Genomic DNA, 52,655 nt, shown 5'->3' on the forward strand with positions numbered 1-52,655 from the left:
GCTCCACCAACAATCCTACAACCCCCACCTTTAATCTCCCCTCTCCGGGGCCGGGGTCCCGGCGCGGGGCCCGCCCCCCCCCCACGACCCATGCAACGAGGCACAGACGTGAGCACCAACAAGAGCTTCCCCCGGGCGATGATCCTTGCCGCAGCAGCCCTCGCCCTCGGCGGGGCGCTCATTCCGAGCACGGCGTTCGCCGATGAGGAAGAGACGAAGATCACCTGGGCCGTGTCGCCCGCCGGGGCCGACGGGCCGGATGGTCGAGCGTGGATGGAGCTCGAGCTGGACCCGGGGGCGACGGCGTCGGAGCACCTCGCGGTCCGCAATCTGAGCGACGTCGCGGCCGTGTTCGACCTCATCGCCGCCGACGGCTACTTCACGAAGACCGGACGGTTCAACATGCTGCCGTCGTCGGAGCCGTCCGTCGACGGCGGCACCTGGATCGCGGTGCAGGACGCCGTGGAGGTCGCGCCGGGCGCGACCGCCGTCGTCCCGTTCACGATCACCGTGCCCGACAACGCGACACCCGGCGACCACCCGGCGGGAATCGCCGCGTCGGTGAGCTCGGTGTCGACCGGCCCGGCGGGATCGAACGTCGGCGTCGAGAGCCGAGTCGGCTTCCGGGTCATCACCCGGGTCACCGGCGAGCTCGATCCATCCCTCGCCGTGCCGGCCTCGTCGGTCGAGTACGTCCCGTCGTGGAATCCGTTCTCGCCCGGCACCCTCCGGGTGGATTATGAGCTCGAGAACGACGGGAACGTGCAGATCGGAGCCCATCAGCGGGTCCGTTCATCCGGCGCGTTCGGCCGTCCCCCGATGCCGGCGGAGGAGCTCGGCGAGTTCTTCCCCGGCGACCGGCGCACCTTCACCGCCGAGGTCCGCGGCGTCTGGCCCATCGGTCTCGTCAACACGGAGATCCTCGTGCAACCCGAGAGGATCGATGACCAGTCCGGCTCGGATGCCGCGCTCGAGCCCGTGCGGGTGGATGTCTCGACCTGGGCGATCCCCGTGCCGCAGCTCGTCCTCGTCGTGGCGGCCGTCCTGCTCTTCCTCTGGTTCCGGCTCGAGCGCCGGCGTCACCGCCGGAAGCTCGACGCCATGCTCGCGGCCGCGCGCGCCGAAGGCGAGCGGGCGGCAGGCGGCACGCCGCCCACCACGACGGATCAGGGTTGACCGCGGCCGCCCTGCTCCGCGCGGTGGCCGAGCGCGAGGATCAGCCGACCACCGCCGTCGATGACATCACGATCACGGTTCACATCTCCGAACTCGTTCCCCCGAGCCGATGGGAGGGCCCGCTCGCCGACACCGGCGCCGGCGGGCTGCTCCCCCTCGTGCTCGCGTCCGTCTTCATCGCGACAGGAGTGCTCCTGGTGGTGCAAGGCCGGCCCCGCCGCGGCGCCGGCCGCTGACGCGGGCGGGTCGGGCTCAGGGCAGCTCGCGCCGCTCGGGCTCGACTTTACTTAGCATTGCTAATGAGCTAAGCTAAGGATCCATGGGCACGATCGCGGAACAGAGCACCGAACTGCGCATGGCGACGTTCCGGCTCACCCGGCGCATTCGCGCGCAGAAGGCCGACCAAGCCCTCTCAGACGCCCAGTTCGCCGTGCTCGCGGGCCTCCACCACCATGGCACGCAGACCCTCACCGAACTCGCCGAGCGCGAGCGGGTGTCGGCGCCGTCGATGAACCGCACCGTGAACTGCCTCGAGGAGTCGGGCTACCTCGCGCGCACGGCCGACGACGTCGACCGCCGCAAGACCAACATCAGCCTCACCGACGCCGGGCGCGATGTCGTGAAGGCCACCACCTCCAAGCGCGACGCCTGGCTGACCACCCGCCTTCGCGAGCTCTCCAAGGAGGACCGCGCCACCCTGGCCCGAGCCGCAGAACTGATGGGAGGTCTCGCGACCCAGTGAGTGCCATGTTCCGCTCCCTCGCCCACCGCAACTACCGCATCTGGTTCATCGGGGCCCTCGTCTCCAACGTCGGCGCCTGGATGCAGGCCACCGCCCAGAACTGGGTCGTGCTCACCGAGCTCACCGACAACGATGCCCTCGCGGTCGGCATCACGATGGCGCTGCAGTTCGCGCCGCAGCTGCTCCTCGTGCCGGTCACCGGCCTCATCGCCGACCGCTTCGACCGTCGCAAGATCCTCATGTTCACCCAGAGCGCGCTCATGGTGCTCGGTCTCGCGCTCGGGCTGCTGCTCCTGCTCGGACACGCCGAGCTGTGGCACCTCTACGGCTTCGCCCTCGCCCTCGGCCTCGTGAACGCCGTCGACGCCCCCGCGCGGCAGACGTTCGTCGCCGACCTCGTGTCGAGCTCGCACATGTCGAATGCCGTGGCGCTGAACTCCGCGTCGTTCAACGCCGCCCGACTGATCGGCCCCGCCGTCGCCGGGCTCCTCATCGTGCTCGTCGGCTCGGGCTGGGTCTTCGTCATCAACGCCGCGACGTTCCTGGCCGTGCTCGGCGCACTCGCGATGCTCCGCGGCAGGCAACTGCACCGGATGCCGCGAGCCCCACGCGCCCGCGGCCAGTTCGTCGCGGGCTTCCGCTATGTCGTCGGCCGTCCCGACCTCGTGGTCGTGTTCGTGATCGTCTTCCTCATCGGCGCGTTCGGCATGAACTTCCCGATCTTCTCCTCGACCATGGCCGTGGAGTTCGGACGCGGCGCCGGCGAGTACGGCCTGCTCAACTCGATCCTCGCGATCGGCTCGCTCACCGGGGCGCTGCTGGCGGCACGGCGGGAGCGTGCACGCCTGCGCGTGATCATCGCCGCCTCGGGGCTCTTCGGCGCCGCGGTGCTGACCGCCGCACTCATGCCCACGTTCTGGGCGTTCGCGGCGTCGACGATCCTCATCGGCTTCGGCGCCGTCTCGATCCTCACCACGGCCAACGGCTACGTGCAGACGACGACCGAGCCCGAATTGCGCGGCCGGGTGATGGCGCTGTACATGGCCATCCTCGTCGGCGGCACGTCGATCGGCGCGCCCATCGTGGGTGCCGTCGCCGACGGCTGGGGCCCGCGCTGGGCGCTCGGCGTGGCCGCGGTCGCCGCGGTCGTCGCCGCGCTCATCGGCCTGGGCTGGCTGATCGTGGCCCGCGGAATGCGCCTGGCGCGGCATCCGCGATCCGCATGGCGGCCGGCGCTTCGATTCGCGGATGCCCCGACCGCGGCGATCGCGGTCGTCGCCACGCGGCCCGTGCGCGCCGTGCGCGCGGGCGTCGTCGGGGCCGTGAACGACCGGCCCGTGCCGGAGGACTTCTCGCAGGAGGTCGCGCTCACCTCGCCGATCCCGCTGTCGCGGCGAGCATAGTCAAGGCCAGGACACGGACCCCGCGCACCCACGACGGGCACCGTTCGAGCCGCTCAGTCCCGGAAAGGATCGCGCAGCTCGACACCCGACACGCGCTGACCGTGGTTGAGATCCTCGGTCCAGAGCACCGCGCAGTTCATCTCCATCGCGCTGCGTACGATCATCGCGTCCCAGAATGAGAGTTGCGATTGCTCGGCGATCTCGCTCGCGGCGATGACGTCGGCGCCGGTCGGCGCATGGAGGCGCCACCTGGAGAGCGCACGCACGCGTTCGCGGGCGCGCTCGGGAGAGAGCGGTTCGGCGATCTTCCGGGTGGCGCTGACGTAGAACTCCTGGAGGACTTGGACGCTGAGTACCCCCGCCCGCTCCCGTCCGAGCCGGCCGACCAGTTCCCGGGCACGATGATGCCGCTCGCCGGCAGTGACGTCGTACGCGTAGAGCAGCACGTTGGTGTCGACGAACTCGTACCTCATCGCACGTGCGCATCGTCGCGACTCAGGGCGGCCTCACCGATGCGAAGTCCGACACCCTCGCGCATGAGCCGCTCCTCGGCTGCCCAGGCGCCGTCGTACTCGACGTCGACCCGGCTCATCAGCAGATCTGCGACCAGCGCCGAAACCGAGGTGTCGTGCTCGGCCGCGAAGACCTTGGCGCGCCGGAACACCTCTTCGGGCAGCGAGAGCGTGACATTGCGATTCGCCATGTGAACCAGTGTAGCACTGGGTCACCGATCCAGATCGGCCCTAGATCACCCCGAGCGCCAGCATCGCGTCGGCGACGCGGATGAAGCCCGCGATGTTCGCGCCGACGACGTAGTCGCCGGGCGCCCCGTACTCCTCGGCCGTCTGGGCCGTGCGCTCGTGGATCCCCGCCATCGTCTCGGCGAGCCGCTCCTCGGTGTGCTCGAACGTCCACGAGTCGCGCGACGCGTTCTGCTGCATCTCGAGCGCGCTCGTGGCGACGCCGCCGGCGTTCGCGGCCTTGCCCGGCCCGAAGAGCACGCCCGCCTCACGGAACACGCGGATCGCGCCCGGCGTCGTCGGCATGTTCGCGCCCTCGGCGATCGCGACCAGCCCGCCCGCGACGAGCTTCGCGGCCTGCGCCTCGCCGAGCTCGTTCTGCGTCGCGCAGGGCAGGGCGACGTGCACGGGCTCGTCGCCGTCGATGTCCCACACGGATGCCCCGGGCAGGAACCGCGCGCGCCGGCCGCGTTCGGTCGCGTACACGTCGATGCGCTCGCGGCGCCGCTCCTTCACGTCGCGAAGCAGGTCGAGGTCGATGCCGTCGGGGTCGTGGACGGCGCCCGAGGAGTCGGACGCGCCGACCACCACGCCGCCGAGCTCGTGCACCTTCTCGATGGCGTAGATCGCGACGTTGCCCGACCCCGAGACGAGCACGCGGGAGCCGTCGAACGAGCTGCCGCGCGTCGCGAGCATGTGCTCGGTGAAGAACACGGCGCCGTATCCGGTGGCCTCGGTGCGCACGAGCGAACCGCCCCAGGTCACGCCCTTGCCCGTCAGCACACCCGACTCGTAGCGGTTCGTGATGCGCTTGTACTGCCCGAACAGGTAGCCGATCTCACGTGCACCGACGCCGATGTCGCCCGCCGGGACATCCGTGTACTCGCCGACGTGCCGGAAGGCCTCGGTCATGAACGACTGGCAGAACCGCATGATCTCGCCGTCGGAGCGGCCCTTCGGGTCGAAGTCGCTGCCGCCCTTGCCCCCGCCGATCGGCATGCCGGTGAGGGCGTTCTTGAAGACCTGCTCGAAGCCGAGGAACTTCACCGTGCCGAGCAGCACGCTCGGGTGGAATCGCAGGCCGCCCTTGTACGGGCCGAGCGCCGAGTTGAACTGCACGCGGAACCCGCGGTTGATCTGCACGCGGCCCGCGTCGTCGACCCACGGCACCCGGAAGATGATCTGCCGCTCGGGCTCGCAGATGCGCTCGAGGATCGACGCCTGGACGTACCGCGGGTGCTTGTCGAGCACGCGGTCGAGCGAGTCGAACACCTCGCGCACGGCCTGGTGGAACTCGGGCTCGCCGGGGTTGCGGGCGAGGATCTGGGCGTAGATGTCATCAAGGGTGGAGCGGGGGCTCACGCGCGGTCCTTCAAGTCGAGCTGGGCAGGCGGATGCCACGGCGGTGGGGCGGATGCCGCGTGGAACGATCGCACGCGACGCCCTCCACCATACTCAGCGTCTCCTGAGCGTCGGCTCGTGCCCACCGTGCCACCGGCTCAGGTCAGGACAGCCCATCGTGCATGCCACTCACCGTCGAGCCAGCCCGCGGCGCGCACGGCCGCGAGCATGCCACGGATGTCCGCATAGTCGGCGTCGGTCATGGACACGAAGCGCTCGACCTGCGCCGCGTCGAGGACGTGCCGCGAAACCGGGTCGCCGGCCAGGTCGAGCAAGGCGTCGCGCACCAGTGCTCGTTCCTCGCCGGTCAGTCGGGTCGTGGAGACGACCACCGGCTGGATGGTCGACGGACCGATCGTCTCGATCACACGCAGCCGACCACGCAGAGCCGGATCGGCCCGGAGGGCGATGGCCAGCACCTGCGAATCGATGGCCGCGGCATCCGCTGCACCATCGACCACGAGGCGGATCGAGGTGTCGTGGAATCCGGACTCGATGAGTTCGCCGAAGAACCCGGGGTCGAGCCCGCTCGCCACGAGATGATGCCAGACGGTCATGAAGCCGGAGTGCGAGAACGGCTCGTTGAACGCCCAGCGCGCGCCCTGCAGGTCGGCGAACCGGCGGTAGCGGCTGCCGGCGCCCACGATGACGTCGGAGAAGTAGATCGGCCGGCCCCCGTACCGATCCCCGCGCAGCGCCGGCGCGGCCACGACGTCCATCTGGATTCGTCCGGCTTCGGCGAAGAGCAGATAGGGGATGCTGCACACGAAGCAGACATCGTCGATATCCGCCGCGCAGCGCTCGTAGGAGGTCGCGACGTGGAAGTCGACCGACCGCCCGAGGCGCTCGCCGATCCGCTCGGCGGCATGACGGTAGAGAGGCAGCACACCGGGTGCGAGGTGCGTCGCCACGGATACCGGTCGCCGGCCGACCACTTCCTGATCGTACTCCCGGGGCCGGCATCGACGTCTCGCGTGCGGGGAGGTCTCTGGGAGGATCGGAGCATGACCGAGCCCCGCCGCCTCTTCGTGACCGTGCCCGGCGAGACCCTGCGCCGCGCGATCGGCGCTCCGCCTCCGGGTGTCGACATCGAGCTCTGGGATCTTGCCCGCCCTGCTCCGGCCCGCCGCATCGACATCGTCGTGCCGCCCTACATGGGCGCCGCGGCCCGGCTCGGCGCCCTCGACGGCGTCGACGTCGGACTCGTGCAGTCGCAGTCCATCGGCTACGACGACATCGCCGCGGCACTGCCGCCCGGACACGTCTTCGCGAACGCGGCATCCGTACACGAGACCTCGACCGCCGAGCTCACGCTCGCGCTCGTGCTCGCCGCGCAGCGGGGCATCCCCGACTTCGTGCGCGCCGCCGCCGAAGGCCGCTGGGCGCCGGCCCGCCACGCGAGCCTCGCCGACCGGCGGGTGCTCCTGCTCGGCTACGGCGGCGTCGGCCGGGCGATCGAGGCGCGGCTCGCGCCGTTCGAGGTCGAGCTCGTGCGGGTCGCGTCGCGGGCGCGCGACGACGAGAGCGGGCGCATCCACGGCACCGACGAACTCCCCGACCTGCTCCCCACCGCCGACATCGTGATCGTGGGCGTTCCGCTCACCGACGCGACCACCGGTCTCGTCGACGACGCGTTCCTCGCCGCGCTGCCCGACGGCGCGCTCGTCGTGAACATCGCCCGTGGTGGGGTCGCCGACACCGACGCGATCCTCGCCGAGGCGACCTCGGGCCGGCTCCGGTTCGCGCTCGATGTGACCGAGCCCGAGCCGCTGCCCGCGGGGCATCCGCTTTTCGCATTGCCGAATGTGCTGATCTCACCGCACGTCGGCGGCGCGTCGACCGCGATGATGCCCCGCATGGCGCGCCTCGTGCGCACCCAGATCGAGCGGATGCTGCGCGGCGACGAGCCCCTCAACGTCGTGCTGCGCAGCTGACCGAGGCGCCGCCGCGTCCTTCGTCTGCACATGCCTGCACATCCATGCACAGGTCCGCTACCATGGGCCCATGGCGACACTGGAACGTCGTGTGCAGGTGCTCTTCGACGCCGAGCGCTATGCCGAGCTCGAGGCCGAGGCCGCCGCCTCACGCCAGAGCGTCGGCGCCCTCATCCGCGAGGCGGTCGACGACCGGCTTGCGCGACGTCGCCGCACCGCGAGGGAGGCCCTCGCCGAGCTCTGGGCGAGCGCCGATGCGCGACCCACTCGTGGCGCCATCGACTGGTCTGCGGAGAAGGGCGACTTCGAACGCGAGTCGCTGCGAAACCTCCCGTGACCGCCTCGGCGATAGAGCGTGCGGTGCTCGTCGACTCGGCGGTCGCGCTCTACGCGCTCGGCGATTCCGAACCGCAGCGCACCATCTGCCGAGCGCTGATCGAAGAGCTCGCGGTCGAACGCGGTCGCGCGTATGCGAGCGTCGAGATGGTGCAGGAGGTCGTCTTCCATCGCCTCCGTCGTACCGGCGAACGTGAACGTGCGGTTCGCGAGGGTCGGCTCATCGCGAGCGCGATGACCATCCTCGACTTCGATCGCGAGGTGCTCGACCTCTCGCTGGAGCTCATCGAGCGAGCGCCCTCGATCCGGGGTCGCGACGCCGTGCACGCGGCGACCGCGATCGCCTACGGAATCGAGACGATCGCCTCGACCGACCCGGCGTTCGACGGCATCCCCGGCGTCGTACGGTTCGATCCGTTCGCCTGAGATAGCCGATCGGCTACCCGGACACCCGCCTGAGCCGGCTATCGATAGATGTCGCGTCGGTTGCCGGCGTTGACGACAACCACGGTGAGGATGTCGTCTTCGATCCGGTACAGCACGCGGAAATCGCCCGTGCGCACGCGCCATTCCGGTCGAGCAGTCAGCTTCCTGGCAGCCGGAGGCCGCGGATCCTCGGCGAGAAGCTCGATGGCAGCCTGAACGCGACGCTTCCCCTCCGGTGGGAGTTTCCGGATCGCGCGCGCGGCGACGGGGAGAACCTGGATGCGGTAACTCACAGTCCGAGCTCGCGCTTGACGTCCTCCCAGGGGATCGGGGTCTCGTCGAGCTGCTCGGTCTCTGCCCACGCTGCGTCGACCGCGCGGATATCCGCCAGTTCCTCCGCATCCTCGAGAAGCTGCGCCAGCACGTCGGCGTCGACGACCGCCGCCACCGCCCGGTTGCGGCGTGTGAGATAGACGGGTTCGCGTCGCGCCTCGTCGACGACAGAGGCGAGGCGCTCACGTGCGTCGGTGATGGCAATCTGGCTCATACACGCAATCTTAGCCCTAAAACGTACGGTTTAGAGCGAAATGGTGAAAACCAGCGATGCCGCGCACCGGCCGCGCAGCAATGGCTTCGTGAGGAACTCGATGAAGGATCGCTGATGGCGTTCGAACGTGCTCACGATGGTCGCAACCGACTCGGAAGGGAAGCTGCCAGAAACGTCCGAACGTCACGGCCCTGGGCGCCGGCGCGCCGCTCAACGCCGTTGGGGGCGCCGCCCGAGACATCCGGGATCCCGGAATCGGGAGTACCCTGAGAGTTGACCGAACGTCTGCGAGCGCGTCCTCGCGATTCCGGATGTCTCTTGCAGCCGAAGTTCAGTGGTGCCACGGTCGACGTGCGAACGCCGATCAGCAAGGATCCGCGCATGGACACGGTGATGGAGTTGGAGATCGGGCCCGGCCCCGACCCTGGCTCCTACGTGGTGCACGTGCTGCGGTCGGTCGGCGGCGGCGAGCCGACCGAGACGTTCCATCTCGACCTGGACGAGCTGGTCGACCGACGGCCCGCCCTCGAGGCGAGCGTGCTGCTGTCGTCGGTTTCGGCCCGTCGCGTCATGTCGGACACCGAGGCAGCCATTCAGGCCGTCGGGCGCCGGCTCTTCGAGGCAGCCTTCACGGGTGAGGTCTATGCCGCGTACCGAACCAGTGTGGCGGTCGCCTCCGAGCGCGGCAGGGGCGTGCAGATCTCCCTGCGACTCACCGCGCCCGGTCTTGCGGCCCTTCCGTGGGAGGCGCTCTTCGACCCCGCGACCGAGACGTACCTCTGCCGCAAGGAGCCGCTCGTTCGCCAGGTGCCCGCACCTCACTCGCCGGCGGCGCTCGCAATCGACCTTCCGCTCCGCGTCCTCGCCATGGTCTCTTCGCCGCGGGGTCTGCCCGCGCTGGACGTGGAGCACGAGCGCGAACTGCTCGAGGAGGCGCTGCGCCCGCATCTCGACGCTGGGCGCGTGCAGATCGAATGGCTCGAGCCGGTGTCGTGGGCGCGCGTACACGACAAGCTCCTCGAACAGGAGTGGCACGTCCTGCACTTCATCGGCCACGGCACATACGACGTCGAGACCGACGAAGGGGTGCTCGCGTTCGTCGGGCGGGACGGCCGCGCGGAGTACGTGTCGGCCTCGAGCCTGGCCGACCTGCTGGACGAGGCCGAGCCCACGCCTCGCCTCATTCTGCTCAATTCGTGCCGATCGGGAGCCGGAGGCACGGATGACCTGTTCTCGGGAACGGCGGCGGCGCTCGCGCACAGCGGCATCCACGCGGTGGCCGCGATGCAGTTCTCCATCAGCGACACCGCCGCGATCGAGTTCGCCCGCGGGTTCTACTCCGCCCTCGCTCACGGCCGGGGCATCGACGAGGCGGTACGGAGCGGGCGCATCGGCATCCTCGGACTCGGGCGTGGGACGCTCGAGTGGGTGACGCCCGTCCTCTACCTGCGCGGGGAGGACACCCGCCTCTTCGACGTCGCGACCGCGGTCGATGCGCCCGAATCGGCACGTGCACCGGCATCGGTCGGGTCGCCGCGAACCCGTGCGCCACGCGGGCCTCGTGCCGACCGCGCCCCCCGAACGGCTTCGACCCGTTCCGACAGGTCGAGCCGTCCGCTGAAGCCATGGCTCATCGGCGGCGGCCTGGCCGTCGCGGCCGTCGCGGGCGCGCTCATCGCCCTCGCGTTCCTGCCACGCGGGACGGATGGCATCGCCGGCTCCGGCGACCCGGGGAGCGGCGGTGACTCGCCGACGTCGAACCAGGTGACCGTCCCGATGGGCACCGACTGGACGGCGACCGGCGTCTCGTGCGAGGCGGGCGACTCCATCCACATCTCCGCCCGCGGCGAGGCGACCTACGACGAGAGCGGGACGACCGTGGGCCCGGCCGGGATCGCCACCGACCAATTCGTCGAACAGCGGGTCTACACGGATATCTTCCCGTTCGCGCTGATGGGTCGGCTCGACAACCGGAGCGACGCGTTCCCCGTCTACAACGAGCAGACCTACGGGTGCCCGCAGCCGGGCGAACTGCTGCTCGGCCCGAACGACAACGTACTCGACGACAACGACGGCGGCTTCACCGCCACCGTCACGCTCATTCCTGCAGGGTGAGGAGTCGATCATGGACACGGTGATGGAGTTGGAGATCGGGCCCGGGCCCGAACCGGGCTCCTACGTCGTGCACGTGCTTCGGTCCGTCGGCGGCGGCGAGCCGCGGGAGACGATCAGCCTCGACCTCGACGACCTCATCGAGCGCCGACCACTGCTCGAGGCGAGCGTGCTCTCGTCGTCGGTGTCGGCGAGGCGCGTCATGTCGGACACTGAGACGGCGCTCCAGCAGGTGGGACTGCGCCTGTTCGAGTCGACGTTCAGGGGGGCGGTCGCCACGGCGTACCGCACGAGCATGGCGGTCGCGTCGGAGCGCGGCAAGGACGTGCAGATCTCCCTGCGGCTCACCGCGCCCGGGCTCGCCGCACTGCCCTGGGAGGCGCTGTTCGATGCCGAGGCCGGCGTGTACCTCTGCCGCAAGGAGACCCTCGTGCGGCATGTGCCGGCGCCCTACTCGCCCGCGGCGCTGGCGATCGAACCGCCGATGCGGGTGCTCGGCATGATCTCGTCGCCCCGTGGCCTGCCGATGCTCGATGTCAGCGCCGAGCAGGAGCGCCTCGAGGAGGCGCTGCGACCGCATCTCGACTCGGGTCGCGTGGAACTCCACTGGCTCGACGATGTCTCGTGGGACGGCGTGCACGGCAAGCTGCTCGAGGGGGCCTGGCACGTGCTGCACTTCGTCGGTCATGGCGTCTACGACACCGAGACCGACGAGGGCGTGCTCGCCTTCGTCGGGCACGATGGCCGGGCCGACTACGTGCCCGCGAGCGCCCTCGCCGACCTGCTCGACGAGGCCGATCCGACGCCTCGGCTCGTGGTGCTGAACTCGTGCGAGTCGGGCGCCGCGGGAACCTCCGATCTCTTCTCGGGCACCGCGGCCGCGCTCGCCCACAGCGGCATCCGCGCCGTCGCGGCGATGCAGTTCTCGATCAGCGACCTGGCGGCCATCGCGTTCGCGCGCGGGTTCTACACGGCGCTCGCAAACGGTCGAGGCATCGACGAGGCGGTGCGCAGCGGCCGGATCGGCATCCTCGGCATCGGGCGGGGCACGCTCGAGTGGGTGACCCCCGTGCTCTACCTCCGCGGCCATGACACGAAACTCTTCGACGTGGCGCCGATGCCGGCCGCCAAGCCCGCGACGACCGGTCCGATCGCCGGCGCGATTCCGATCATCCACACCGGCCCGATTCCGGATGCCGCGGCACGGCCGGTTCCGGATGCCCCGGCACCGCCGAGGATCGCCGCCACGGAGGAGGTGACGGATGCCGCGCCGAAGCCGCCGGCCCCGACTGCGCCGCCGGTGCATGCCGCCACACCGCCCGCGCCGCCGCACCGGCCGGCGCCCGCGGCATCCGTACCGCCGCCTCGTCCTCGGAAGTCGGGGGGAAAGCCCTGGCTCGTGGTGGGCATCATCGCGACGCTCGCGATCGGCGCCGGAGCAGCCGCAGTGCTCGTGCTGAACCCCGGCATCTTCGACCCCACGCGCGACGTCGCCGTCTCGAGCGACGTTCCGACCGAGGCGCCCGCATCGCCGCTCCCGAGTGTCGGCGAGACCACGCCGCCCGAGGTGGTCACGAGCGTGCCGACTGCGCAACTCCCGGTGCCGATGAACGTGGCCTGGACGCCGACCGGTGTGTGGTGCGAGGCCGGCGACACGTTCGACATCACGGTGACCGGCGAAGCGTGGCACGACATCGCCGAGGATTCGCTCGTCGGCCCCGACGGCCTCACCGGCGGCGAGGTACCGCAGGCGCGCGTCTTCGCCGAGGCGAACACCGCCTCGGTCATCGGCGGCTTCGACACCAACGGCAACATGTTCGCCGTCGGCAACGGTTCGACCTACACGTGCCAGCTGGCCGGCCAGCTCTTCCTCGGCATCAACGACACGTACCTCGTCGGAAACCACGGCGAGTTCTGGGCCGAGATCACGCACACTCCGGCAGGGTAGCGACGAGAACGGCGGTGTCATCATGCAGCGGGTCGCGATCTTCACGACGGCGGACGGCGACGAGGTCGCCATCCAGGTGGCGGACGACGGCGGGTTCCCGGACACGCTGTCACCGGGCCTCACGACACGCGGCATCCCTACCGGCCGGCTCTTGGAGCGCACCGAGCAGAGCCTCGACGAGGTGCTCGCGCATGTCAAGCCGGCGGTGACCTCGCTCCTCCGCCAGATTCGCGAGCAACCCGACTCGCCCGACGACCTCGAGGTGGAGTTCGGCATCCAGATCAGCCTCGGGGTGGGCGCCTACATCGCCGCGGCGAGCTCGGTCGCGAACTTCCGCGTGACGATGCGGTGGCACTCCCACCAAGACTGAGACCCCTCGTTCAGGGGACACCCGCACCCCCCACCAGTGCCGGCCCGGTTGGCAAGCGATACGCTGTGCGAAAGGGTACGCCCATGGACACCGTGATGGAGTTGGAGATCGGGCCTGGCCCCGAACCGGGCTCCTACGTCGTGCAGGTTCTGCGGTCGGTCGGCGGCGGCGAACCGACCGCCACCATCCGGCTGGAGCTCGACGAGCTCGTCGAGCGGCGGCCGCTGCTCGAGGCGAGCGTGCTCTCGTCGTCGGTGTCGGCGAGGCGCGTCATGTCCGACACGGAGGCGGCGATCCAGCAGGTGGGGGTGCGCCTGTTCGACGCGATGTTCGCCGGCGACATCGGCAACGCGTACCGCACCAGCATGGCCGTGGCATCCGAGCGGGGACGCGGGGTGCAGATCGCGCTGCGACTGACCGCGCCCGGACTCGCGGCACTTCCGTGGGAGGCGATGTTCGACTCGGAGACGCAGACGTACATCTGCCGCAAGGAACCGCTCGTGCGGCAGGTTCCGGCACCGCATTCGGCTCCGACGCTCACGGTGCGTCCGCCGCTCAGGATCCTCGCGATGGTCTCCTCGCCGCGTGGCCTCCCGATGCTCGACATCGATGCGGAACGCGAGCGCCTCGAGGGCGCGTTGCGACAGCACCTCGACGCCGGCCGGGTGGAGCTGCACTGGCTCGACGACGTCATGTGGGCGGGCGTGCACGGCAAGCTGCTCGAGGGCGCGTGGCACGTGCTGCACTTCATCGGGCACGGCGGGTACGACATCGAGACCGACGAGGGGGTGCTCGCCTTCTCGGGCCCCGACGGGCGAGCCGAGTACGTCACCGCGTCGAGCCTGGCCGACCTGCTCGACGAGGCCGAGCCGACGCCGCGCCTCGTCGTGCTGAACTCCTGCCAGTCCGGCGCGGCAGGCACCCAGGACCTCTTCTCGGGCACCGCGGCCGCACTCGCACACAGCGGCATCCGCGCCGTCGCGGCGATGCAGTTCTCGATCAGCGACCCCGCGGCGATCGCCTTCGCGCGCGGCTTCTACACCGCGCTCGCACACGGCCGCACCATCGATGAGGCGATGCGCAGCGGTCGCATCGGCATCCTCGGCAAGCGCGGCACCCTCGAGTGGGTCACGCCGGTGCTCTACCTGCGCGGCGACGACGCGCGTCTCTTCGACGTCGCCTCCGTACCCGCCACCGCCCCCGCCTCGCGGTCGGTCGCCGCCCCGGTCGCCGGCGCCATCCCGATCGTCACCGGTCAGCGGACGCCGGATGCCTCGCCGCACGCGCCCACCGCACGGGGCGCATCGGTTGCCGCCGTCGCCGCTCCGATCCTGTCGACGTCGCCCGCGACCGCGGTTCAGCACGCGACGCCGGTCTCGCCGGCCCCGGCCGCGCCGGCGGCCCCGCCAGCCGGCCCGGCCCGACCGGCGCACGCCGCCGCACCGCCGGCACCGCCCGCGCCGCCGCAGCAGGCGATGCCCGCGGCATCCGCCCCACCGCCGTCTCCCCCGCGGCGGTCGAGCTGGAAGCCCTGGCTCGTCGTGGGCATCGTCGCGCTCCTGGCCGTCGGCGGCGCCATCGCCGCGGTGATCGCCCTGAGCCCGACACCGTACGTGCCGCCCGATCCTCCTTCGCCCTCGCCCAACCAGCCGGTCGTCACCCCCACGACGTTCGGGATGGCGGTTCCGATGTACCAGCTCTGGACCCCGACCGGAATCTGGTGCGCCACCGGCGACACGCTCGACATCCAGGCCAGCGGCACGGCGTACCACAACGCGGACCCGAGCTCCCTCGTCGGTCCCGACGGCCTCTACGACCCGTATTACCACCAGTGGAACATCCCCGGCCTTCCCGACTCGAATACCGCATCGCTCATCGGCGTGCTCAACGTGACCACCGCCTGGCCGTTCTACGTGGGCTACGGCACGAGCTACACCTGCCCGGTCGACGGCTGGTTCTACCTCGGCATCAACGACGTCGACCTGAACGGCAACAGCGGCGAGTTCTGGGCCGTGATCACCCACACCCCATCCGGATAGAGGGCGCGACGGCCATGGACACGGTGATGGAGCTCGAGATCGGGCCCGGACCCGAACCGGGTGCCTATGTGGTGCACGTCCTGCGCTCGGTCGGCGGCGGAGAGCCGACCGCGACGTTCGCCCTGGATCTCGACGAACTCGTCGATCGTCGGCCGAAGCTCGAGGAGAGCATCCTCGCCTCGGCGGTGATGGCGCGGCGGGTCGTGCCCACGACGGAAGCGGCGATCCAGGACGTCGGCAGGCGACTGTTCGACGCCGTGTTCCAGGGCGACGTGCACACGGCCTACCGCACGAGCCTCGCGGTCGCCTCGGACCGCGGCACGGGCATCCAGCTCTTGCTCCGGCTGAGCGCGCCGGGCCTCGTGGCGCTCCCATGGGAGGCCCTGTTCGATCCCGAGACCGCGACCTACCTGTGCCGCAAGGAGCCGCTCGTGAGGCGTGTCCCAGCCCGGCACACACCTGCGGCGCTCGCGATCGACCCGCCGTTGCGCATCCTCGGGATGGTGTCCTCGCCGCGGGGGCTTCCGCCCCTCGACGTCGAGGCCGAGAAGGCGCTTCTCGAGGACGCGCTTCGCCCCCAGATCGACGCGGGTCGCGTGAAGATCAGCTGGGTCGAACCCGTGACATGGTCAGCCGTGCACGACCGGCTGCTCTCCCGCGAGTGGCACGTGCTCCACTTCATCGGCCACGGCACCTACGACCCCGTGTCCGACGAGGGCCTGCTTGCCTTCGTCGGACAGGACGGCCGCACCCACAACGTCCCCGCGTCGAGCCTCGCCGACCTGATCGACGAGGCGGATCCGTCGCCCCGCCTCGTCCTCCTCAACACGTGCAGCTCCGGCACCGGCGGCAGGGATGACCTGTTCTCCGGAACCGCCGGCGCGCTCGCCCACAGCGGCATCCACGCGGTCGCGGCCATGCAGTTCGAGATCAGCGACAGGGCCGCGATCGAGTTCTCCCGCGGCTTCTACACCGCACTCGCCCACGGACGCCGCATCGACGACGCCGTCCGCAGCGGCCGAATCGAGATCCTCGGGCTCGGCCAGGGCACCCTCGAGTGGGTGACCCCGGTGCTCTACCTCCGCGGCGACGACACCCGGCTCTTCGACGTCGCACCCATCCCGGAAACCGGGATGGTGATGAAGAGGGCGGATGTCTCGTCCCGGCCGGTGCCTGCGCCTGTGCCTGTGCTTGTGCCTGTGCGGACGGAACCTCAGCCGACGGCCGATCGGTCCCCATCGCAACCCATCTTCCATGCGGCGGATTCCGGTGACATTCCGAGCACCATGATCCCGAAGCAGCGAGCCGACGCAGCAGGGCCGCCTCGGCCACCGGACCAGTCTCCGCCGAACTCTTCCCCGGCCGCCGGAGGACGCCGGGCACGTGCGACACCGAGACTGAAGCCGTGGCTCGTTGCCGGTCTGATCACCGCGGTCGCGATCGCAGGCGCCCTCGCGACGATGCTCACTGTGAGGCCAGGCGGCGGACCGGCCGACGACCGCGCGGATGGGACCCCTGTTGCGACCCCGCCGACGCCCCCGGTGACGTCGACTCCGTCGACCCCGCCTATCGTGGTCACCATTCTCGGCACTGAACTGGAGAAGACGACAGGGATGCGCTGTGTCGCTGGTGACGCCTTCGAGCTGGAAGCCGCGGGCGCCGTGCTGCTGAACAGAGCCGATCCAGATTCGAGTGTCGGCCCCGAAGGGTGGCGAGGCGGCGACATCGGCTACGAGTCCTTCTACGGGTTCGAACCGGGCCAGCTGGCCGTCGGCCTCTACCACTTGGATGCGGGCACCTACTCCGCGTTCGATGAGACCGGAAGAGCGGCATTCGAATGCCCTGAGCCGGGCGAGCTCTGGCTCGTGATCGATGACCTGATCTCGTCAGACAACGACGGAAGCTTTACTGTCCAGATCTGGCAGAACCCTCCAGCCGGATGAGGGCGGTCCACGGACGCACCCGGCTACCATCGGGAACAACGCCCATCGACGGAAGGTCGACATGCCCGCCTCGGCAGAACCCCGCGTGGCCCTGTACTTCGACTTCGACAACATCGTCATCTCGCGCTACGACCAGCTGCACGGCGACGGCGCCTACCGCAAGGACACCGGCCGCAAGACGGTGGCGGCGAGCCCCTTGACAGGGCGCAAGCTCACCGCGGCGACGGTCGACGTCGACGCCGTGCTCGACTTCGCCGCGACGTTCGGCACGATCGCGATCGCCCGCGCCTACGCCGACTGGTCGACCCCAGTGAACGCGAGCTACCGCGGCCAGCTCATCGACCGGGCCGTCGACCTCGTGCAGCTCTTCCCTCTGTCGGCCACCAAGAACGGCGCCGACATCCGCCTCTCCGTCGACGCGATGGAGGACATGTTCCGCATCGAGGACCTCACGCACATCGTGATCGTCGCGGGCGACTCCGACTACGTCGCGCTCGCGCAGAAGACCAAGCGGCTCGGCCGGTATGTCGTCGGCATCGGCGTGGCCGGCGGCACCAGCCGGGCCCTCACCGCGGCCTGCGACGAGTTCGCCGACTACGACGCACTGCTCGCCACGGATGCCGCCGTCGCCGACGACGAGGCCGACGAGAGCGACGCCGGGGCCGCGCCGCGTGAGGCCGCGGCATCCGCCGGCACTCAGGCGCCGCGTGCGCGTCGCGCATCGAGGGCGGGGAGATCCGCGGATGCCGCGGCCGACGTCGCTCCCGCCGAACCGGCGGCTGCCGAACCCGCGCCTGCCCGACGTCCCCCGACGCTGGCCGTGTTCATGCCGCCCGGCACCCCCGGTGACGACACGGATGCCGCGAACGCGACCGGGACCCGGAATCCCGGACGCCTGCTCCTCAAGGCCATGGAGCTGCTGCGCGCGAAGAACGACGAGGAGTGGCAGCCGAGCGGTGCGGTGAAGAACCAGATGCTGCGCATGGACCCGAGCTTCCAGGAGCGCCGACTCGGCTTCGCCTCGTTCACCGACTTCGTGAAGTCGCGGGCCGGCGTGGTCGAGCTCGACGAGAGCGAGGGCAATCGCAGCCGCATCCGCATCCGTCCGAAGAAGGACTGAGCGGTCGCGGCCGTCGTGGTGCCGTCGGCCTGCGACCTCTTTCCGGCTGACGCCCCGTGCGCATCGACGTCGACCGGCAAAGGGTCGTGACTGAGCCACCATGTGGTCTGACCACACGTGCTACTGTGTGGTCAGACCACAACGAGGGAGAGGAGCGCACGGCATGGCGACTGCGACATCCGACACCCCCCGCGCCTGGCAGACCGTGCTCGAGCACGTCGAGGCGCAGCTCGTCGAGGGCACGCTCCGCCCCGGCGACCGCCTGCCCGGCGAGCGCACCCTCTCGGCCGAGCTCGGCGTCGGCCGCTCGAGCGTGCGCGAGGCGCTGCGCGTGCTCGAGGTGCTCGGACTCATCCGCACGCACGCCGGCTCGGGCCCGAACGCCGGCGCCATCATCATCGCGACGCCCGGCGGCGGCATGAGCGCGCTCATGCGGCTGCAGGTCGCCGCGCGCGGTTTTCCCGTGGCCGACATCGTGCGCACCCGCCTCATCCTCGAGTCCTCGGTCGCAGGCGACCTCGCCGACGCCGAGCGCGCCGAGCGGGCCGAGCGCGGCGAGCGCGGCGAGCGCATCGGTACCCCCGACCTCGCCGCAGCCGAGCGCCTCCTCGACGCCATGGACTCCCCCGCGCTCGCTCCCGCCGAGTTCCTCGCGCTCGACGCCGCCTTCCACCTGGCGCTGGCCGAGGCATCCGGCAATCAGGTCATCACCGCGACCATGGCCGGCCTCCGCAGCAGCATCGAGGGCTACGCGCTCGCCGGGCTCGCGACGATCGCCGACTGGGCCGCGACATCCGCTCGGCTCCGAAGCGAGCACCGCGGCATCGTCGGCGCGATCAGGGCAGCGGATGCCGCGACCGCCCGCACCCGCATCCACGACCACATCTCGGGGTACTACGCCGAGACGTTCATGCCGACGGAGTTCGCTGAGCCCGTCGAAGCGGAGGCCGCTCCCTTCGAAAGGCTCAGGGAGCCATGATCACCACGAGACGGAGCAACACCATGCTGAAGCGCCAGTTCCCGAATCCGCGCGAGCTCGCGCAGCTCATGCAGTTCAGGAAGCCCACCCTCGACCCCACCGACCGCCGGCTCGAGCGGGCGCTGACGATCGCCGACCTGCGGGCGATCGCGAAGCGCCGCACGCCGAAGGCGCCGTTCGACTACACCGAGGGCGCCGCCGAGGGGGAGCTCTCGCTCACGCGTGCCCGGCAGGCGTTCCAGGACGTCGAGTTCCACCCGTCGATCCTGCGGAACGTGCCGGTCGTCGACACGACCCGCGAGGTGCTCGGCGGCACGAGCGCGCTGCCCTTCGGCATCGCACCGACCGGCTTCACCCGGCTCATGCAGACCGAGGGCGAGATCGCGGGCGCGGCCGCGGCCGGCGCCGCCGGCATCCCGTTCACCCTGTCGACGCTCGGCACGACGTCGATCGAAGATGTGAAGGCCGCGAACCCGACCGGTCGCAACTGGTTCCAGCTCTATGTCATGCGCGAGCGCGAGATCTCGTACGAGCTCGCCCGGCGTGCGGCATCCGCCGGCTTCGACACCCTCTTCTTCACGGTCGACACGCCCGTCGCCGGCGCCCGCCTGCGAGACAAGCGCAACGGCTTCTCGATCCCGCCGCAGCTCACGCTCGGCACGGTGGTCGACGCGCTGCCCCGGCCGGCGTGGTGGATCAACTTCCTCACCACCCCACCGCTCGAGTTCGCCTCGCTCTCGTCGACGGGCGGCACCGTGGGCGAGCTGCTCGACTCGGCGATGGACCCGACGATCTCGTTCGAGGACCTCGACGTCATCCGCGGGATCTGGCCCGGCAGGATCGTGGTCAAGGGCGTGCAGACCGTCGAGGACGCGAGACTCCTCGCCGACCGCGGCGTCGACGGCGTCGTGCTCTCGAACCACGGCGGCCGCCAGCTCGACCGCGCGCCGATCCCGTTCCACCTGCTGCCGCACGTCGTGCGCGAGGTGGGCGCCGATATGGAGGTGCACCTCGACACCGGCATCATGAACGGCGCCGACATCGTGGCATCCGTCGCCCTCGGTGCGCGCTTCACGCTCATCGGCCGCGCCTACCTCTACGGGCTCATGGCGGGCGGGCGACGCGGCGTCGATCGCACGATCGAGATCCTGCGCGGCGAGATCGAGCGCACCATGAAGCTGCTCGAGGTCGCGAGCCTCGACGAGCTCGGACCCCAGCACGTGACGCAGCTCTCGCGGCTCGTGCCCATCGCGAAGCCGGTGACGGATGCCGCGGAGCGGGCGGTCGAGGCGAAGCCGACGACCGTGCGGGCGACGCGATCGACGCAGGCAGCGAAGCCCGCCGCGGCGAAGCCCGCGGCAGCGAAGCCCGCTGCGAGCAAGCCCGCGTCGCGGAACGCCGTGACGAAGTAGCCCTCAGGAAACTCTCGGGCGCCGGCTGCGGCGGCAACGTAGAGTCGTTCGGGTGTGCCCCGTTCGGGTGGCACCCGAGTCGTCGGCGCGATCGCGGACGACTCATCGATGCGAGGAGTGTGAACACATGGGACGGCACAGCTACCGGCGATCGTGGCTGCCCGCGCGCCGCTGGTTGATCGTCGCGGGCGCCGCGTTGGTCGTCGGCGGCGTCTCGGTCACGACCGTCGCGCTCAGCAGCCCCGATGTCGTCGCCGAGGTGGCATCCGACACGGTGACCGTCGGCCCCGAGGGCAGGCGCGAGTCCACGCGCCCGACCCCCACGGGCGCGGCGTCCGCGCGGGCGTCGGCCGAGGCATCCGCTCCGTCCCCCACCGGCGCGCCCGCGCCCTCGCCCTCGCCTTCACCCTCGCCCGCGCCTGATGCTCCGGCCCCCACCGAATCGTCACCCGCACCCGCGCCCGCTCCGGCACCCGCGCCCGCGCCCGCTCCGGCGCCTGCCCCGGCGCCGGCGCCCGCCCCAGCCCCCGCCCCCGGGGCCTCGTCCGCCGAGGCCGACGTGCTGGCGCTCGTCAACCAGGAGCGCGCCGCCGCCGGCTGCGCGCCCGTCGCCGACGACGCCGGGCTGCGCTCGGTCGCCCGCGCCCACTCCGCCGACATGGCCGCCCGCGGCTTCTTCGACCACACGAACCCAGACGGGCAGAGCCCGTGGGATCGTGCCGCCGCTGCCGGCATCTCGTACGCGGGCGGCGAGAACATCGCGCGCGGTCAAGCCGATGCGGCATCCGTCATGAAGGCCTGGATGAAGAGTCCCGGCCACCGCGCCAACATCCTGAACTGCGAGTTCACGACGCTCGGCGTCGGCGTGCACGAGGGCTCCGGCGGCCCGTGGTGGACGCAGCTGTTCGGGTACTGAGCGTGCGGGCATCGCCCTCCGGCGCCCCGAGCGCATCATGGCCCGGCACTCGTCCGACATACCGCGGGACGTGCTCGCGGTAACGCGCCCAGTCGTCGCCGAACTGACGCTCGAGCGTGCGCTCCTCGACGAGCACGCCGCCGAGATGCTCGACGAGCGCCGCGGCGGGCAGCGTCGCCGCGACCCATGCCGACCTGCGCAGCACGCCGACGCCGAGGTGGATGAGCCACCATCCGACGTACATGGGGTGCCGGCTGAACGCGTACGGCCCGGTCGTCACGAGCGACTGCGGATGCTCGAGCTGGAACTCGCCGACGGCGCGGCGCCTGCGCTCGACGAGCGCCCACACGTTGAGCGCGCACCCCGCGGCGAGCGCGACGGCACCCCCCGCCCGTAGCAGCAGCCGCGGGCCCCGAAGGTGCGCCGGCCGAATCCGCTCGAGCACCACGACCGCCGCGGCCCCCACGATCTGCCCCGCCGGGAGGGGCAGGTTCTCGAACAACCCGATCAGGCCGGTCATGAGCTCGCTCCTCCCAGCTCGAGGTCGGCACCGCTCGCGACCCGGCGCCCTGCCTCCGCCCGCGGCGAGGTGCGCGTCGCGCGGAACCGGACGAACCAGGCGAGCATCAGCGCCGAGGCGACGAGGTAGAACGTGTGCAGGAACCAGATCGGCCCGGGCGGCAGGCTGTACACGTAGACGGAGTGCACCGCGTTGCCCGCGTTCGTGATCGCCAGGTTCCCGAGGCTGTACGACGACAGGTCCCGCGTGCGCGCGGCCTTCACCAGCATGGGCAGATAGCTCATGGCGAAGAGGCCGGTCGACAGGACACCGGCGGTCACGGCGAGGTCCATGACACGAAGGCTACGGATGTCGCGAGCGCGCGGCATCCGGAGAATCACCCATTCCGGGGACGCCGAGGCCGGACGCTTCAGATCAGGGCGTGCTCGTAGGCGAATGCCGTCGCGGCCGCCCGCGACGACACGCCGAGCTTCGCGAAGATGTTGCTGAGGTGCCGGTCGACGGTCTTCTCGCTGAGGTACAGCTCGCCGGCGATGACCCGGTTCGTCTTGCCTGCCGCGACGAGTCGAACGACCTCGATCTCGCGGCGGGTCAACGGCGTGCGCGACCGCGCGGGCTCGTGGGCACTCCTCGCAAGCCCGTCGACCCGGAGCACGTCGGGCGTGGCGCCGAGCTCCACGAACACCGCTCGCGCCGCCGCCAGCTCCATCGACGCGGAGTCGTCGTCGCGGAGTGCGAGCGAGGCCCGGGCAGCGAGCACGCGGCACCGCGCGGCCTCGTACGGGGCGTCGAGCTCCTCCCAGAGCGCCCATGCCCGCCGCAGCTGCACCAGCGCGCCGGTTGCGCCGCCCTCCTCGAGCCGCACCGAGCCTTCCGCTCGCGCTGCGACGGCCTGCATCAGCGGCATCCCGTCGGCCGGCGTGGCGGCGATCAGTTCGTCCGCTGCCAGGCGTGCGGCGCCGACGTCGCCAGCGGCGAGCTCGATCTCGACGACCGCGGGAAGCAACTGCCGGCGGGTGGCCGGGTCGACGTCGCCGGCGGCCTCGCGGATGAGCGATCGGGCGTCCCGCACCCGGCCCTGTGCGAGGCGGAGCAGCGCAAGTCCCGGCTCGGGCGCGAATCCGGTCTCGTTCGCCCGCAGGTACGCCGCCTCCGCCTCGCCGACCTCGCCCCGCAGGCGGTGCACCTCGCCCTGCTGGTACCAGGCTCCCCACGCGGCCGACCAATCGCCACGACGAGTCAGCTCCTGCGCGGCCCGCGCGGCATCGAGCGCATCGGTCCAGGCACCGTGCAGGCAGTACAGCTCCGCGCGATGCGCCTGGCACTGGCCGCTGAACATCACCATGTCGGGCCGGGCACCGCACCAGTGGTCGAGCGCGATCGTCCACTCCTGTGCGCGGCGCACGTCGTAGGCGAGGTGGCACGTGCCGATCACCGAGCAGTAGACGATGCCGGATGCCACGACCGAGACCTCCCCCGCCGTGACCGCCACCATGGCCTCATCGAGCAGCGACAGGCCGGCGACGGTCTCGCCGAGCATGATGCGCGCCTGACCCTCGCCGAGTCGCCCGAGCACCGTGACCTCGCGGTCGCCGTGCAGTTCGCCGAACCGGATGGCCTCGGCGAACGTGCGGGCGGCAGTCGCGGGGTCTCCGCCGTTCAGGGCGCCGAGCGCTCGCGGGATGAGCAGGAGCCCGCTCGCGGCTTCGAGCCGGCCGTCGTCGGCGATCCGCGCGGCGCGGGCGAGCCAGCCGTTGCTCTGCGCCATGTCGCCCCGGCTCAGGTGGTAGATGCCGATCCAAGCGGCGGATCGCGCGGCGGGGTCCGCTCCGTCGGGTATCCGGAGGTACGCCTCGTGCGCCCGTATCGCGAGGTCGAGCCCGACGGCCTCCCTGCCCATCACGAGCGCGGCGTTGGCGAGTCGGTCGAGGTCGTCGGCGTCGAGCGAACGCTCGCCGTCGGCATCCGTCAACGCCGTGAACGCGTCGAGCCACCGGTGCTCGGCGTACGCCGCGCGACCCCGTTCGAGGGCTGCGGAAGAAGTCATGGGCGTCACCGCCGGTCGGCCGTCATGCGCCGGAACGTCGTCGTGCGCGCTCGAGGTCCTTCTCCTGCTGCTCCTCGTCGGTCGGGGTGGTGATGGATGCCGCGATCGTGTGCACCGCGACGAACCTCGCCATCTTCTTCGCGTACTTCGCCTGCGCGCGACGCCGCTTGATCGTCTTGGCACGGCCCTTGGCGTCGTTCGCCCGCTCTCGCTCGAGGGCGCGGCGCCGCGCGTCGCCGGAGGAGGTCGCACGGATCGACGCCTTCTCGAGCCGCGCCGACGCCGTGCGTGCCAGCCGGGTGGCGCGCCACGGCCGCTCGCGCCGCTCCGCCTTCGCCGCCCGGGTCAGCTCCCGGGCACCCGCGGTCGTCAGCTCGAATCGCGCGCGGTTCTCGCCCTTCAGCGTCTTCGCGAGCTTCTTCGACTCCTTGCCGGCCTTGCGCGCCGCCGCCACGGCCGTTCGTGCCTGGCGACGCTCGTCGCGATCGGTTCGGATATTCAGGATCGGCATGGCGCCCTCCTCATCGTCGGCTCGGTGCCGGTCGTCCGCTCAGTGCTCGTCGACGGCTCAGCCCTCGTCATCGATGAGCTCGAGGAGCTTCTTCGCCTCGTCGCGGATCTCGTCGTGGTCGTACTGCCCGGCACGACTCTCGAGCGAGATCACCGCGCAACGGTGCACCTTCGTGAAGTCGCCGTACGGGAAGCTGTAGTGCCCCTTGGTGTCGCGGTCCATGTCGTCGTCGACGCCGAGGTGCCACTTGCTGTACTCGCCCCAGCCGTGCTTCTCGATGAATGCGTTCTCTTCGTCGGCGCTCGGGGCGTCCTCGCTCCAGTCGTCGCGCTCGTCGCGCACGACGTCGCCGTCGCGCACGAGCGAGCGTGCATGGCGGAGCCCGGTCCGGTTGAGCTTGACGGTCATCGGATGTCTCCTCCCGAGGCGTCGCACCGGCGGGCGCCGTGCGGTTCGGCGGCGCGGCGTTTCCACGCCCTGCCCTCCGGTCTACGTGGATGACCGGGCGTCGTCAACGGGGTTGCGCGGGCGCGGTGGACCGCGTTCGCAGGACCAGCCGCTCGACACGGCCCTCCACGCGGGGTGAGTGGTCGCTCATCCTGCGAACGACGGCGACGACAGATCGCGCGGGGCCGCGGTGGCCTGCGCGGCGGCAACGGCCAGGAAGCGCGCCGTGTCCGACACGGCTGCTGCGAGCAGCGCGACGAGTCGATCGTCGGCATCGGCGACGGACGACTGCGCCATCCCGTTGACGGCGCCGGTCACGACGTCCTGGCACTGCCGGACGGTCATGCCGGCGCGGCGCACCGGAGCGACCTCTTCGATGAACCGGACGGCCCATGCGTCTGCGGCGGGGGCGGCGCGGAGTGCGGCTGCCGCCCGCTCGCTCGCCTCCACGGCGAGCGCGCCGCCGCGTTCGGCGAGGACGGCGATCGCAGCATGCAGCCCGACGGCCAGCGATCGCTGGCGCCCCTCGGCAACGACGGGCAACGCGGCGGCTGCGGCTCGCGTGGCGAGCAGCACGTCGAGCAGCGGGTCGTCGCTCGTCATGCCGACGACCGTCGGGATGAGCGGCGTGAGCCGCGCGCGGCCGGCGTCGCTCGTGCAATCGTTCACCAACCGCGCGAGGTGCGCGAGGGTGCCCTGCGTGCATGCGGGGTGGTCGCTCCAGCGCTCGCCCGCGAGGTACGACGCGAACTCCATGAAACACGCCCCGCGTCGCGGCGATCGATGCCGGCCGGGGGACAGAATGGGCATGACATCCGGGTACGCCGTCGTCTCACGCATGGGAACCTCCATCGCTCCCTCCACTCTGCGCCCGTTGCGGCCGCGATTCAAGAGCGGATTGCCGGATGTCGCGTGGCGTCAGGCGCGTGTGCGCCCCACCGGCCCACTGCTGTGCGCCGGCTGGGGCCGACGGCCGAGCCGCGACCTCAGCCCCCAACCCGTCACCCGCACCACCGCCTCGAGCACGATGGCCGGGCTCATCTTCGAGCGTCCGCGGATGCGCTCGATGAACGTCACCGGCACCTCGACGACCGTGAGGCCGGCCTCGCGCGCATGCCACAGCATGTCGACCTGGAACCCGTAGCCGCGGGTGTGCACGTCCTCCAGACGGATGCGCCGCAGCGCGTCGGCGCGGAACACCCGGTATCCCGCCGTCGCGTCCTGCGTGTCGAGTCGCAGCACGGAGCGCGCATACGCGCTCCCCCACCGCGAGAGCAGCTCGCGGTGTCGCGGCCAGTTCTCGATCGAGCCGCCCGAGATCCAGCGAGAGCCGATCACGAGGTCGACGGGCCCGCCGCTCGACGAGCCCGTCGAAGCGGCACCCTCGAGTCGCGCGAGCAGGCGCGGCAGCTCCTCGGGCAGGTGCGAGCCGTCGGCGTCGAGTTGCACGATCGGATCGAAGCCTCGCTCGAGCGCCCACGCGAACGCCTCGAGGTAGGCGGCGCCGAGCCCGTGCTTGGCAGTACGGTGCAGCACCTCCACGGCGGCGTCGGCGGCCGCGAGCTCGTCGGCGATCGCGCCCGTTCCATCGGGTGAGTCGTCGTCGACCACGAGCACGGATGCCTCGGGCACGGACGCCCGCACCCGGGCCACGGTGTCGGCGAGGTTCTCGCGCTCGTTGTAGGTCGGGATCACCACGAGGGCCCGCGACATCCGTGTCCTCTCCTCGATGCGTCTCTCACACCATCGTAGAGGGGGGCCTGTGCCGCCGGCGCGCCCCGGTCGCGGTCAGCGCACCCCCGCCATGAGCCGCAACACGGGCTTGCGCGCGAGCCACAGGGCAGCGCCCAGCACGATCGCGATCGCGCCCAGGACGCCGAAGTACGTCGCCTCGTTCACGACCGTGTAGAACTCCGCGAGCTGGCCGGCGATCGAGGTGCCGAGCGCCACGGAGAGGAAGAACAGCGCCACCATCTGCGTGTGGAACACCTTCGGCGCGAGCTTCGTCGTCACCGACAGCCCGACCGGCGAGAGCAGCAGTTCGGCGACGGTGAACACGAACAGGATCAGGACGATCCAGAGCAGCGGCGTCGAGTTCGGCCCGCCGTCGGCGTAGGGCAGGAAGAGGAGGAATGCCACGCCCATGATCGCCGTGCCGAGGGCGAACTTGATCGGCGTCGACGGCTGCCGATCGCCGAGCTTCGTCCAGATCGCGGCGAACACGCCCGACAGGATGATGATGAAGATCGGGTTGATCGATTGCACCCACGGCACCGGCATCTCCCAGCCGAAGATGTCGCGGTTCAACTGCTCGTCGGAGTAGATCGTGAGCACGGTGAACTGCTGCTGGTACAGCGACCAGAAGGCGACGCTCGCGATGAACAACGGGATGAAGGCGAACACCCGGCTGCGTTCGGTCGACGTGATGCGGCGGCTGGAGAGGATCACGATGAAGTACGCGACCGCCGCGACGACGGTGCCGGCGATGACCCAGGTCACCAGGTTGGTCGCGGTGATGAGGCCGGTGAGCACCAGCACCGCGATGAGCAGCACGGATGCCACGGCGACCCCGATCACGAGGGCACGCCGCGATGCGGGCAGAGGATTGGGCACGACGGATGCCTCGGGCGGAAGGCTCCTGCGGCCGAAGGAATACTGGATCAGCCCGATCGCCATGCCGAACGCGGCGAGCGCGAAGCCCCAGTGGAATCCCCAGTTCTGCTGCACGATCCCGGTCAGGAGCGGGCCGAAGAAGGCGCCGAGGTTGATGCCGAGGTAGAAGATCGAGAACCCCGCGTCGCGCCTGGGGTCGTGCTCGGAGTAGAGGGTGCCGACGACGCTGGTCGCGTTCGCCTTCAGGCCGCCCGAACCCAACGCGACGAGCACGAGGCCCACGCCGACGCCGAGGAACCCGGGCAGCACGGCGAGCGCGATGTGGCCGCACATGATGACGATCGCACTGAAGAAGAGCACGCGCTCCGAACCGAGGAGGCGGTCGGCGATCCACGCGCCGAGGATCGTCGAGAGGTAGACCGCGCCGCCGTACGCGCCGACGATGCCCGCGGCATCCGCCTGGTCCATGCCGAGGCCGCCGTCGGCGACCGAGTAGTACAGGTAGAGCAGCAGGATGCCCTGCATGCCGTAGAAGCTGAAGCGCTCCCACATCTCGACGCCGAAGATGTGCACGAGCGCTCGCGGCTGCCCGAAGAACCCGTGGTCGCCCCGGGTGTCCCGTTCGGCCTCGACGCCGTTCACGGCCGGCTCAGGCGGCCCGTACTCCCCGGGGGCCGGCTCGGTGACCTTGCCCATGGGGGCAGCCTAGACCCGGGCGCCGGGGGCCGCGAGCGACATGCGCTTCCTTGTGGCGTTCGGCCGGTCGTGGTGGACTGGCCACGGGGAATGAGGACGATGAGCAGGATGAGACGGACTCTGGCTGCAACAGCGATGGTCGCACTCGGGGTGGGGACCTTGGCCGGGTGCGCCCTGCTCGCTCCGGTCGAGCGCTTCAGTGACTCGGCGACGGTGCAGGAGGAGATCCGCACGATCGAGCTCGAAGATCCGAAGGGGAACGTCACGATCCGTGGTGTCGACGCGGCCGACGACGTGAGCATCGAGCGCACCGTGTCCTACCGGGGCGACCGGCCCGACGGCGAGACGCATGCGGTCGACGGGGACACACTCGTGCTGGGCGGCTGCGGACGAGGCTGCTCGGTCGAGTACACCATCGAGCTGCCCGCCGGCGTCGATGTGCGCGGCTCGAACTCGAACGGTGCGATCGAGGTCTCCGGGGTCGGCGAGGTCGAGGCGCAGACGAGCAACGGCCGCATCGAACTCGAGGAGATCGCGGGGGGCATCGACGTCGAGACGAGCAACGGACGCATCATCGGACGCGACCTGAACGGCGACGGTGTGCGAGCCTCGACCTCGAACGGACCGATCGAGCTCGAACTCGGCGAGCCGCAGGATGTCGCGGCGAGCACCTCCAACGGCTCGATCGAGCTCACGGTTCCCGCGGCGGGCTATCGTGTCTCGACCGAGACGTCGAACGGGCGCACCGACGTCGAGGTTCCGAACGATTCCGCTGGGGAGTTCTCGCTCGACCTCCGCACGTCGAACGGCTCGATCACCGTTGCCGAGCGCTAGCGACCCCGCCCACCCCGCGCACGCGACCCCGCCACACCCGGCGCCGTCCGACCCCGCCCACGCGAACCCGACACTCCCCGCGCGCGCGACCCCGCCACTCCCCGCGCCGTCCGCCGACGCGAGGAGAACGGCGCTCGAGAGGATGCTCCCGCCGGCAAGAACAGACCTCGTTCTCGCCGATCTCCTCGGAATCGCGCCGATCGCGCGGCCGCGCGAGCTCTCGGCGGGCGGGCGGTGCGGGGCGATCAGCGGGACGCGAGCTCCCCGAGCACCGCCTCGAGCTGATCGACCGCCCAGTCGAGGTCGGCCCGTTCGACGACGATCGGCGGCGCGAGCCGGATGGTCGAGCCGTGCGTGTCCTTCGCGAGCACGCCGCGACGCATGAGCGCCTCGCACACCTCGCGACCGGTCGCGAGGGCGGGGTCGATGTCGACGCCCGCCCAGAGGCCGGCGCCGCGCAACGCCACGACGCCGTGTCCGACGAGTCGCTCGAGGCGCTCGTGCAGGTGCCCGCCGAGCGCGCGAGCGCGCGCCTGCGGCTCCCCGGTCGCCAGCATCCGTACGACCTCGAGCCCGACGGCCGCGGCGAGCGGGTTGCCGCCGAACGTCGAGCCGTGCTGCCCGGGCTGCAGCACCCCGAGCACGTCGCGGTCGCCGACCACCGCCGAGACGGGCACGATGCCGCCGCCGAGCGCCTTGCCGATCAGGTACAGGTCGGGCACGACGCCGACGAGATCGCATGCGAACGTCGCTCCGACGCGGCCGAGGCCCGACTGGATCTCGTCGGCGATGAGCAGCACTCCGTGCTCGCTCGTGATGCGGCGCAACTCGGGAAGATAGTCGGCCGGCGGCACGATGATGCCCGCCTCGCCCTCGATCGGCTCCACGAGCACCGCGACGGTGTCGTCGTCGATCGCGGCCTCGACGGCAGCGGCGTCGCCGTACGGCACCATGCGGAAGCCCGGAGTGTAGGGTCCGAAGTCGTCGTGCGCGTCGGGATCGTCGCTGAACGAGACGATCGTGGTGGTGCGACCGTGGAAGTTGCCGGCCATGACGACGATGTTCGCGGCATCCGGAGCCACGCCCTTCACCCGATAGCCCCACGCACGTGCGACCTTGATCGCCGACTCGACCGCCTCGGCGCCGGTGTTCATCGGCAGCACCATGTCCTTGCCGCAGAGCGCGGCGAGTTCGGTGACGAACGGCCCGAGCCGGTCGTTGTGGAACGCGCGGCTGGTGAGCGTGATGCGGCCGAGCTGCTCGCGCGCGGCCGCCACGAGCCGTGGGTTGCCGTGCCCGAAGTTCACCGCCGAGTACGCGGCGAGGCAGTCGAGGTAGCGGCGGCCGTCGACGTCGGTCACCCAGGCACCCTCGCCGGATGCGACGACGACGGGCAGCGGGTGGTAGTTGTGGGCGGCATGCGCGTCCTCGGCGTGGATGGCCGCGGCCGTCCGAGCCGAAGGCTCCGCCCGTAGACGCCCCGCCGCACCCGAGCCTTCGGCTCGGACGCCCGCGTCCATGTCGTCGACCGTGCCGCCGTGTGCGGGAGTCGTCATCGGCGCAGCTCCAGGGTGCAGCATTTGACGCCGCCGCCGCCGAGCAGCAGCTCGGAGAGGTCGACGCCGATCGGGTTGTAGCCGTGTTCGCGCAGCTGCCGTTCGAAGTCGGTCGCGCGCGCCGCGATCACCACGTTGCACCCGTCGCTGAACGAGTTGAGGCCGAGCACCGCGGCATCCGTCTCGTTGACGATGATCGCGTCGGGGAACCGCTCCTGCAGGACGCCGACGGATGCCTCGTCGAACGCGCTCGGCAGGTACGCGATGTGCTCCTGGCCGGGCGTGCCGTCGAGCACGGCGACGGCCGTGTCGAGGTGGTAGAAGCTCGGATTCACGAGCCGGAGCGTGACGACCTCGCGACCGGAGATGCGGGCGAGCTCCTCGTGCGAGAGCGAGTGGCTGCGGAAGCCCGTGCCGGCGAGGATCCCGTCGCCGACGAGCAGGAAGTCGCCCTCGCCCTCGTTGACCTCCTCGGGCACTTGCACGTCGAAGCCCGCCTCGCGGAACCAGTCCATGTACGCGGGGCCCTCGGGCTGTCGCTCGGCGTGCGTGAACTTGGCGCCATAGGCGACGCCGTCGATCACGAAGCCGCCGTTCGCGGCGTACACCATGTCGGGAAGTCCCGCGATCGGGTCGATGAGCCGAACGTCGTAGCCCAGGCCGACGTAGGTGTCGTGGAGCACCTGCCACTGCTCGAGCGCGAGGCTCGTGTCGGTGGGCTGCGCCGGATCCATCCAGGGGTTGATCCGGTAGACGACGCTGAAGTGCTCGGGGCGGCACATCAGCACGCTGCGGCCGGCGGGCCGGCGCTCGGGTCTGGTTCCGGGCTGCTCGTCGGTCTGGATCACACTCGACATCTCACTCCTCGAAGGGGCTGCGGATGTCGCGACGCACCGGGCGGGACGACATCGGCACTGCTGGCAATGTCGGCGGACCAGGTCGCTCTTGCGAGCCTCGACGACGACGTTCGGGTTGCGCCGCCGTCGAGACGCCACTCTCAGTGTGAACCGAAACGGCGTCGAAGTTCCGGGCGTCGTGCGCAACATCCCTGCCTCTTCCGCGCAGATGCGCCGATTCAGTGCATGTCAGCCGTTCCTCGCGTCACGCCAGGCGAGATACCGGCGGGCGATCGCCAGGTCGTAGTCGGGGCCCGAAACGCCGAGCGTGAACAGTCGCACGCCGGCGTCGTGGAGCGCGTCGGCGTACTCCAGGTCGGCGTGGCGACGGTTGAGCTCGTTCGAGATGGTGATCGTCGAGACGTCCCGGCCGACCTCGTCGCCCCACCTGCGGAGCACATCGAGCTTGTGCCCCAGCTCGTCGGGCCGCACGAACGAGTGCCAGATGTCGGCGTGCTGCGCCACGATGCGGAGCGTCTTCTGCTCGCCCTTTCCGCCGATCATGATCGGGATGTCGCGAGTCGGCGGCGGGTTGAGCTTCGCCCACCGTGCCTCGATGCGTGGGAGGGCGTCGGCGAGCGCGTTCAGCCGTGAGCCCCGGGTGCCGAACTCGTACCCGTACTCGTCGTAGTCGCGCTCGAACCATCCCGAGCCCGTGCCGAAGATGAACCGGCCCACGCCGCCCTTCGCACTGACGTGGTCGAGCGTTCGCGCCATGTCGGCCTGCAGGTCGGCGTTGCGGTACGAGTTGCAGTTCACGAGCGTGCCGAGCTCGATGCGCTCGGTCTGCTCGGCCCACGCGCCGAGCATCGACCACGCCTCGAAGTGCAGGCCGTCGCGGTCGCCCTGGAGCGGGAAGAAGTGGTCCCAGTTGAAGGCGATGTCGAAGCCCTCGTCCTCGAGGCGCAGCACGGCGTCGCGAATCGCCGGGTAGCGCGCGTGCTGCGGCTGCAGCTGGATGCCCAGGCGCACGGGGGTGTCGACGGTCACGGATTCAACCCTAGGTCGTCGGATGCCGCGGCACGCGGCCGTGGCATCCGCCCTCCTTCGGCTGCCGCACGCCCTGCTACTGCTCCTTCAGCTGCTACTGCTCCTTCAGGTCGAGCATCGGCGTCGGCCGGCGGAACCCGCGGGTGACGATCGCGAGCAGGATGACGCCGAGTGCGAGCCAGGCGAGGCCGACGAGGAAGGTGGTCGGTGCGAGGCTCGTCCAGAGCCAGACGGTGAGGGCGAAGCCGATGAGCGGCAGCACGAGGCTGCGCAGCACGTCGGCGCCTGAGCGCTCCTTGCGGTCGATGAAGTAGTGCTTGATGACGGCGAGGTTCACCACCGAGAACGCGATGAGCGCGCCGAAGCTGATCATCTGCGCGAGCAGGCCCAGGTCGATGACGATCGCGAGGAGCGAGACCACCGACACGCAGACCGTCGCGACGACAGGCGTGCCGAACCGCTCGGAGAGGCGGCCGAAGACGTTCCGCGGCAGCACGCCGTCGCGTCCCATCGCGTAGATGATGCGCGACACCGAGGCCTGCGAGGTGAGCGCCGAACCGGCCGCACCGGCGACGTAGGCGGCCGTGAAGAACACCGCGAGGAAGTCGCCGCCGGCCGCGACCATCACGTCGAGTGCGGCGGAGTCGACGTCGGCGAACGCGTTCGACGGGTAGGCGAGCTGCGACACGTACGAGAGCCCGATGAAGATCACGCCCGCGCCGAGCGTCGTGATCATGATGGCGCGCGGCACGTCGCGCTTCGGCTCCCGCGCCTCCTCGGCGAGCGTCGAGACCGAGTCGAAGCCGAGGAACGAGAGGCAGAGGATGGCGGCCCCCGTGAAGAGCACGCCGACGCCTTCGACCGAGCCGTCGCCGACGAGCGGAGCCACCGCGTCGACCTCCCGGCCGCCGAACGATGCGATCGCCAGCACGACGAAGGTCACGATGAAGATCGCCTGCACCGCGATGATCACGAAGTTCGCGCGCGCGACCGACACGATGCCGATGATGTTCAGCACCGTGACGACGATGATCGTCGCCACGATGAACACCCATGCCGGGATCGCCGGGAAGGCGGCCTCGAGGTAGATGCCGATGACGAGATAGTTGATCATCGGAAGGAACAGGTAGTCGAGCATGAGCGACCACCCCGAGAGGAACCCGATGGCAGGGCCGAAGCTCCGCTGCGCGTAGACGTAGGCCGAGCCCGCGTACGGGTAGGCGACCGACATGCGGGCGTACGAGCGAGCCGTGAACACCATCGCCACGAGGGTGATCACGTAGGCGACCGGCACGCGGCCACCGGTCACCTCCGTGACGATGCCGTACGTGGTGAAGACCGTCAGCGGCACCATGTAGACGAGGCCGAACAGGGTGAGCGCGGGAACGCCGAGCACTCGGCGGAAGCTGCCGTCGTGCTGCGTTGCAGTCAGGCTCGCGGTGGGCTGTGACATGTGGGGTTGCCTTTCAGGCGCGGTGGGAGGAAACCGGCGAGCCGGTCTTGGTGAACACTGCCTTGCCGGCGATGTAGGTCGCGCGGATGGGCACGTCGGGCAGGGCGTGGAGCTGCAGTTCGCGCGGATCGTGCGCGAGCCAGACGAGGTCGGCGCTCATGCCGGCACGGATCTCGCCCCACGGCTCGGGGGCGAGATCGGCGAAGGCCTGGTGCGCCACGGCCGTGGAGTACGCCTCGAGCGCGGTCTCGAGGTCGAGGATCTCGTGCGGCGTCCAGCCGTCGGCGGGTTCGCCGTCGATGGTCTTGCGCGACACCGCGATGGCGATGCCGTCTCGGGGGTCGCCCGATGAGCAGGGCCAGTCGGAGCCGAAGGCCACCCTGGCACCGGATGCCGCGAGCGAGCGCATGCGGTACTGCCGATCGGTGCGCTCCGGACCGAGCCTCGGCACCGTGAGCACAGTCATCAGCGCATCGAGCTGCGCCCACAGTGGCTGCATGTTGGCGACCACGCCCAGTTCGGCGAACCGCGGCAGGTCGGCATCGTCGACGAGTTGCGCATGGGCGATGACCGGGCGGCGGTCGCGCGGCCCGTTCGCCAGGATGGCACTCTCGATCGCGTCGAGCGCCTGCCGCACGGCGGCGTCGCCGATCGCGTGGATGTGGATCTGGAAGCCGGCCGCGTCGACCGCACGCACCGCATCGGCGAGCGCCGCATCGGTCCACACCGACATGCCGTGCTTGTGCAGGGCAGAGCAGTATGGCTCGAGCAGCGCGCCGGTCTCGTTCTCGACGACGCCGTCGGCGAAGAACTTCACCGTGTGCGCCGTGAGCATCGGCGACGCGGCATCCGTCACCTTCTTCTTCGCATCGATCATCGCCGGCAGCTGCGCCTCGAAGTGCCGCGGGTCGGCGTAGAGCGCGAGGTTGCATCGGAACGACAGGATGCCGCGGGCCGCCGCCTCGAGGTAGGCGTCGACGTCGTCGGGCTCGACCCAGGCGTCCTGCACCCAGGTCACGCCGCGCGACAGGTAGTAGTCGCCCGCACCCGCGATGGCGCGCAGGCGGGTCTCGAGGTCGCGAGTCGGCGCCGCCGCCATGACGAGGTCGACCGCACCCCACTCTCGGAGCGTGCCGAGCGGCGTGCCGTCGTCGCGCCGCGGGATCTCGCCGAGCGTCGGCTCGGGGGTCGCCCTGTCGATGCCCGCGAGTTCGAGGGCTCGCGAGTTGCACCAGACGGTGTGGTAGTCCCAGGCACGGAGCACGACCGGGCGGTCGGCGACGGCCTCGTCGAGCCAGCGGGCGTCGAAGAGGCCCTCGTCGACGAGGCTGCCGTCGTAGGACGCCCCGAAGATCCACTCGAGGTCGGGGTTGGCCTCGGCGTAGCGTCGCACCTCCGCGACGATCTCCGCGACCGACGTGCAGCCGCGCACTGCGGGCCCCTGCGCCTCGAGTCCGCCGAACAACGGGTGCGCGTGCCCGTCGCCGAAGGAGGGCATGAGGAAGCCGCCCTCGAGGTCGACGGTCTGCACCGCGGCATCCGTCATCGCCGCATCTTGCACCGCGGCTGCCCGGTGTCGTGCGTCGTCACCCGTCGCGACGATCGTGCCGTCGCGCACCAGGAGCGCATCGCTCGCGGGTCGGCCCGCGCCCGCCCAGATCGTTCCACCGGTGAAGAGAGTCGTCGTCACGCCGTCGTCCTTGTCGAAGCTGATACGAACACTGTTCGTATTCGAGTGAGGAGCACGATACCCTCTCGAAGCATGAGAGGGAAGCGGCAGGATGTCACGGTGTCGCCGAACGGCCGCGAGCGCCCGATCGATCGGGAGCGCCTCGTGGTCGCGGCCCTCGACCTCGCCGACGAGGAGGGCGGCGAGGCGCTGTCGATGCGCGCCGTGGCGAAGCGCGTCGATCGCCAGGTGTCCTCGCTCTACAACCACGTCTCGGGCCGGGGCGAGCTCATCGAACTCGTCCGCGCTCGGATCGTCGCGAGCATCGATATCGGTGCCTTCGACCACGAGCCCTGGGACGTCGCGCTCGAGGCGTGGGCGAAGTCGTACCTCAGGGCGTTCGCAGCGCACCCCAAGCTCATCCGGCTGCTCGCGACCACGCCGATCCGCGACGTGTCGACGTTCGCAATGTACGACGCCGTGGTGACCTCGCTCGTGTCGAGCGGCTGGCCGATCCAGGACGCCGTCGCCGTGATGCGCACCGTCGAGGCGCACGTGCTCGGCTCCGCGCTCGACATCGTGGCCCCGGGCGACATGCTCGCGCAGAGCGCGGTGCCCGCCGAGCTCGCGACCATCCGCGCTGCGCTCGACCCTGCGCACGCCGAGTCGTACGGCGCCGGCCCGGCGTTCCGCCTCGGCCTCGAGGCGCTGCTGAGCGGCCTGAGGGCACGCCGGGAACGCCTCACTCACTGACGAGGCATCCGACACGCAGGAAATCCGCGTGCAACCCTATCAGCGCGCAACGAATCGGCGTACACTCCCGAGCATGGACAACCTCGATCGCGCCATCCTCGACCTGCTCCGCCAGAACGCGCGAGCGGGCTACGGCGACATCGGATCGTCCGTCGGCCTGTCCGCCTCCGCCGTGAAACGGCGCGTCGACCGCCTCGTGGCCGACGGCGTCATCCGTTCGTTCACGATCCAGGTCGACCCGACCGTCGACGGCATGTCGACCGAGGCCTATGTCGAGCTCTTCTGCCGCGGAACCGTTGCGCCCGACGAGTTGCAGCGCATCCTCCAGGGCGTGCCCGAGGTCGTGTACGCGGGCACCGTCACGGGCAGCGCCGACGCGATCGTGCAGATGCGCGCCCGCGACATCGCCTCGCTCGAAGACGCCCTCGAACGCGTGCGCATCGCCCCCAACGTCGATCACACGCGGAGTGCGATCGTGCTCTCGCGTCTCGTGAATCGCAACCGGGACTGACGGGCGATGACCGCTGCCGCGGCCGGAGGGATCGACGCATGAGGTTCTCGATCGACCCCGCGGCGTCCGATCCGCCGTTCGAGCAGGTGCGACGCCAGGTGACCGATGCCGTGCGCAGCGGCGAACTCGTGCCGGGCGCGCGCATGCCCACCGTGCGTGCGCTCGCCGCCGAACTCGACCTGGCCGTGAACACGGTCGCGAAGGCGTATCGCGCGCTCGAGTCCGATCACATCATCGAGACGCGCGGGCGCGCGGGCAGCTTCGTCTCGGCGACCGGCGACCCCACCGAGCAGCAGGCGCAGCTCGCGGCATCCGCCTACGCCGACCGCATCGCCCGACTCGGACTCTCGCCCGAGGTCGGCCTCACGATCGTGCGCGCTGCCCTGCGCGCCGACGGCTGAGGCGGCGCCTCGCATCGCCGGCCTGGGCCGCGCCGCTGTCGCGCGGCGGTCGGCGCGCGCTGCGGTCCGCGCGCTGCGGTCCGCGCGCTGCGGTCCGCGCGCTTCCTTCCTTCCGCCCTTCCGCAGGATGAGAGCTCGTTCGGCCGCCCCACGGGCTGTGAAGCTGCTCTCATCCTGCGTTCGATGAGCGGATGCTCCGTGGCATCCGCTCGGGCATCGCCGGCAGCGCAGCGCTCTCAGTGCTTCGCCGTTCGCGTTCGAACGCGTCACCCCTCGGGGATCGGCTCCTTCGGCAGCTTGCGGACCTTCGCCCGCCGTCGCCGCCGCTCGGGGATCATCGAGCGCATCTCCTCGAGCTTGCCGAAGCAGAGCAGCCGGTCCTCACCCTCGAGCACGACGCCCTTGCGCGGATTCGGAATGACGGTCGCGCCCCGGTGCAGCGTGAGCACGGTGATGTCCCGTTCCCAGAGCCCCGACTCGCCGAGCGTCTTGCCGACGAGGTCGGCCGCGCCGTGCACGACGAGCTCGGCGACGCCGTAACCGGTCGAGACGGTGAGCCGCTGCCGCACGTCGATCTCGGGAAAGGCGACCTGGTTCGCGATGTGGTCGACGATCGCGCCGGCCACGTCGAGCTTGGTCGCGGTCTCGATGCCCTCGAGGCCGGGCGACGAGTTCACCTCCATCACGAGCGGGCCCTCGTCGCCCTCGAGCATGTCGACGCCCGCCACCCTGAGGCCCATGATCTGCGCCGAGCGCACGGCCGCCTGCTCGTATGCGGGCGTCAGCTCCACCGACTCGACGGTGCCGCCGCGGTGCACGTTCGATCGGAACTCGTCGCCGCTCGCACTGCGCCGCATCGCCGCGACGACGCGGTCGCCGACGACGAGGGCACGGATGTCGCGGCCGCGGCTCTCCTTGATGAACCGCTGGATGAGCACGTTCTGCTTCGTCGAGTGCAGGGTCTCGATGATCGCCTCGGCGACCTTCACCTCGGGCGCGAGGATGACCCCGACGCCCTGGGTGCCCTCGAGCAGCTTGATGACCACGGGCGCGCCGCCGACCCGTTCGATCGCGGGCCGCACGTCGGCGCGGTTGCGTACGAAGGCGGTTGCCGGCATGCCGATGTTGTGACGGGAGAGGATCTGGTTGGCGCGCAGCTTGTCACGCGAGTTCGTGATGCCGTTCGCCGTGTTCGGCGTGAAGACGTCCATCTGCTCGAACTGCCGCACCACCGCGGTGCCGAAGTAGGTGACCGAGCTGCCGATCCTCGGCAGCACCGCGTCGTAGTCGGAGAGCGGCCGTCCGCGGTACTGCAGGTCGGGCTCGGGACCCGAGAGGTCGATCGCGAAGCGCAGCGTGTCGAGCACCTTCACCTGGTGCCCGCGCTGCTGCGCGGCCGCACGGAGTCGCTGCGTGGAGTACGCCTGCGGCGCGCGCGACAGGATCGCCAATTTCATCGTTGTACCCCTGCGAAGATATCCGGGTGAGAGAGCCTCCCCATTCAAACACCATCGTCGGGTGGCGCGAATGGGTGACCCTGCCCGGCGTCGGCGTGCCGTGGATCAAGGCGAAGCTCGACACCGGGGCACGCACGTCGTCGCTGCACGCCTTCGACCTCGAGGAGATCGGAACGGATGCCTCGCCGGTCGTGCGGTTCGGGATACGCCCTTGGCAGAACAGCAGCGAAGACACCGTCGTCGTCGAATGCCCCGTGCACGATCGACGATCGGTGCGCAGCTCGTCGGGTCACGCCGAGGAGCGCGTCGTGGTGCTGCTCGACGTGATGCTCCAGGGCCGCACGGTCAGCGCGGAGGTGACGCTCACGAATCGCGATGAGATGGGGTTCCGCATGCTCATCGGCCGGGAGGCGCTGCGGCGAGGGTTCGTGGTCGACGCCTCGCGCTCATTCGTCGCGGGGCGCGCCCCTCGCCCGGTGCGCCGTCGCAATCGCGGGCGCGCCTGACGTGGGGCGCGTAGACCAGGGGCGCGGTGCGACCGCGCGGGGCGGCGGAATAGCCTCTCGTAGTCTTCTTCTGGGTATCTGCTTGGGTGACGTCGGCGGGCGCATGGCGCAGAATTCCGCGGAACAGCGGGTTCCTGCATGCGATATGGACTGCGAATAATGCTCGTAAGGGTATCCGCCTGCGGACACCCGCCAAGTAACGGGGCTTGAACCGGCAATCCGCCGATGCGCCCGCGAGCGGCTGTCGAACATTGGGATCTGCTTGCGATGGCCATGGCGTGGTCCGCAACCCAGATGTTGTTCTGGCCCGTGATGCGCCTTCCGCGAGGCGCTCACTCGGACCTGCAACGTCACCATATAGTCCACCGCATGGACGCCCATCGTCATTGCCACAGCCGACTCTATTACGGGTATCGCCGCCTTAGTGATCTCCTGGTGGACTGCAGTCCGCGCCGCCCGCGCCGACCGTCCCGTTGAGTGGAGCTTCGCGTCGGAGCCGCATGGCGACCACGATGCCATCAATGTCAGGATCACGTGCCGCGGCGCTGACGCCCTCTCGCTGGTCGCCGAGGGGCATTTCCAGAGCGCTGACCGAGTGCCTGGTTTCTGGATCCACCGCCAGCCGGTGGTTGAAGTGGGCGACGCCTTCACGATGCTGTTTCCGCCCGGTGTAGTCGATGGTGGCTGGGTGGTCCTCTCGTGGTGCCATCCGAAGAACCGCCTGCGCCCGCTCCGTGCCTGGTTTCCGGTGGCCCCGAGTGGTACAGCCTTCGATGAGTACCGCCGCCAGACGACGCAGAACCCATTGCTCCTCTGGCTCCGCGGCCGGATACTTCTCTCGCCCGTCAGACCAGGCGGCATTCCCGGCCGCACGACCGGCTGGCGCGACCGCTGGATCGTGCGCCGCGAGCTGCGCCAGCAGGGCGTAAAGCGCTGGCGTCCGGTCCTTCCCTACGAGACGAGGAAGGCTCATCCTCGTCTCTGAGAATGCGACCAGCCAGACTTACCGGACGACGCTCTGTCGGCAGAGGATTGCGCCCAAAGGCCGGTGAACCTGCCCGGTCCTCCGATAGGTCTCTAGGATTTCGAAGCCGTGCGCCTCCAAGATCAATTGCAGCTCTGACGCTGGCCACCTGTAAGCGAGCGTGACGGCGTGATCGAACTCCTCAATCGCTGAGCCGTCGAAGAAGCCGAGCACGAGAGCCCCACCCGGACGCAGCACCCGCGCGAACTCCGCGATCGGCACTGCAATGCGCGACGGATGATGGTGAATCGTCGAGTACCAGGAGAGCACGCCCCCGAAGAAGTCGTCAGGCTGTTCAAGGTGGTCGATGCTCCCCACATCGAACCGGATCTCAGGGTATGTCGAGCGAGCGTGGTCGATGAAGGCAGGAACGAGATCAATACCGCGGACATCGATCCCACGGCCGGCTATGTACTTCGTCCAATGTCCTGGTCCGCAGCCCGCATCCAGCACTGGGCCGGTAATCATCTCGGTCCAGCTGTCGATGAGCTGTCGGTCTGCCGCGTGGACTGCATCCATCGACCCAAGAAGGTCGGTGTACTCCGCAGCGCGGCGGGAGTACGCCTCGGTCACGTCGGTCATCGCGTCGAGCATAGCGACCGAGCAAGAGGAGTGGCGGCGCCCGGGTAGCCGGTCCGCCTACGCGCGATCCCCTTGGCCCCTTGCGTTGAGGTGCTTGAAGTGGTCTTCTCGCAATTGAGGTCGAAACGCGCGGGGCGACCCGTAGGGCCGGCGACGCAAGTCGGCGGCGAGCGACACTGCGCGACTGGATGCGGCTAGGAGACGTTGCGATGTACTGCTCGAACTGCGGCCAGCCCGTAAGCGGCAACTTTTGTTCCCATTGCGGGCACCCGGTTGCGGCACCGGACGGGGCGAAGGGCGAGCGTTCTGCCACCACAGCCGCCGTCGCGGAATCCGCGGTTAATGAAGCAACGGATCCCTCGGGCTGGATGCTTAGCCTCGACTTCGAGCGGGTGGCCGCGGTTCCGGACGTGGAGCAGCAGATACGGGTCGCAGCGAGCAACGCTCCTTCACGGATGTCCGGCGAAGCGATGCTGGAAGGTCTGGGCACCTTGATGGATCTAGTAGGGATCGACGGCCGTATTTTCACCGTCGGCAACTCTGTCGGACCAGCACTTGGCAAGCTCGGGCTGAACATGGGCAAGGCGCGAACGGAGACATACACAACGGCACCAGGTGTCCTATTGGCTGCTGGACTGATTTCCTTCGCGCACGCAGGCATGCCGGTGCTGTCTGCGCGGCAGTTTGACGACGGCTGCGTGATCCAAGTCTCGTTGCCCACCGACGTGTGGACTTGGAAAGGCGGCACGATGACATCCGCGTTTCAGCTCACCGACGCGGGTGCGACCGAGGTGCAAGCCGTGACGCACGTCGTCGGTCAAAGTTATGACTGGGGCAAGAGTAAACGAGTGCTAAGTAAGTTCTTCAGTGATCTGCAAGCGATGGAAGATACGTGGCTCGAGGAGACCGATAGCAGCGGCCATTAGCCGTCGATCCCGGCGACGATCCGCGGGAGCGCAGCAGATCAAGCGTTGCACAAGCGGTTCGACCACCGGACAACTCGGTGTCACGGGCGCCCATCAAGGGAGGCCCGAGGTTCCGGCCCTGCCGGATTCCCGTAGGCCCCGCCCGCAAGATTGCCCGGTGAAGGCTCCCTGAACGCTACGCTCCGCGGCCGCTCGCCCACTCCGTGGGTCGGTGAGCTCCTGGCGGTCACGATTGAGCGTCGAGCTTCACCCAAGCAGATACCCAGAAGTCTTCTTCGATGTCGGTGGGTGGTGAAACCATGAAGTCATGGCACACACGTTCGAGATGACGAGCACCCGGCTCGGCGGCTCCGAGCTGTGCAATGAGCCCGACGGGTTCGATATCCCGGATCCATTCGACGAGTTCGACCCTTCCGGCGTGATCCCGGCTGCCGCTCCGCTCGATCCTGCCTGTCTGGTCGAGCCTGCCGATCTGCTAGATCCGTTCGATCTGCTCGACCCGTCCGACATGGGCGACTCATCCGACAGCCGGCACGTACCGTCCGCGCTCGACGCGATGTACGAATACGCCGCAACCACCGAGCCGTTCGGGGAGTTCGCCGCACTCACGGCCGCGCTCGATGACGCCGAGGCCGCCCAGTTCACCGCGAACCGGGCGATGGCGGCGCACCTCGACGCGGTACGACGGGCACTCGAGATCGCACGACGACATCCTGCCCTGTACCTGCACGCAGGAGCGGCCATGTCACGCGACGCTGAAGATCTCGCGGTCCGCGCCGCGGCCGCCGAGCTGTCGATGCGGCTGCAGATCCCGGCGGGCACCGTCCGCAACCGGGCGCATGAAGCAGACATCCTGCAGGAGCGGTTGCCGCGGGTCTGGGCCCGATTCACCAACGGCATCGCCGGCTATGCCGACGTTCGCGCCGCCGCCGACGCGGCATCCGCGTTCGAGACGGGCGATGCGCGTCTCGACGAGTTCGACCATTCGCTGGCCGAGCTGATCGGCACCTCCACCTCGAGCAGGTTCCGACAGCGCGTTCGCACCCTGCGTGCCAAGCTCGACCGCGCAACCCTTGAGGCGCGGCACACGCGAGAGTTCGCCGCGCGCCGGGTGATCGTCGAGCACGTCGATGACGGCATGAGCTGGGTGCACCTATTCGTCTCGTCGGTGGATGCGGCGAGGATCCAGGCCCGCCTCGACGCGACCGCCCTGTCGATGTCCGGTGCCGCCGACGAACCACGCACTCTCGACCAGCTCCGTGCCGACACCGCCATCGCCTGGCTCACCGGCGAGGGCACGCCCACCGCCGCGACCGCCGAGGTCATCGTCACCGTGCCGCTGTTCACCATCACCGGCAAGAGCGGCGAGCCCGGCCACCTCGACGGTGTCGGCCCGATCGACCCCGCCACCGCCCGGCAACTGTTCGCTGATGCCCCGTCCTTTCTCCGGCTCGCCGTCGACCCCATCACCAGCGCCCCGCTCGACCTGGACCGCACCCGGTATCGGCCGACCAAGGCCCAACGCCGCTGGCTGGCGCTCCGCTACGGGCGTTGCACCCGGCCAGGATGCAACCGGCTCGCGGTCGCCTCCGACATCGACCATGTACAGGACTGGTTCTTCCACGGACCGTCGAACATCGCGAACCTGGCCCCTACGTGCCGCGGCGATCACCGACTCAAACACACCGCCAGATTCACCGTCGCCAAACGCACCGATGGCACTATGACCTGGCGCTCACCCACCGGCCGCACGTACGCGAACCCACCACCCTTCTGATCGGAGCACGATACACCCGACCGCACGGCGCGAGCGCCCGGGATCGCTATCACCCGCCCATCCGGTGGGCCGCCCGAGACACCGGGTCTTCGAACCACCCCGGAAGCTTCGAACCACCCCCTGAAGGTTTCGAACCACCCTTGACGTCGGAGTCGCCGGAGTGCTTCTTGAAGAACTGCATCGCGTCTTGCAGCGCGAAGCCGTTGACGAGGTACTCGACGAGCACGATCGTCGCCCGGCGGCGGAACCACGCCGCCCGCGCGGTCGTGACCCGGCACCTGACCAGCACGGATCATGTCGAGGCCGTGGACGGTGCCCTCGCGAGCATCTCGCGTGTGCCCTTGGCGCGCCCGATACGCAGCGAGCGACCACTCGATCAGCGAACGCCAGCGCCCTCAGATCACGCCCTCCGACAGGGTCGTCGGGTTGCCGAAGCGGTGGTTCGTGATCGAGATCGCCTGCTCGTGCAGGAACGGCAGCAGTTCCACGCGACCCGAGGGCGTCACGGGGTGCGACCACACCGCGACATCCGGCGTCCCTCCCAGAGCCGACGCGAGCGCGGATGCCGCGCCGCCGCCGCCGCCGACGAGCCGCACGCGCGGCGTGGTGATGCCGCCGTTCGCCGCCCGTGCGAGCCATGCCGCGTCGCCCTCGCGGATCACCCGGAAGTCGCGTGCGTCGAGGATGGTGCGCACGCCCTGCGGCAGCTCGTGCGCCGTCGACACCTCGAGCGGCGACTTCGCGAGCAGGCCCGCTGCGATGATGCGGAGCCCCTCGGCGAGCGTCGAGGCCTCTCCGATGCGGATCGTCACCGGCAGCGGCCGGTAGCGGAACAGGTTGCGCTCGACGCCCACGCCCGAGACATCCTTCACCGCGCCGTACTCCTCGGCCCACGCGACCTCGTCGGAGAGTGCCGAGCGGCGCAGCACCTCGAACGACTCGTAGTCGAGCGCGGGCTGCGATGCCTCGATGAGGTCGGAGACGCGCTTCTCGAGTCCGCGCAGGTGCAGCGTGCTCGAAACGGCGCCGTGCTGCGGCATCCACTCGCCGAGGCCGAACAGGTAGTTCGGACCGCCCGCCTTCGCGCCGGCGCCGACGGCCGAGCGCTTCCAGCCGCCGAACGGCTGGCGCTGCACGATGGCGCCGGTGATGCCGCGGTTCACGTAGAGGTTGCCGGCCTCGACGTTGTCGAGCCACGTCGCGAGCTCCTCCGGGTCGAGCGAGTGCAGACCGGCCGTGAGTCCGTAGTCGACGGCGTTCTGCATGCGGATCGCCTCGTCGAGGTCCTTCGCGTGCATGACGCCGAGCACCGGGCCGAAGAACTCGGTGAGGTGGAAGTACGATCCGGCCGTGACGCCCGCGCGGATGCCGGGCGACCAGAGCCGGCCCGTCGCATCGAGCTGCGCAGGCTCGACGAGCCACTCCTCGCCGATGCCGAGCTGCGTGAGCGCGTGCAGCAGCTTGCCGTTCGCCGGCTCGATGATGGGGCCCATCACGCTCTGCGCGTGCTCGGGGTAGCCGACCCGCAGCGACGTGGCCGCGTCGACGAGCTGACGGCGGAACCGCTCGGACTTCGCGACCGAGCCGACGAGGATCACGAGCGACGCGGCCGAGCACTTCTGGCCGGCGTGGCCGAAGGCGCTCTTCACGACGTCGGATGCCGCGAGGTCGAGGTCGGCCGACGGCGTCACGATGATCGCGTTCTTGCCGCTGGTCTCGGCGAGCAGGGGCAGGTCGTTGCGGAACGAGCGGAACAACTGCGCCGTCTCGTACGCCCCGGTGAGGATGACCCGGTCGACCGCCGGGTGCGAGACGAGCTCCTTGCCGAGCTCGCGCTCGCCGATGTCGACGAGCGCGAGGAGCTCGCGCGGGATGCCCGCCTCCCAGAGGGCCTCCACCATGACGGCGCCCGAGCGCTGCGCCAGCTTCGCCGGCTTGATGATGACGCCCGACCCTGCGGCGAGCGCGGCGAGCACGCCGCCGGCCGGGATCGCGACGGGGAAGTTCCACGGCGGGGTGACCACCGTGAGCTTCGGCGGCACGAACACGGCGCCCTGCACGCGGTCGAGCTCGCGGGCGCGCTCGGCGTAGTAGTGCGCGAAGTCGATCGCCTCGCTGATCTCGGGGTCGGCCTCGGCGATCGTCTTGCCGGTCTCGGCGGCCATCACCTCGATGAGGCGGTCGCGGTTCGCGGCGAGCGCGAAGCCCGCTCGGTGCAGCACGGCGGCGCGCTCGGCGCCGGGCAGCTCGCCCCAGGCGCGACCGCGCGCGGCGACGGTCTGGATGACGGTCTCGAGCGTCGCGTGGTCGTCGATGCGGGCCGCGGCGATGGTGTCGAGGCCGAGGCGCGACTCGGGCACGCGGGCCAGGATGCGGCGCCCCCACTCGCGGTTCGCGGCGAGCGCCGGGTCGGTGTCGGGCTCGTTGCGGAAGCCGGGCGTCGCTCCCGGTCCGGCGGGCATCCCGCTCGCTGAGCCTGTCGAAGCGGGGGAAGCGGATGCCGCGGCATCCGTCAGCAGGGTGCCGCCCGATCCGCGCGTGATGCCGAGCACTGTGCTCGTGAGCGAGGCGTCGTCCTCGTGCTCGGTGCCGGGCGCCGGCGCCGACGGCATGGCGAGGGCAAGGGCGAGGGCCTCGTCGCTCCATTCGGTGCGGCGGTTCTGGATGCGGTTCGGAGCGGGGGTGCCCGCGGCCCCTTCGACACCCTCGGGGGACGCCGCCTCGAGGGCGTCGAGCGACCGCAGGTAGCGGGCCTGCTCACGCTCGAAGAGCCCCCGGTCGGTGCCGAGCTCGAACACGGCGGACATGAAGTTGTCGTCGCTCGCGTTCTCTTCGAGGCGGCGGATGAGGTACGCGATGGCGACGTCGAACTCGCTCGGGTTCACGACCGGCGTGTAGAGCAGGAGGTTGCCGACGTCGCGGCGCACCGCCTCGGCCTGGCCGGTCGCCATGCCGAGCAGCATCTCGAACTCGACGGCGGATTCGACCCCGCGCTCGCGAGCGGTGAGCCAGGCGTCGGCGACGTCGAAGAGGTTGTGCCCGGCGACGCCGAGCTTCACGGCGTCGGTGCGCTCGGGGGTCATCGACCAGCGCAGCACGCGCTTGTAGTTCGTGTCGGAGTCCTGCTTCGTGCCGTACGTGGCGACCGGCCAGCCGTGCACGGCGGCGTCGACGTGCTCCATCGCGAGGTTCGCGCCCTTCACGACGCGCACCTTGATGGGCGCGCCGCCGCTGCGTCGACGCTCGGTCGCCCATGCGGTGAGCTCCTGCATCGCGCCGAGCGCGTCGGGCAGGTAGGTCTGCAGCACGATGCCGGCCTCGAGGTGCTTCAGCTGCGGCTGGTCGAGGAGGGTGGTGAACACCGCGATGGTGAGGTCGAGGTCGCGGTACTCCTCCATGTCGAGGTTGATGAACTTGCGCCCACCGCCGGCTGAGCCCGCGGTGCCCTGAGCCCGTCGAAGGGTCGAAGCCTTCGCCGCCAGCTCGTACAGCGGCGTGAGCTTCGCGACGACCTTCTGCACGGCCTCGTCGAACGACCACATCGAGAGCTGGCTCACGACGCTCGACACCTTGATCGACACGTAGTCGACGTCGTCGCGGGCGAGGAACTCGTAGGTGCCGCGCAGGCGGCGGTCGGCCTCGTCCTCGCCGAGCACCGCCTCGCCCAGGAGGTTGAGGTTCAGGCCGTTGCCCGACTCGCGGAGGGTCTCGATCGCGGGACCGAGCTTCGCGGGGGTCGCGTCGAGCACCAGGTGGCCGACCATCGCGCGGAGCACCCGTCGCGCGATCGGGATGACGATCCACGGGAACGCGGGCGCGACGAACCCGCCGAGGCGGATCGCGGCACGGAGGTACCACGGCAGGAACCTCGGGGTGAGCTTCGCGACCTGCTCGAGGTTGCGGCCCGCGACACCGAGGTCTTCGGGGCGCATGACACCGTCGACGAAGCCGACGGTGAAGGCGAGGCCGTTCGGGTCCTTCAGCACTCCGGCGAGGCGTTCGGCGGCGGGATCGACGGGGTGGTCCGCGCTCTCGGCGAGCCAGCGCCGCACGAGGGCGACGACGTGATCGGTGTTCGGCCGGGCGTCGGTGGCGGCGTTCGACATGGTCACGAGGGTAGTGTCCTTTGCTGGGTCCTGAGCTGGGTCGAGGGGCGCGCGCCGGGGTTGCGCGCACCTGTCGGATCAAGTGTGCGCTGCGACATCCGTTCAGTAAAGCGAATGAATCTGATGGATACTGTTCGGAAGAACCGAATGATCTGACCGGATGCCGGAGGCCCACGATGCTCGATGTGCGACGCCTGCGATTGCTGGTCGAGCTCAGCCAGCGCGGCACGCTCGCTGCGGTCGCCGAGGCGATGTCGTACAGCCCCTCCTCGGTGTCGCAGCAACTCAGCCTGCTCGAGCGCGAGGCGGGGGTGCCGCTGCTCGTGCAGGTGGGCCGCCGCGTGCAGCTCACCCCGCAGGCGCTCGTGCTCGTCGAGCACGGCAAGTCGGTGCTCGACCGTCTCGAGCAGGCGGAGTCGGATGTCGCGCGCTCGCTGACCGCCGTCGGCGGCGTGGTGCGCATCGCCGTGTTCCAGTCGGCGGCGCACGCCATCGTGCCGCAGGCCCTCACCCTGCTGCGCGACGAGCACCCCGACCTGCGCGTGGAGGTCACCGAGCGCGAGCCCGAGCTCGCCCTGTTCGATGTGGCGGCGCGCGACTTCGACCTCGTGATCGCCGAGCAGTACCCCGGTCACACGCGGGCGCTCCGCGACGACCTCGACCGGGTGCACCTCGCGTCCGACGCGATCAGGCTGGCGCTGCCGCCGCGCCCGGCCGGGCGGGTGGCCGCGCCGGAGGCGGCGCGAATCGAGAGCGGCACGCTCGCCGCGGCATCCGCGATGCCGTGGGTGCTGGAGCCCGCAGGCACCGCATCTCGCGAGTGGGCCGAGCAGCTCTGCCGCGACGCGGGGTTCGAGCCCGACGTGCGCTTCGAGACGGCCGACCTCATGGCGCACATCCGCCTCATCCGCTCGGGCAACGCGGTCGGGCTCCTGCCCGATCTCGTCTGGGCGGGCGAGGCGCCGAGCGTGACCCTCGTCGACCTGCCGGGGCATCCGGAGCGCGAGGTCTTCACGTCGACGCGCCACGCCGCCACCGCCCGACCCGCCGTCGTCGCGTGCCGCGACGCGCTGGCCCGCGCCGCGCGTGACACCGCCACGCCCGCCGGGCGCTGACCCGTCACTCAGCCCAGCACCAGGTTGCGTGGTACGATTTCTTGTACCAATCGAGGAGGACCAGATGGCGACGATCAGCGCTAGCGAAGCGCGCAGGTCGCTCTTCCCGCTGCTCGCAGAGGTGAACGCAGATCACAGCGAAGTGCGGATCACCTCCAAGGCCGGCAATGGGGTGCTCATCTCCGAAGACGACTTCGAGGCGCTCCTGACCACTCGGCACCTGTTCTCGACTGCGGCGAACACGCGTCACCTCCTCGAGTCGTTCGAGCAGTCCGAGCGCGGAGAGCTCACCGAGCGGCAGCTCGCCGACTCGTGAGACTCGTCTTCACCGACCGTGGCTGGGACGACTACCAGTGGCTCCAGGCGAACGACCGACGACTTCTGCGGCGAACGGACGACCTGATCAAGGCGGCGTTGCGCGAGCCGTTCTCTGGCATCGGAAAGCCCGAGCGACTCCGGTACGGACTGGCCGACACCTGGTCACGACGGATCGATCAAGAGCATCGTCTGGTGTACCGCGTGCTCGGTGACGATCTCGTGATCCTCGCGGCTCGATTCCACTTCGAGTAGACGTCGCCGCTCCCGTGGCACGGTCGCGGCGGCCCGTCGCCGCGCTCGGTTACGCTGTGCCCATGTCGCCGACGCTCACGCGCCTCACCCTGACCGGCACGATCCTCCTCGCCGCGATGCTCACGGCGTGCGCCACGAATGCGGGCACGGATGCCGCGGCTCCCGCCGACCCCGTCGGCACCTGGGGTGACGCCGGCGCGCCCGCCGAACCATCGCTCGGACTCGCGAGCGACGGCGCCCTCACGGGCACCGACGGGTGCAACCGCCTCATGGGATCGTGGAGCGACGACGCCGAGACGATCACGTTCGAGGACGTCGCGTCGACCCGCATGGCCTGCCCCGACGTCGACACGTGGCTCTCTGCGCTCGCAACCGGGACGATCGCAGGCGAGACGCTCACCGTCTTCGACGCCGACGGAGCCGAGATCGGCACGCTGGAGCGCACGAGCGATGAGGAGCCCAGCCCCGAGGCATCCGGCGACGCGACCGCGTGAGCGGCGGGGCCGGCCCCCCGAGAGCCCGTCAGCCGTGACAGACGGCGCCGAACTCGGTGCGTTGTCGCCCACAGAGCGAGCTCTACAGCGACAGGTGAAACCGGATGGCCTCGTCGATCTCATCGAGCACCCGGATGGGGCATCGTCCGATCGTCGGGTCTTGCGTCGGGCACAGTCGACGACGACGTGCTGACGATCATCGATGCCGGCGGCAGCGAGATCGGCGCGCTCGACCGAGCGCGTGAGATCGATCCGGCTACGGTCCCCTCGCGCGATGCCGAAGCGTTCTTCGGCACCTGGGGCACGGCCGAGACAGAGGGCGCGCCCTCGATCGTGATCGCCGCTGACGGAAGCGAGAACGGCAGTGACGGCTGCAACCACTTCGAGGGCCTCTGGTGGATCGACGGCGACACGATCACCTTCTTCGACAGATCGGGTTCCGAGATCGGCACACTCACGCGGAACGAGTCGCCGCCGCGAACCGCTCGGCCTGCGCGGCCACGAACTCGATCACCTCGGGCGGCCCCTCGACGCGATACCGGATGCCGCGGGGCACCCACATGAGCGCCATGGCGAGGTTCTCGACGAAATCCGCCTCGAGCGGCCAGACGCTCCGCGACGGCCCGTCGGCGACGACGTCCCGCCCGTACCAGCCGAGGTGCTCGACGAGCTCCGCCCTCGGCAGGTCGACGATCACGCGCGCCCTCACGCTCCGCTCGCGGTAGCGCAGGGCGCGCTCGACGCGCGTGCGGGCGTCGTCATCCGAGAGCGGTCGTGGCTCGAAGCGCACGCGGGTCGGGAAGAGGTCGGCGATGCGATCCAGGCGGAAGGTGCGCCAGTCGTCGCGCTGCCGGTCCCAGGCGAGCAGGTACCAGCGGCGGGCGACGGGCACGAGGCGGTACGGCTCGATGGAGCGGTCGGATGCCTCGCCCGCGGCATCCGTGTACGTGAAACGCAGCCGCTCGGAGTCGCGACAGGCGAGGGCGAGGGCGCCGAGCAGCTCGCTGTCGACCTCGGGAGCGGGGCGACCGGCACCCCCGCGGCCGCCGACCCCGGCCCCGACGGTCGCGTGCGAGGCCAGCGCGTCGATGCGGCGGCGCAACGCGGACGGCAGCACCTGCTCGATCTTCGCGAGGGCGCTCAGCGTGGTGTGCTCGGCGCCGCGCAGGCCCGCCGTCGCCTGGGAGCGCAGGCCGACCGCGATCGCCACCCCTTCGTCGTCGGTGAGGAGCAGCGGCGGCAGCCCGGTGCCGGCCTCGAGGCGGTACCCGCCTGCACTGCCCCGCATCGACTCGATGCCGTAGCCGAGGTCGCGCAGCCGCTCGACGTCGCGGCGCAGCGTGCGCTCCGAGACGCCGAGACGGTCAACGAGCTCTCTGGCCGACCAGTGCCGGTGGCTCTGCAGCAGCGAGAGGAGTTCGAGGGTTCTCGAGGTCGTGGCGGCCATGTTCCAAGTATCGCGACAAATGAGGACAGGAAGTGACCGGATACCTCGGAAGACTGGGCGCATGACGAACCAGAACCGCACGAACCAGAACCGCACGAACCAGAATCAGATGATCACCGCCCGTGGCCTCACGAAGACGTTCCGCTCCAAGGGACAGACGGTCGAGGCCGTGCGCGCCGTCGACCTCCAGGTGGCCGATGGCGAACTCGTCGCGTTCCTCGGCCCGAACGGCGCCGGCAAGTCGACGACGCTCCGCATGCTCACCACGCTGCTGCCGCCCACGAGCGGTGAAGCCATGGTGGCCGGCTGCGACATCCGCCGCGACCCCGCGGGCGTGCGCCGCCGCATCGGCTACGTCGGCCAGGGCTCGTCGGGTGGGCACACCCAGCGGGTGCGCGACGAGCTGCACGCGCAGGGCGCGTTCTACGGCATGGGCCGCCGCGAGACCCGAGCGCGAGCCGCCGAGCTCATCGAGTCGCTCGAGCTCGGCCAGGTCGCGAACCGCCAGGTGCAGTCCCTCTCGGGCGGCCAGAAGCGCCGGCTCGACATCGCGCTCGGCCTCATCCACCGGCCCGAGCTGCTGTTCCTCGACGAGCCGTCGACCGGCCTCGACCCGCACAGCCGTGCCAACCTGTGGGAGCACATCGTCGACCTGCGCCGCCAGACCGGCACGACGATCTTCCTCACCACGCACTACCTCGACGAGGCCGACCAGCTCGCCGAGCGCGTCATGGTGATGGACCACGGCGCGGTCATCGCCGACGACACGGCACGCGCACTGAAGGAGTCGCTCGCCGGCGACCGCGTGACGCTCACCTTCCATTCCGTGACGGATGCCGCTGCCGCCGCATCCCGCATCGACGGCGTGGTCGACGGGGCCGATGGTCTCGTGGTGACGGTCACGGCGCCGGGCGGCGACCGCGCCCTCCCGCGCTACATCCGCTCGCTGTCGGATTCGGGACTCGAGGTCGCGGCCGCCACCCACCGCCAGCCCACGCTCGACGACGTGTTCCTCGCGCTCACGGGCCGCAGCCTTCGCGAAGAGGCGGCGCATGCCGAACCGGCGGATGCCGCGGCATCCGCGAACGTCGCGGCCGAGCCGATTGCCGCCTGACTCGCTCGCTGAGCTTGTCGAAGCGGGCGTGGCCAAAACCCCTCGCTTCGGCAATCGCAGAGAACCAATCAACCACCCAAGCAGAAGGAGCACGCC

53 protein-coding genes are annotated in these 52,655 nt (G+C 70.4%); 29 read left to right on the plus strand and 24 right to left on the minus strand.

The annotated features are described in order from the left end of the window. Window positions 1–108 precede the first annotated feature (108 nt). From ACFWN7_RS13365 to ACFWN7_RS13380, 4 genes are all read left to right on the plus strand, one after another. The gene (locus ACFWN7_RS13365; RefSeq protein ID WP_376939304.1) at window positions 109–1,176 is read left to right on the plus strand and encodes a hypothetical protein; all 1,068 of its coding nucleotides are present in this window, start codon (window positions 109–111) and stop codon (window positions 1,174–1,176) included. Beyond that, entirely contained in the window at window positions 1,173–1,412 is a 240-nt protein-coding gene (locus tag ACFWN7_RS13370; RefSeq protein ID WP_376939305.1) for a hypothetical protein, read from the plus strand. The genes ACFWN7_RS13365 and ACFWN7_RS13370 overlap by 4 nt, the downstream gene beginning before the upstream one ends. An 83-nt stretch (window positions 1,413–1,495) precedes the next feature. After that, entirely contained in the window at window positions 1,496–1,918 is a 423-nt protein-coding gene (locus ACFWN7_RS13375; RefSeq protein ID WP_376939306.1) for a MarR family winged helix-turn-helix transcriptional regulator, read from the plus strand. A 5-nt stretch (window positions 1,919–1,923) separates the two neighbouring features. Beyond that, complete coding sequence (locus ACFWN7_RS13380; protein ID WP_376939307.1) at window positions 1,924–3,321, plus strand: MFS transporter; 1,398 nt, start codon at window positions 1,924–1,926, stop codon at window positions 3,319–3,321. 53 nt (window positions 3,322–3,374) lie between these two features. Here the strand turns inward: ACFWN7_RS13380 and ACFWN7_RS13385 are convergent, their stop codons facing one another. The 4 genes from ACFWN7_RS13385 to ACFWN7_RS13400 form a co-directional block, all read right to left on the minus strand. Next, window positions 3,375–3,794, minus strand: coding sequence for a PIN domain-containing protein (locus tag ACFWN7_RS13385; protein WP_376939308.1), 420 nt, complete (start codon window positions 3,792–3,794; stop codon window positions 3,375–3,377). Further along, window positions 3,791–4,024: a DUF6364 family protein gene (locus ACFWN7_RS13390; protein ID WP_376939309.1), complete on the minus strand. Its 234-nt coding sequence runs from the start codon at window positions 4,022–4,024 to the stop codon at window positions 3,791–3,793. Before ACFWN7_RS13390 ends, ACFWN7_RS13385 begins: the two co-directional genes overlap by 4 nt. Window positions 4,025–4,064: 40 nt before the next feature. After that, a complete protein-coding gene (gene gdhA, locus ACFWN7_RS13395; protein WP_376939310.1) occupies window positions 4,065–5,423 on the minus strand; it encodes an NADP-specific glutamate dehydrogenase in 1,359 nt (452 codons plus the stop codon). A gap of 137 nt (window positions 5,424–5,560) precedes the next feature. Continuing rightward, window positions 5,561–6,397, minus strand: coding sequence for a PhnD/SsuA/transferrin family substrate-binding protein (locus ACFWN7_RS13400; RefSeq protein ID WP_376939311.1), 837 nt, complete (start codon window positions 6,395–6,397; stop codon window positions 5,561–5,563). 69 nt (window positions 6,398–6,466) lie between these two features. Here ACFWN7_RS13400 and ACFWN7_RS13405 point away from each other — a divergent pair, with 69 nt between their 5' ends. The 3 genes from ACFWN7_RS13405 to ACFWN7_RS13415 all read left to right on the plus strand — a co-directional run bounded on the left by ACFWN7_RS13405 (window position 6,467) and on the right by ACFWN7_RS13415 (window position 8,158). Beyond that, window positions 6,467–7,396, plus strand: coding sequence for a 2-hydroxyacid dehydrogenase (locus tag ACFWN7_RS13405; RefSeq protein ID WP_376939312.1), 930 nt, complete (start codon window positions 6,467–6,469; stop codon window positions 7,394–7,396). A gap of 70 nt (window positions 7,397–7,466) precedes the next feature. Next, window positions 7,467–7,733 (plus strand): ribbon-helix-helix protein, CopG family, encoded by a 267-nt coding sequence (locus ACFWN7_RS13410; protein ID WP_376939314.1) that lies wholly within the window; start codon window positions 7,467–7,469, stop codon window positions 7,731–7,733. After that, entirely contained in the window at window positions 7,730–8,158 is a 429-nt protein-coding gene (locus ACFWN7_RS13415; protein ID WP_376939316.1) for a type II toxin-antitoxin system VapC family toxin, read from the plus strand. The genes ACFWN7_RS13410 and ACFWN7_RS13415 overlap by 4 nt, the downstream gene beginning before the upstream one ends. A gap of 38 nt (window positions 8,159–8,196) precedes the next feature. Here ACFWN7_RS13415 and ACFWN7_RS13420 read toward each other — a convergent pair whose 3' ends face one another. Further along, window positions 8,197–8,451, minus strand: a complete 255-nt coding sequence (locus ACFWN7_RS13420) for a type II toxin-antitoxin system RelE/ParE family toxin (RefSeq protein ID WP_376939317.1) — start codon at window positions 8,449–8,451, stop codon at window positions 8,197–8,199. Next, window positions 8,448–8,705, minus strand: coding sequence for a type II toxin-antitoxin system prevent-host-death family antitoxin (locus ACFWN7_RS13425; protein WP_376939318.1), 258 nt, complete (start codon window positions 8,703–8,705; stop codon window positions 8,448–8,450). Before ACFWN7_RS13425 ends, ACFWN7_RS13420 begins: the two co-directional genes overlap by 4 nt. Window positions 8,706–9,086: 381 nt before the next feature. Here ACFWN7_RS13425 and ACFWN7_RS13430 point away from each other — a divergent pair, with 381 nt between their 5' ends. From ACFWN7_RS13430 to ACFWN7_RS13470, 9 genes are all read left to right on the plus strand, one after another. After that, window positions 9,087–10,820: a CHAT domain-containing protein gene (locus ACFWN7_RS13430; RefSeq protein WP_376939319.1), complete on the plus strand. Its 1,734-nt coding sequence runs from the start codon at window positions 9,087–9,089 to the stop codon at window positions 10,818–10,820. Between the two features lie 10 nt (window positions 10,821–10,830). Next, complete coding sequence (locus ACFWN7_RS13435) at window positions 10,831–12,765, plus strand: CHAT domain-containing protein (protein WP_376939320.1); 1,935 nt, start codon at window positions 10,831–10,833, stop codon at window positions 12,763–12,765. Between the two features lie 22 nt (window positions 12,766–12,787). Then, entirely contained in the window at window positions 12,788–13,135 is a 348-nt protein-coding gene (locus ACFWN7_RS13440) for a CU044_2847 family protein (protein WP_376939321.1), read from the plus strand. An 83-nt stretch (window positions 13,136–13,218) separates the two neighbouring features. After that, window positions 13,219–15,174, plus strand: coding sequence for a CHAT domain-containing protein (locus ACFWN7_RS13445; RefSeq protein ID WP_376939322.1), 1,956 nt, complete (start codon window positions 13,219–13,221; stop codon window positions 15,172–15,174). 14 nt (window positions 15,175–15,188) lie between these two features. Next, entirely contained in the window at window positions 15,189–17,117 is a 1,929-nt protein-coding gene (locus tag ACFWN7_RS13450; RefSeq protein WP_376939323.1) for a CHAT domain-containing protein, read from the plus strand. 61 nt (window positions 17,118–17,178) lie between these two features. After that, on the plus strand, window positions 17,179–18,237 hold the full coding sequence (locus tag ACFWN7_RS13455) for an NYN domain-containing protein (RefSeq protein WP_376939324.1): 1,059 nt from the start codon (window positions 17,179–17,181) through the stop codon (window positions 18,235–18,237). 163 nt (window positions 18,238–18,400) lie between these two features. Further along, the gene (locus ACFWN7_RS13460) at window positions 18,401–19,216 is read left to right on the plus strand and encodes a FadR/GntR family transcriptional regulator (RefSeq protein WP_376939325.1); all 816 of its coding nucleotides are present in this window, start codon (window positions 18,401–18,403) and stop codon (window positions 19,214–19,216) included. 23 nt (window positions 19,217–19,239) lie between these two features. Continuing rightward, window positions 19,240–20,628, plus strand: coding sequence for an alpha-hydroxy-acid oxidizing protein (locus tag ACFWN7_RS13465; protein ID WP_376939371.1), 1,389 nt, complete (start codon window positions 19,240–19,242; stop codon window positions 20,626–20,628). A 127-nt stretch (window positions 20,629–20,755) separates the two neighbouring features. Next, window positions 20,756–21,544: a CAP domain-containing protein gene (locus ACFWN7_RS13470; protein WP_376939326.1), complete on the plus strand. Its 789-nt coding sequence runs from the start codon at window positions 20,756–20,758 to the stop codon at window positions 21,542–21,544. Here ACFWN7_RS13470 and ACFWN7_RS13475 read toward each other — a convergent pair. The 8 genes from ACFWN7_RS13475 to ACFWN7_RS13510 all read right to left on the minus strand — a co-directional run bounded on the left by ACFWN7_RS13475 (window position 21,474) and on the right by ACFWN7_RS13510 (window position 28,378). Then, window positions 21,474–22,064, minus strand: a complete 591-nt coding sequence (locus tag ACFWN7_RS13475; protein ID WP_376939327.1) for a methyltransferase family protein — start codon at window positions 22,062–22,064, stop codon at window positions 21,474–21,476. The genes ACFWN7_RS13470 and ACFWN7_RS13475 overlap by 71 nt on opposite strands. Further along, complete coding sequence (locus tag ACFWN7_RS13480; protein ID WP_376939328.1) at window positions 22,061–22,396, minus strand: hypothetical protein; 336 nt, start codon at window positions 22,394–22,396, stop codon at window positions 22,061–22,063. The genes ACFWN7_RS13475 and ACFWN7_RS13480 overlap by 4 nt, the downstream gene beginning before the upstream one ends. Before the next feature lie 77 nt (window positions 22,397–22,473). Beyond that, entirely contained in the window at window positions 22,474–24,111 is a 1,638-nt protein-coding gene (locus ACFWN7_RS13485) for a LuxR C-terminal-related transcriptional regulator (RefSeq protein WP_376939329.1), read from the minus strand. Window positions 24,112–24,133: 22 nt separating this feature from the next. After that, on the minus strand, window positions 24,134–24,622 hold the full coding sequence (locus tag ACFWN7_RS13490) for a hypothetical protein (protein WP_376939330.1): 489 nt from the start codon (window positions 24,620–24,622) through the stop codon (window positions 24,134–24,136). Between the two features lie 57 nt (window positions 24,623–24,679). After that, entirely contained in the window at window positions 24,680–25,030 is a 351-nt protein-coding gene (locus ACFWN7_RS13495; protein WP_376939331.1) for a hypothetical protein, read from the minus strand. Window positions 25,031–25,216: 186 nt separating this feature from the next. Further along, window positions 25,217–25,909, minus strand: a complete 693-nt coding sequence (locus tag ACFWN7_RS13500; protein WP_376939333.1) for a hypothetical protein — start codon at window positions 25,907–25,909, stop codon at window positions 25,217–25,219. 78 nt (window positions 25,910–25,987) lie between these two features. Next, the gene (locus ACFWN7_RS13505; RefSeq protein WP_376939334.1) at window positions 25,988–26,782 is read right to left on the minus strand and encodes a polyprenol monophosphomannose synthase; all 795 of its coding nucleotides are present in this window, start codon (window positions 26,780–26,782) and stop codon (window positions 25,988–25,990) included. A 75-nt stretch (window positions 26,783–26,857) separates the two neighbouring features. Continuing rightward, window positions 26,858–28,378 (minus strand): peptide MFS transporter, encoded by a 1,521-nt coding sequence (locus ACFWN7_RS13510; RefSeq protein WP_376939335.1) that lies wholly within the window; start codon window positions 28,376–28,378, stop codon window positions 26,858–26,860. 108 nt (window positions 28,379–28,486) lie between these two features. On the opposite strand from ACFWN7_RS13510, the gene ACFWN7_RS13515 reads away from it, so the two are divergent. Beyond that, window positions 28,487–29,212 (plus strand): DUF4097 domain-containing protein, encoded by a 726-nt coding sequence (locus ACFWN7_RS13515; protein WP_376939336.1) that lies wholly within the window; start codon window positions 28,487–28,489, stop codon window positions 29,210–29,212. Window positions 29,213–29,457: 245 nt separating this feature from the next. Here ACFWN7_RS13515 and rocD read toward each other — a convergent pair whose 3' ends face one another. From rocD to ACFWN7_RS13540, 5 genes are all read right to left on the minus strand, one after another. Beyond that, the gene (rocD, locus tag ACFWN7_RS13520; protein WP_376939337.1) at window positions 29,458–30,768 is read right to left on the minus strand and encodes an ornithine--oxo-acid transaminase; all 1,311 of its coding nucleotides are present in this window, start codon (window positions 30,766–30,768) and stop codon (window positions 29,458–29,460) included. Next, window positions 30,765–31,625, minus strand: a complete 861-nt coding sequence (gene ddaH / locus ACFWN7_RS13525; RefSeq protein WP_376939338.1) for a dimethylargininase — start codon at window positions 31,623–31,625, stop codon at window positions 30,765–30,767. The genes rocD and ddaH overlap by 4 nt, the downstream gene beginning before the upstream one ends. 228 nt (window positions 31,626–31,853) lie before the next feature. After that, window positions 31,854–32,654 carry an LLM class F420-dependent oxidoreductase gene (locus ACFWN7_RS13530; RefSeq protein ID WP_376939339.1) on the minus strand — a complete coding sequence of 267 codons (801 nt, stop codon included), beginning with the start codon at window positions 32,652–32,654 and terminating at the stop codon, window positions 31,854–31,856. A 94-nt stretch (window positions 32,655–32,748) separates the two neighbouring features. Then, window positions 32,749–34,107, minus strand: a complete 1,359-nt coding sequence (locus tag ACFWN7_RS13535) for an APC family permease (protein ID WP_376939340.1) — start codon at window positions 34,105–34,107, stop codon at window positions 32,749–32,751. 13 nt (window positions 34,108–34,120) lie between these two features. Continuing rightward, window positions 34,121–35,797, minus strand: coding sequence for an amidohydrolase (locus ACFWN7_RS13540; RefSeq protein WP_376939341.1), 1,677 nt, complete (start codon window positions 35,795–35,797; stop codon window positions 34,121–34,123). Between the two features lie 72 nt (window positions 35,798–35,869). Here ACFWN7_RS13540 and ACFWN7_RS13545 point away from each other — a divergent pair, with 72 nt between their 5' ends. The 3 genes from ACFWN7_RS13545 to ACFWN7_RS13555 all read left to right on the plus strand — a co-directional run bounded on the left by ACFWN7_RS13545 (window position 35,870) and on the right by ACFWN7_RS13555 (window position 37,441). Beyond that, window positions 35,870–36,529 carry a TetR/AcrR family transcriptional regulator gene (locus ACFWN7_RS13545; protein ID WP_376939342.1) on the plus strand — a complete coding sequence of 220 codons (660 nt, stop codon included), beginning with the start codon at window positions 35,870–35,872 and terminating at the stop codon, window positions 36,527–36,529. Between the two features lie 73 nt (window positions 36,530–36,602). After that, on the plus strand, window positions 36,603–37,040 hold the full coding sequence (locus ACFWN7_RS13550; protein ID WP_376939343.1) for an Lrp/AsnC family transcriptional regulator: 438 nt from the start codon (window positions 36,603–36,605) through the stop codon (window positions 37,038–37,040). A 38-nt stretch (window positions 37,041–37,078) separates the two neighbouring features. Then, window positions 37,079–37,441, plus strand: coding sequence for a GntR family transcriptional regulator (locus ACFWN7_RS13555; protein ID WP_376939344.1), 363 nt, complete (start codon window positions 37,079–37,081; stop codon window positions 37,439–37,441). Window positions 37,442–37,707: 266 nt separating this feature from the next. On the opposite strand, the gene ACFWN7_RS13560 is transcribed toward ACFWN7_RS13555, so the two are convergent. Further along, window positions 37,708–38,898 carry a RimK family alpha-L-glutamate ligase gene (locus ACFWN7_RS13560; protein WP_376939345.1) on the minus strand — a complete coding sequence of 397 codons (1,191 nt, stop codon included), beginning with the start codon at window positions 38,896–38,898 and terminating at the stop codon, window positions 37,708–37,710. 26 nt (window positions 38,899–38,924) lie between these two features. Between ACFWN7_RS13560 and ACFWN7_RS13565 the strand changes: the two genes are divergently transcribed. Both ACFWN7_RS13565 and ACFWN7_RS13570 read left to right on the plus strand, forming a co-directional pair. Beyond that, window positions 38,925–39,404 carry an ATP-dependent zinc protease gene (locus tag ACFWN7_RS13565; RefSeq protein ID WP_376939346.1) on the plus strand — a complete coding sequence of 160 codons (480 nt, stop codon included), beginning with the start codon at window positions 38,925–38,927 and terminating at the stop codon, window positions 39,402–39,404. A gap of 424 nt (window positions 39,405–39,828) precedes the next feature. Beyond that, window positions 39,829–40,389: a hypothetical protein gene (locus ACFWN7_RS13570; protein WP_376939347.1), complete on the plus strand. Its 561-nt coding sequence runs from the start codon at window positions 39,829–39,831 to the stop codon at window positions 40,387–40,389. A gap of 18 nt (window positions 40,390–40,407) precedes the next feature. On the opposite strand, the gene ACFWN7_RS13575 is transcribed toward ACFWN7_RS13570, so the two are convergent. Beyond that, a complete protein-coding gene (locus ACFWN7_RS13575) occupies window positions 40,408–41,010 on the minus strand; it encodes a class I SAM-dependent methyltransferase (protein ID WP_376939348.1) in 603 nt (200 codons plus the stop codon). A gap of 209 nt (window positions 41,011–41,219) precedes the next feature. Between ACFWN7_RS13575 and ACFWN7_RS13580 the strand changes: the two genes are divergently transcribed. Both ACFWN7_RS13580 and ACFWN7_RS13585 read left to right on the plus strand, forming a co-directional pair. Further along, on the plus strand, window positions 41,220–41,936 hold the full coding sequence (locus tag ACFWN7_RS13580) for a zinc ribbon domain-containing protein (RefSeq protein ID WP_376939349.1): 717 nt from the start codon (window positions 41,220–41,222) through the stop codon (window positions 41,934–41,936). Window positions 41,937–42,243: 307 nt separating this feature from the next. Continuing rightward, window positions 42,244–43,713, plus strand: a complete 1,470-nt coding sequence (locus ACFWN7_RS13585) for a DUF222 domain-containing protein (RefSeq protein WP_376939350.1) — start codon at window positions 42,244–42,246, stop codon at window positions 43,711–43,713. A 49-nt stretch (window positions 43,714–43,762) separates the two neighbouring features. Here the strand turns inward: ACFWN7_RS13585 and ACFWN7_RS13590 are convergent, their stop codons facing one another. After that, complete coding sequence (locus ACFWN7_RS13590; RefSeq protein WP_376939351.1) at window positions 43,763–44,002, minus strand: hypothetical protein; 240 nt, start codon at window positions 44,000–44,002, stop codon at window positions 43,763–43,765. A gap of 106 nt (window positions 44,003–44,108) precedes the next feature. Continuing rightward, on the minus strand, window positions 44,109–47,819 hold the full coding sequence (locus ACFWN7_RS13595; RefSeq protein ID WP_376939372.1) for a proline dehydrogenase family protein: 3,711 nt from the start codon (window positions 47,817–47,819) through the stop codon (window positions 44,109–44,111). A 176-nt stretch (window positions 47,820–47,995) separates the two neighbouring features. On the opposite strand from ACFWN7_RS13595, the gene ACFWN7_RS13600 reads away from it, so the two are divergent. From ACFWN7_RS13600 to ACFWN7_RS13615, 4 genes are all read left to right on the plus strand, one after another. Beyond that, complete coding sequence (locus ACFWN7_RS13600) at window positions 47,996–48,934, plus strand: LysR substrate-binding domain-containing protein (RefSeq protein WP_376939352.1); 939 nt, start codon at window positions 47,996–47,998, stop codon at window positions 48,932–48,934. A gap of 64 nt (window positions 48,935–48,998) precedes the next feature. Beyond that, window positions 48,999–49,250, plus strand: a complete 252-nt coding sequence (locus ACFWN7_RS13605; RefSeq protein WP_376939353.1) for a type II toxin-antitoxin system Phd/YefM family antitoxin — start codon at window positions 48,999–49,001, stop codon at window positions 49,248–49,250. Further along, complete coding sequence (locus tag ACFWN7_RS13610; RefSeq protein ID WP_376939354.1) at window positions 49,247–49,504, plus strand: Txe/YoeB family addiction module toxin; 258 nt, start codon at window positions 49,247–49,249, stop codon at window positions 49,502–49,504. Before ACFWN7_RS13605 ends, ACFWN7_RS13610 begins: the two co-directional genes overlap by 4 nt. 62 nt (window positions 49,505–49,566) lie before the next feature. Then, window positions 49,567–49,998 (plus strand): META domain-containing protein, encoded by a 432-nt coding sequence (locus tag ACFWN7_RS13615; protein WP_376939355.1) that lies wholly within the window; start codon window positions 49,567–49,569, stop codon window positions 49,996–49,998. A gap of 454 nt (window positions 49,999–50,452) precedes the next feature. Here the strand turns inward: ACFWN7_RS13615 and ACFWN7_RS13620 are convergent, their stop codons facing one another. Further along, complete coding sequence (locus ACFWN7_RS13620) at window positions 50,453–51,445, minus strand: helix-turn-helix transcriptional regulator (RefSeq protein WP_376939356.1); 993 nt, start codon at window positions 51,443–51,445, stop codon at window positions 50,453–50,455. 61 nt (window positions 51,446–51,506) lie between these two features. Between ACFWN7_RS13620 and ACFWN7_RS13625 the strand changes: the two genes are divergently transcribed. Further along, window positions 51,507–52,559, plus strand: coding sequence for an ATP-binding cassette domain-containing protein (locus tag ACFWN7_RS13625; protein WP_376939357.1), 1,053 nt, complete (start codon window positions 51,507–51,509; stop codon window positions 52,557–52,559). Window positions 52,560–52,655 lie beyond the last annotated feature (96 nt).

Origin of the sequence: Agromyces sp. NPDC058484 (assembly GCF_042720415.1) — a bacterium.
In the GTDB taxonomy this organism is placed as follows: domain Bacteria; phylum Actinomycetota; class Actinomycetes; order Actinomycetales; family Microbacteriaceae; genus Agromyces.

Bases quoted from the DNA above. Each gene is read 5' to 3' on its own strand.
- ACFWN7_RS13375 (WP_376939306.1), top strand. From the start codon at position 1,496: ATGGGCACGATCGCGGAACAGAGCACCGAACTGCGCATGGCGACGTTC.
- ACFWN7_RS13475 (WP_376939327.1), bottom strand. From the start codon at position 22,064: ATGACCGGCCTGATCGGGTTGTTCGAGAACCTGCCCCTCCCGGCGGGG.
- ACFWN7_RS13385 (WP_376939308.1), bottom strand. From the start codon at position 3,794: ATGAGGTACGAGTTCGTCGACACCAACGTGCTGCTCTACGCGTACGAC.
- ACFWN7_RS13555 (WP_376939344.1), top strand. From the start codon at position 37,079: ATGAGGTTCTCGATCGACCCCGCGGCGTCCGATCCGCCGTTCGAGCAG.
- ACFWN7_RS13500 (WP_376939333.1), bottom strand. From the start codon at position 25,909: ATGCGTGAGACGACGGCGTACCCGGATGTCATGCCCATTCTGTCCCCC.
- ACFWN7_RS13575 (WP_376939348.1), bottom strand. From the start codon at position 41,010: ATGACCGACGTGACCGAGGCGTACTCCCGCCGCGCTGCGGAGTACACC.
- ACFWN7_RS13615 (WP_376939355.1), top strand. From the start codon at position 49,567: ATGTCGCCGACGCTCACGCGCCTCACCCTGACCGGCACGATCCTCCTC.
- ACFWN7_RS13545 (WP_376939342.1), top strand. From the start codon at position 35,870: ATGAGAGGGAAGCGGCAGGATGTCACGGTGTCGCCGAACGGCCGCGAG.
- ACFWN7_RS13445 (WP_376939322.1), top strand. From the start codon at position 13,219: ATGGACACCGTGATGGAGTTGGAGATCGGGCCTGGCCCCGAACCGGGC.
- ACFWN7_RS13470 (WP_376939326.1), top strand. From the start codon at position 20,756: ATGGGACGGCACAGCTACCGGCGATCGTGGCTGCCCGCGCGCCGCTGG.
- ACFWN7_RS13405 (WP_376939312.1), top strand. From the start codon at position 6,467: ATGACCGAGCCCCGCCGCCTCTTCGTGACCGTGCCCGGCGAGACCCTG.
- ACFWN7_RS13505 (WP_376939334.1), bottom strand. From the start codon at position 26,782: ATGTCGCGGGCCCTCGTGGTGATCCCGACCTACAACGAGCGCGAGAAC.
- ACFWN7_RS13435 (WP_376939320.1), top strand. From the start codon at position 10,831: ATGGACACGGTGATGGAGTTGGAGATCGGGCCCGGGCCCGAACCGGGC.
- ACFWN7_RS13510 (WP_376939335.1), bottom strand. From the start codon at position 28,378: ATGGGCAAGGTCACCGAGCCGGCCCCCGGGGAGTACGGGCCGCCTGAG.
- ACFWN7_RS13580 (WP_376939349.1), top strand. From the start codon at position 41,220: ATGTACTGCTCGAACTGCGGCCAGCCCGTAAGCGGCAACTTTTGTTCC.
- ACFWN7_RS13600 (WP_376939352.1), top strand. From the start codon at position 47,996: ATGCTCGATGTGCGACGCCTGCGATTGCTGGTCGAGCTCAGCCAGCGC.
- ACFWN7_RS13605 (WP_376939353.1), top strand. From the start codon at position 48,999: ATGGCGACGATCAGCGCTAGCGAAGCGCGCAGGTCGCTCTTCCCGCTG.
- ACFWN7_RS13535 (WP_376939340.1), bottom strand. From the start codon at position 34,107: ATGTCACAGCCCACCGCGAGCCTGACTGCAACGCAGCACGACGGCAGC.
- ACFWN7_RS13560 (WP_376939345.1), bottom strand. From the start codon at position 38,898: ATGAAATTGGCGATCCTGTCGCGCGCGCCGCAGGCGTACTCCACGCAG.
- ACFWN7_RS13450 (WP_376939323.1), top strand. From the start codon at position 15,189: ATGGACACGGTGATGGAGCTCGAGATCGGGCCCGGACCCGAACCGGGT.
- ACFWN7_RS13620 (WP_376939356.1), bottom strand. From the start codon at position 51,445: ATGGCCGCCACGACCTCGAGAACCCTCGAACTCCTCTCGCTGCTGCAG.
- ACFWN7_RS13495 (WP_376939331.1), bottom strand. From the start codon at position 25,030: ATGACCGTCAAGCTCAACCGGACCGGGCTCCGCCATGCACGCTCGCTC.
- ACFWN7_RS13410 (WP_376939314.1), top strand. From the start codon at position 7,467: ATGGCGACACTGGAACGTCGTGTGCAGGTGCTCTTCGACGCCGAGCGC.
- ACFWN7_RS13380 (WP_376939307.1), top strand. From the start codon at position 1,924: ATGTTCCGCTCCCTCGCCCACCGCAACTACCGCATCTGGTTCATCGGG.
- rocD (WP_376939337.1), bottom strand. From the start codon at position 30,768: ATGACGACTCCCGCACACGGCGGCACGGTCGACGACATGGACGCGGGC.
- ddaH (WP_376939338.1), bottom strand. From the start codon at position 31,625: ATGTCGAGTGTGATCCAGACCGACGAGCAGCCCGGAACCAGACCCGAG.
- ACFWN7_RS13585 (WP_376939350.1), top strand. From the start codon at position 42,244: ATGGCACACACGTTCGAGATGACGAGCACCCGGCTCGGCGGCTCCGAG.
- ACFWN7_RS13430 (WP_376939319.1), top strand. From the start codon at position 9,087: ATGGACACGGTGATGGAGTTGGAGATCGGGCCCGGCCCCGACCCTGGC.
- ACFWN7_RS13550 (WP_376939343.1), top strand. From the start codon at position 36,603: ATGGACAACCTCGATCGCGCCATCCTCGACCTGCTCCGCCAGAACGCG.
- ACFWN7_RS13595 (WP_376939372.1), bottom strand. From the start codon at position 47,819: ATGTCGAACGCCGCCACCGACGCCCGGCCGAACACCGATCACGTCGTC.
- ACFWN7_RS13625 (WP_376939357.1), top strand. From the start codon at position 51,507: ATGACGAACCAGAACCGCACGAACCAGAACCGCACGAACCAGAATCAG.
- ACFWN7_RS13460 (WP_376939325.1), top strand. From the start codon at position 18,401: ATGGCGACTGCGACATCCGACACCCCCCGCGCCTGGCAGACCGTGCTC.
- ACFWN7_RS13455 (WP_376939324.1), top strand. From the start codon at position 17,179: ATGCCCGCCTCGGCAGAACCCCGCGTGGCCCTGTACTTCGACTTCGAC.
- ACFWN7_RS13485 (WP_376939329.1), bottom strand. From the start codon at position 24,111: ATGACTTCTTCCGCAGCCCTCGAACGGGGTCGCGCGGCGTACGCCGAG.
- ACFWN7_RS13425 (WP_376939318.1), bottom strand. From the start codon at position 8,705: ATGAGCCAGATTGCCATCACCGACGCACGTGAGCGCCTCGCCTCTGTC.
- ACFWN7_RS13480 (WP_376939328.1), bottom strand. From the start codon at position 22,396: ATGGACCTCGCCGTGACCGCCGGTGTCCTGTCGACCGGCCTCTTCGCC.
- ACFWN7_RS13465 (WP_376939371.1), top strand. From the start codon at position 19,240: ATGCTGAAGCGCCAGTTCCCGAATCCGCGCGAGCTCGCGCAGCTCATG.
- ACFWN7_RS13440 (WP_376939321.1), top strand. From the start codon at position 12,788: ATGCAGCGGGTCGCGATCTTCACGACGGCGGACGGCGACGAGGTCGCC.
- ACFWN7_RS13390 (WP_376939309.1), bottom strand. From the start codon at position 4,024: ATGGCGAATCGCAATGTCACGCTCTCGCTGCCCGAAGAGGTGTTCCGG.
- ACFWN7_RS13490 (WP_376939330.1), bottom strand. From the start codon at position 24,622: ATGCCGATCCTGAATATCCGAACCGATCGCGACGAGCGTCGCCAGGCA.
- ACFWN7_RS13515 (WP_376939336.1), top strand. From the start codon at position 28,487: ATGAGACGGACTCTGGCTGCAACAGCGATGGTCGCACTCGGGGTGGGG.